At 64.5% G+C, this 57,671-nt stretch carries 50 protein-coding genes (2 of these 50 running past the window's edge); 12 read left to right on the forward strand and 38 right to left on the reverse strand.

Annotation, left to right across the window (positions count from 1 at the left end; translation table 11 throughout):
- The 5 genes in view from VSR82_RS13050 to VSR82_RS13070 are tightly spaced (at most 41 nt apart) and all read right to left on the reverse strand, a layout consistent with a single transcriptional unit that may run on beyond the window.
- Positions 1-600, reverse strand: the 5' portion of a protein-coding gene (locus VSR82_RS13050) for an IclR family transcriptional regulator (RefSeq protein WP_410848138.1). It extends 150 nt beyond the left edge of the window; only the first 600 of its 750 coding nucleotides appear in the window; it begins with the start codon at positions 598-600; its stop codon lies beyond the left edge, outside the window.
- 41 nt (positions 601-641) lie between these two features.
- Positions 642-1,394, reverse strand: a complete 753-nt coding sequence (locus VSR82_RS13055; RefSeq protein ID WP_309235086.1) for an amino acid ABC transporter ATP-binding protein — start codon at positions 1,392-1,394, stop codon at positions 642-644.
- A complete protein-coding gene (locus tag VSR82_RS13060; RefSeq protein ID WP_429460904.1) occupies positions 1,391-2,035 on the reverse strand; it encodes an amino acid ABC transporter permease in 645 nt (214 codons plus the stop codon). The genes VSR82_RS13055 and VSR82_RS13060 overlap by 4 nt, the downstream gene beginning before the upstream one ends.
- A gap of 21 nt (positions 2,036-2,056) precedes the next feature.
- Positions 2,057-2,773, reverse strand: a complete 717-nt coding sequence (locus VSR82_RS13065) for an amino acid ABC transporter permease (RefSeq protein ID WP_368584501.1) — start codon at positions 2,771-2,773, stop codon at positions 2,057-2,059.
- A gap of 37 nt (positions 2,774-2,810) precedes the next feature.
- Positions 2,811-3,647, reverse strand: a complete 837-nt coding sequence (locus VSR82_RS13070; RefSeq protein ID WP_368584500.1) for an ABC transporter substrate-binding protein — start codon at positions 3,645-3,647, stop codon at positions 2,811-2,813.
- Positions 3,648-3,987: 340 nt separating this feature from the next.
- On the opposite strand from VSR82_RS13070, the gene gloA reads away from it, so the two are divergent.
- Both gloA and VSR82_RS13080 read left to right on the forward strand, forming a co-directional pair.
- A complete protein-coding gene (gene gloA, locus VSR82_RS13075) occupies positions 3,988-4,383 on the forward strand; it encodes a lactoylglutathione lyase (RefSeq protein ID WP_176122451.1) in 396 nt (131 codons plus the stop codon).
- Positions 4,384-4,570: 187 nt separating this feature from the next.
- Positions 4,571-5,518, forward strand: a complete 948-nt coding sequence (locus VSR82_RS13080; RefSeq protein ID WP_498857734.1) for a DMT family transporter — start codon at positions 4,571-4,573, stop codon at positions 5,516-5,518.
- 41 nt (positions 5,519-5,559) lie between these two features.
- On the opposite strand, the gene rsmA is transcribed toward VSR82_RS13080, so the two are convergent.
- The 4 genes from rsmA to VSR82_RS13100 all read right to left on the reverse strand — a co-directional run bounded on the left by rsmA (position 5,560) and on the right by VSR82_RS13100 (position 11,339).
- On the reverse strand, positions 5,560-6,402 hold the full coding sequence (gene rsmA / locus VSR82_RS13085; RefSeq protein WP_429460908.1) for a 16S rRNA (adenine(1518)-N(6)/adenine(1519)-N(6))-dimethyltransferase RsmA: 843 nt from the start codon (positions 6,400-6,402) through the stop codon (positions 5,560-5,562).
- 109 nt (positions 6,403-6,511) lie between these two features.
- Positions 6,512-7,522 carry a 4-hydroxythreonine-4-phosphate dehydrogenase PdxA gene (pdxA, locus tag VSR82_RS13090; protein WP_368584496.1) on the reverse strand — a complete coding sequence of 337 codons (1,011 nt, stop codon included), beginning with the start codon at positions 7,520-7,522 and terminating at the stop codon, positions 6,512-6,514.
- 14 nt (positions 7,523-7,536) lie between these two features.
- Entirely contained in the window at positions 7,537-8,901 is a 1,365-nt protein-coding gene (locus tag VSR82_RS13095) for a peptidylprolyl isomerase (RefSeq protein WP_368584495.1), read from the reverse strand.
- 65 nt (positions 8,902-8,966) lie between these two features.
- A complete protein-coding gene (locus VSR82_RS13100; RefSeq protein WP_429460913.1) occupies positions 8,967-11,339 on the reverse strand; it encodes an LPS-assembly protein LptD in 2,373 nt (790 codons plus the stop codon).
- 223 nt (positions 11,340-11,562) lie between these two features.
- Here VSR82_RS13100 and VSR82_RS13105 point away from each other — a divergent pair, with 223 nt between their 5' ends.
- Together VSR82_RS13105 and murU are read left to right on the forward strand one after the other, a co-directional pair.
- Positions 11,563-12,630, forward strand: coding sequence for an aminoglycoside phosphotransferase family protein (locus VSR82_RS13105; RefSeq protein ID WP_429460915.1), 1,068 nt, complete (start codon positions 11,563-11,565; stop codon positions 12,628-12,630).
- Between the two features lie 3 nt (positions 12,631-12,633).
- A complete protein-coding gene (gene murU, locus VSR82_RS13110; protein WP_429460917.1) occupies positions 12,634-13,347 on the forward strand; it encodes an N-acetylmuramate alpha-1-phosphate uridylyltransferase MurU in 714 nt (237 codons plus the stop codon).
- Positions 13,348-13,350: 3 nt separating this feature from the next.
- On the opposite strand, the gene VSR82_RS13115 is transcribed toward murU, so the two are convergent.
- Complete coding sequence (locus tag VSR82_RS13115) at positions 13,351-15,249, reverse strand: ABCB family ABC transporter ATP-binding protein/permease (RefSeq protein WP_429460919.1); 1,899 nt, start codon at positions 15,247-15,249, stop codon at positions 13,351-13,353.
- A 205-nt stretch (positions 15,250-15,454) separates the two neighbouring features.
- On the opposite strand from VSR82_RS13115, the gene VSR82_RS13120 reads away from it, so the two are divergent.
- Both VSR82_RS13120 and VSR82_RS13125 read left to right on the forward strand, forming a co-directional pair.
- Positions 15,455-15,850, forward strand: coding sequence for an acyl-CoA thioesterase (locus VSR82_RS13120; RefSeq protein ID WP_013088392.1), 396 nt, complete (start codon positions 15,455-15,457; stop codon positions 15,848-15,850).
- A 122-nt stretch (positions 15,851-15,972) separates the two neighbouring features.
- Entirely contained in the window at positions 15,973-16,584 is a 612-nt protein-coding gene (locus VSR82_RS13125; protein ID WP_368584490.1) for a glutathione S-transferase family protein, read from the forward strand.
- 63 nt (positions 16,585-16,647) lie between these two features.
- Here the strand turns inward: VSR82_RS13125 and VSR82_RS13130 are convergent, their stop codons facing one another.
- Both VSR82_RS13130 and VSR82_RS13135 read right to left on the reverse strand, forming a co-directional pair.
- Positions 16,648-19,815 (reverse strand): sensor domain-containing protein, encoded by a 3,168-nt coding sequence (locus VSR82_RS13130; protein WP_429460922.1) that lies wholly within the window; start codon positions 19,813-19,815, stop codon positions 16,648-16,650.
- Positions 19,816-20,037: 222 nt separating this feature from the next.
- Positions 20,038-20,514: a nitrate reductase associated protein gene (locus tag VSR82_RS13135; RefSeq protein ID WP_013088389.1), complete on the reverse strand. Its 477-nt coding sequence runs from the start codon at positions 20,512-20,514 to the stop codon at positions 20,038-20,040.
- Positions 20,515-20,672: 158 nt separating this feature from the next.
- Between VSR82_RS13135 and fdhD the strand changes: the two genes are divergently transcribed.
- A complete protein-coding gene (gene fdhD / locus VSR82_RS13140; protein ID WP_429460924.1) occupies positions 20,673-21,557 on the forward strand; it encodes a formate dehydrogenase accessory sulfurtransferase FdhD in 885 nt (294 codons plus the stop codon).
- Positions 21,558-21,625: 68 nt separating this feature from the next.
- Here the strand turns inward: fdhD and VSR82_RS13145 are convergent, their stop codons facing one another.
- From VSR82_RS13145 to VSR82_RS13230, 18 genes are all read right to left on the reverse strand, one after another.
- Positions 21,626-22,396, reverse strand: a complete 771-nt coding sequence (locus VSR82_RS13145) for an enoyl-CoA hydratase (RefSeq protein WP_429460926.1) — start codon at positions 22,394-22,396, stop codon at positions 21,626-21,628.
- A 117-nt stretch (positions 22,397-22,513) separates the two neighbouring features.
- Positions 22,514-23,713, reverse strand: a complete 1,200-nt coding sequence (locus tag VSR82_RS13150) for an acetyl-CoA C-acyltransferase (protein ID WP_368584486.1) — start codon at positions 23,711-23,713, stop codon at positions 22,514-22,516.
- 31 nt (positions 23,714-23,744) lie between these two features.
- Complete coding sequence (locus VSR82_RS13155; protein WP_429460928.1) at positions 23,745-26,180, reverse strand: 3-hydroxyacyl-CoA dehydrogenase/enoyl-CoA hydratase family protein; 2,436 nt, start codon at positions 26,178-26,180, stop codon at positions 23,745-23,747.
- Positions 26,181-26,303: 123 nt separating this feature from the next.
- Positions 26,304-28,091 (reverse strand): acyl-CoA dehydrogenase C-terminal domain-containing protein, encoded by a 1,788-nt coding sequence (locus tag VSR82_RS13160; protein ID WP_152854723.1) that lies wholly within the window; start codon positions 28,089-28,091, stop codon positions 26,304-26,306.
- A gap of 98 nt (positions 28,092-28,189) precedes the next feature.
- Positions 28,190-28,789: a TetR/AcrR family transcriptional regulator gene (locus VSR82_RS13165; protein WP_410848154.1), complete on the reverse strand. Its 600-nt coding sequence runs from the start codon at positions 28,787-28,789 to the stop codon at positions 28,190-28,192.
- A 213-nt stretch (positions 28,790-29,002) separates the two neighbouring features.
- On the reverse strand, positions 29,003-30,262 hold the full coding sequence (gene clsB / locus VSR82_RS13170; RefSeq protein WP_410842332.1) for a cardiolipin synthase ClsB: 1,260 nt from the start codon (positions 30,260-30,262) through the stop codon (positions 29,003-29,005).
- A complete protein-coding gene (gene nudB / locus VSR82_RS13175; RefSeq protein WP_368584482.1) occupies positions 30,259-30,774 on the reverse strand; it encodes a dihydroneopterin triphosphate diphosphatase in 516 nt (171 codons plus the stop codon). Before nudB ends, clsB begins: the two co-directional genes overlap by 4 nt.
- A 179-nt stretch (positions 30,775-30,953) precedes the next feature.
- A complete protein-coding gene (aspS, locus tag VSR82_RS13180; RefSeq protein WP_429460932.1) occupies positions 30,954-32,753 on the reverse strand; it encodes an aspartate--tRNA ligase in 1,800 nt (599 codons plus the stop codon).
- A gap of 75 nt (positions 32,754-32,828) precedes the next feature.
- Positions 32,829-33,485 (reverse strand): DUF502 domain-containing protein, encoded by a 657-nt coding sequence (locus VSR82_RS13185; RefSeq protein ID WP_026228003.1) that lies wholly within the window; start codon positions 33,483-33,485, stop codon positions 32,829-32,831.
- A 75-nt stretch (positions 33,486-33,560) separates the two neighbouring features.
- Complete coding sequence (locus VSR82_RS13190) at positions 33,561-33,893, reverse strand: FmdB family zinc ribbon protein (protein ID WP_429460934.1); 333 nt, start codon at positions 33,891-33,893, stop codon at positions 33,561-33,563.
- 171 nt (positions 33,894-34,064) lie between these two features.
- Positions 34,065-34,688, reverse strand: coding sequence for a methyltransferase domain-containing protein (locus VSR82_RS13195; RefSeq protein WP_429460936.1), 624 nt, complete (start codon positions 34,686-34,688; stop codon positions 34,065-34,067).
- A gap of 96 nt (positions 34,689-34,784) precedes the next feature.
- Positions 34,785-36,362, reverse strand: a complete 1,578-nt coding sequence (gene ubiB, locus VSR82_RS13200) for a ubiquinone biosynthesis regulatory protein kinase UbiB (protein ID WP_176109573.1) — start codon at positions 36,360-36,362, stop codon at positions 34,785-34,787.
- 15 nt (positions 36,363-36,377) lie between these two features.
- Complete coding sequence (locus tag VSR82_RS13205; protein ID WP_176122427.1) at positions 36,378-37,022, reverse strand: ubiquinone biosynthesis accessory factor UbiJ; 645 nt, start codon at positions 37,020-37,022, stop codon at positions 36,378-36,380.
- A 174-nt stretch (positions 37,023-37,196) separates the two neighbouring features.
- On the reverse strand, positions 37,197-38,201 hold the full coding sequence (locus VSR82_RS13210; protein ID WP_429460938.1) for a Tim44 domain-containing protein: 1,005 nt from the start codon (positions 38,199-38,201) through the stop codon (positions 37,197-37,199).
- Positions 38,202-38,239: 38 nt separating this feature from the next.
- Positions 38,240-38,971 (reverse strand): bifunctional demethylmenaquinone methyltransferase/2-methoxy-6-polyprenyl-1,4-benzoquinol methylase UbiE, encoded by a 732-nt coding sequence (gene ubiE / locus VSR82_RS13215; protein ID WP_176122425.1) that lies wholly within the window; start codon positions 38,969-38,971, stop codon positions 38,240-38,242.
- A gap of 66 nt (positions 38,972-39,037) precedes the next feature.
- Positions 39,038-39,451: a gamma-butyrobetaine hydroxylase family protein gene (locus tag VSR82_RS13220; protein WP_013088372.1), complete on the reverse strand. Its 414-nt coding sequence runs from the start codon at positions 39,449-39,451 to the stop codon at positions 39,038-39,040.
- 97 nt (positions 39,452-39,548) lie between these two features.
- Entirely contained in the window at positions 39,549-39,977 is a 429-nt protein-coding gene (locus VSR82_RS13225) for an HIT family protein (protein ID WP_013088371.1), read from the reverse strand.
- Positions 39,978-40,010: 33 nt separating this feature from the next.
- Positions 40,011-44,117, reverse strand: a complete 4,107-nt coding sequence (locus VSR82_RS13230) for a DUF3683 domain-containing protein (protein ID WP_429460940.1) — start codon at positions 44,115-44,117, stop codon at positions 40,011-40,013.
- Between the two features lie 503 nt (positions 44,118-44,620).
- Here VSR82_RS13230 and ilvA point away from each other — a divergent pair.
- From ilvA to queF, 3 genes are read left to right on the forward strand one after another with little or no spacing between them, the layout of a single operon-like run.
- Positions 44,621-46,186, forward strand: coding sequence for a threonine ammonia-lyase, biosynthetic (gene ilvA, locus VSR82_RS13235; protein WP_429461941.1), 1,566 nt, complete (start codon positions 44,621-44,623; stop codon positions 46,184-46,186).
- A 23-nt stretch (positions 46,187-46,209) separates the two neighbouring features.
- Positions 46,210-47,115, forward strand: a complete 906-nt coding sequence (locus VSR82_RS13240) for a 5'-nucleotidase (protein ID WP_368584473.1) — start codon at positions 46,210-46,212, stop codon at positions 47,113-47,115.
- On the forward strand, positions 47,112-47,936 hold the full coding sequence (gene queF / locus VSR82_RS13245) for an NADPH-dependent 7-cyano-7-deazaguanine reductase QueF (protein WP_498857735.1): 825 nt from the start codon (positions 47,112-47,114) through the stop codon (positions 47,934-47,936). The genes VSR82_RS13240 and queF overlap by 4 nt, the downstream gene beginning before the upstream one ends.
- An 86-nt stretch (positions 47,937-48,022) precedes the next feature.
- Here queF and VSR82_RS13250 read toward each other — a convergent pair whose 3' ends face one another.
- The 3 genes from VSR82_RS13250 to VSR82_RS13260 all read right to left on the reverse strand — a co-directional run bounded on the left by VSR82_RS13250 (position 48,023) and on the right by VSR82_RS13260 (position 50,857).
- Positions 48,023-48,409, reverse strand: a complete 387-nt coding sequence (locus VSR82_RS13250) for a RidA family protein (protein WP_008923846.1) — start codon at positions 48,407-48,409, stop codon at positions 48,023-48,025.
- Positions 48,410-48,481: 72 nt separating this feature from the next.
- Positions 48,482-49,963: an N-acyl-D-amino-acid deacylase family protein gene (locus VSR82_RS13255; RefSeq protein ID WP_368584471.1), complete on the reverse strand. Its 1,482-nt coding sequence runs from the start codon at positions 49,961-49,963 to the stop codon at positions 48,482-48,484.
- Between the two features lie 3 nt (positions 49,964-49,966).
- Positions 49,967-50,857 carry a MurR/RpiR family transcriptional regulator gene (locus VSR82_RS13260; RefSeq protein ID WP_429460945.1) on the reverse strand — a complete coding sequence of 297 codons (891 nt, stop codon included), beginning with the start codon at positions 50,855-50,857 and terminating at the stop codon, positions 49,967-49,969.
- 155 nt (positions 50,858-51,012) lie between these two features.
- Here VSR82_RS13260 and VSR82_RS13265 point away from each other — a divergent pair, with 155 nt between their 5' ends.
- Entirely contained in the window at positions 51,013-52,290 is a 1,278-nt protein-coding gene (locus VSR82_RS13265; RefSeq protein ID WP_429460947.1) for an amino acid deaminase, read from the forward strand.
- Between the two features lie 112 nt (positions 52,291-52,402).
- On the opposite strand, the gene VSR82_RS13270 is transcribed toward VSR82_RS13265, so the two are convergent.
- Entirely contained in the window at positions 52,403-52,906 is a 504-nt protein-coding gene (locus tag VSR82_RS13270; protein ID WP_176125033.1) for a MarR family winged helix-turn-helix transcriptional regulator, read from the reverse strand.
- Between the two features lie 31 nt (positions 52,907-52,937).
- On the reverse strand, positions 52,938-54,533 hold the full coding sequence (locus VSR82_RS13275) for an MFS transporter (protein WP_498857736.1): 1,596 nt from the start codon (positions 54,531-54,533) through the stop codon (positions 52,938-52,940).
- A 137-nt stretch (positions 54,534-54,670) separates the two neighbouring features.
- Between VSR82_RS13275 and VSR82_RS13280 the strand changes: the two genes are divergently transcribed.
- Positions 54,671-55,510: an EcsC family protein gene (locus VSR82_RS13280; protein WP_368584467.1), complete on the forward strand. Its 840-nt coding sequence runs from the start codon at positions 54,671-54,673 to the stop codon at positions 55,508-55,510.
- Here the strand turns inward: VSR82_RS13280 and VSR82_RS13285 are convergent.
- The 3 genes from VSR82_RS13285 to VSR82_RS13295 all read right to left on the reverse strand — a co-directional run.
- Complete coding sequence (locus tag VSR82_RS13285) at positions 55,477-56,445, reverse strand: alpha/beta hydrolase (protein WP_429460951.1); 969 nt, start codon at positions 56,443-56,445, stop codon at positions 55,477-55,479. The two genes, VSR82_RS13280 and VSR82_RS13285, sit on opposite strands and share 34 nt — an antisense overlap.
- 131 nt (positions 56,446-56,576) lie before the next feature.
- A complete protein-coding gene (locus tag VSR82_RS13290) occupies positions 56,577-57,011 on the reverse strand; it encodes a CHRD domain-containing protein (RefSeq protein ID WP_368584463.1) in 435 nt (144 codons plus the stop codon).
- A 360-nt stretch (positions 57,012-57,371) separates the two neighbouring features.
- Positions 57,372-57,671 carry the 3' end of an ATP-binding protein gene (locus tag VSR82_RS13295; protein WP_498857737.1) on the reverse strand. 4,164 nt of this gene lie beyond the right edge of the window, so 300 of the gene's 4,464 nt are visible here — the last part of the coding sequence; the start codon falls outside the window, past its right edge — the gene reads right to left on this strand; the stop codon is at positions 57,372-57,374.

The raw sequence follows: 57,671 nt of genomic DNA on the forward strand, positions 1-57,671 counted from the left end.
GAACGCGTTCGAAAGTCCTTCGGTGCAGCAGTAGCCTCGTTCTTTCGCGGCCTGCACGTCCTTCAGGAATTCGTCGAATTCGATGCTCGCCCCGTTGTCGAGGACGAAGTCTTCCGGCGGAATCAGCGCGCGGATCTCGTCGGCGCTCAGGTGACCTAGCAGCAGACGTCCCGTCGCGGTCCAGGGTATCGGCACTCTCACGCCGATGTCCGAACTGATGTTGAATGGCCGTGCACTGTGCTCGGACAACACGACCGTGTACTTGTTGCCTTCCAGCATGCACAGCTGCGTGGTCTCGTCGTACTTTCTCACCAGTCCCAGAATGGATTGATGCGCGCGGCTGATCAAATCGTTGTGCGTTGCGTAGTCGGACCCGTAGTAGTGCATCTCGCGCCCAAAGAACACGCTGCCATCCGTGGCGGTCTCGAGCCAGCCCACTTCCGTGAGAATCGCGACCAGCTCGTAAATACTCGATCGCGGCGCACCGGTTGCCTCGATCAGTTCGCGCATCGTCAGCGGGCGTTGGGCGATATGCAATTGCCGGAACATCGCGATTACGCGGTCCACGCCTCTCGCCCGAGACGATTCAGTAACAGCCATGCGTTCACTCCGTAATGCGTTGATCCGCGTTGATCCGACCGTCAATGGTCGAGAACTCGATGCAGAAACTGCCGGGTGCGTTCGTTCGACGGATTGACGAAGATCTGCTCCGGATCCCCCTGCTCGGCGATGACGCCCTTGTCCATGAAGACGACGCGGTCAGCGGTCTTGCGGGCAAAGCCCATTTCATGCGTGACGACGACCATCGTCATGCCGTCGCGCGCAAGCCCGCGCATCACCTCGGTAACCTCGCCGACCAGTTCCGGGTCGAGCGCGGACGTCGCCTCGTCGAAGAACATGATGCCGGGCTCGACCGCGAGCGCTCGCGCAATCGCCACGCGTTGCTGCTGGCCGCCCGAGAGCTGGCTGGGATAGTGTTCCGCGCGGTCCGCGAGCCCGACGCGATCGAGTGTCTCCATCGCGCGCTTGCGCGCATCGGCCGGACTCATGCGGCGCGCCTTGATCAGCGCAAGCGTGACATTGCCGAGCGCGGTCTTGTGAGGAAACAGATTGAACTGCTGAAAGACCATGCCGACGTGGCCACGAATCTCCCGTGCCCGACGCGGATCATGCAAGGGCACCTCGTTGACCCAGACCTCGCCGGAATCGGTGGTCTCCAATCCCGCCATGATTCGCAGGACTGTGCTCTTGCCCGAGCCGGACGCGCCGATCAGCACCAGCACTTCACCCGAGCGGACCTCGAGATTGATTTCGTTCAACACCCTGGTCGAACCGAATGCTTTGCTGACACCTGTCAGTGAAATGATCGGCCTGGTTTGGCTTTGGTTACTCACGACAATCTCCTGCGGTCATGGTGGCGCACCCATTGCGAAAGCGGGAAGCACACGGCGAAGTAAATGAGTGCGACGAGTCCATAGATTTCCACCGGCTTGCCGATCCGGTCGACGATCGCCTGGCCACCGTGCATCAGCTCGGACATTCCGATCATGCTGACGATCGAGGTGTCCTTGATGAGCGACAGATACTGACCGATGAGAGGCGGCAACACGATCTTTCCAGTCTGGGGCAGCACGACGAACGAGAACGCCTGAGCCCGCGTGAGGCCGAGGATCTGCGATACCTCCCATTGACCTTTGGGTACCGCCTCGATCCCCGAGCGGAAAATTTCGGCGATATAGGCACCCTGATAGACGCTCAAGCCAATCGCGCCGGCAGCGAACACATCGATCGCATAACCGAAGTACGACACGCCGAAATAGATCAACATCAGCGTGATCAGCACCGGCGTGCCGCGAAACAGCTCCGTATAGAGTCTGGCGATGCGGTCCGTGCCCCACGGTCCGAACGATCGCAACACCGCGGCGAACAGGCCAATGAGCGTGCTGCCCACGATGGACGCGATGGAGAGCAACAGCGTCGTCACCAGACCCTGAAACAGGATCGATAGACTGGTTTTCAGCAATTCGACTGACATGATCCAACTCCAATCCGGGAATCAGGCCCGCTTCGTCCGGCGCAGAAAGCCTGTCCCGAAGCCGGTGCGCGCCGGCAGGGCGAGGGGAGGATGAAAGATCCGCGCGCCGAGCTGGCCCGCAAGCCAGGACAGCACGTTACTGAGCACGAGATACGCGACGAGCGTCACGCTGAACGTCTGCAGGTAGAGAAGCGTTCGCGAGTTGATCACGGTCGCGGTGCCAGTCAACTCCGGCAATGCAATGGCGGACAGCAGCGACGTGCCGAGCAGCAACTGGATCAGGTAGTTGACGATGGCCGGATAGACCGCGCGCGTCGCCTGCGGCAGCACGACCTCGACGAAGATCTGCGCGCGTTCGAGGCCGAGAATGCCGGCAGCCTCGAGCTGGCCTCGCGGCACCGACTGTATGCCGGCGCGGAACACTTCCGACAGGTAAGCACCGACATTGAGGCCGAGCGCAATGACGCCCGCCCAGTATGCGTCGAGCGAAATACCCGCGGACGGCAGACCGAAGAACACGATGAAAATCTGCAGGAGGACAGGCGTATTGCGGATGATTTCAACGTAGCCACGGGCGATCCACCGAAGCAGTGCGAGCGGAGAAGCGCCGGCGAGCGCGGTCAACAACCCGAGGACTAGCGCCAGTACGAAGGCCAGCACGGTCACCTGCAACGTCAGCCAGCTCGCGCTCAAAAACTCGGGCACGTAGCCCCACAAAGTCAGCCACTCGTAACTCATCTCATGCTCCCCATCGTGCGGGTTTCACTGCCGCGCTTCAAAACTGCGGATTGAGCGGATAGCGCGGATCGGTGCCGAACCACTTGTTGTAGAGCTGCGCGTTGAGCTTCGACGCATTGACGTTGAAGAGGAACAGATTCAGATAGTTGAGCCATTCCTGATCACCGGCCTTGACGCCGAACGCGTTGTATTCGAGCGGGACCAGCGCTTCGTTCGTGACGGCAAGCTCAGGATCGAGCTTGGCCTGATACGCGAGGAAGTTGTTGTCCTCGATCATCGCGTCGGCCTGCCCCTGCTTGACGGCAAGTATCGCGGCCTGCGAGCTGTCGTATTCCTGGATCTTGACGGGGATATTCAGCGAGCGAACTTCATCGCCATTGGTCGAGCCCTTGACCGTCGCGATCGTGCGACCGCCCATGTCCTTGATCGACTGAATGCCGCTGCTTTTCTTGACCAGCAGTGCTTCGCTGGCAACCACGTAGGGCGTCGTGAATTCGATCACTTTCGCGCGCTCCAGATTACGCGTGAAATTGCAGAACACGACGTCCACCTTGCTGGTCTGCAGATTCGGAATCCGGTTGGCGCTCGTCGTATTCACGACCTCGAGCTTCACGCCCATCTGCTTCGCGAGTTCCTTCGCGAGGTCCACGTCATAGCCGTCCGGCTGGCCGTCCTTGTTATAGAACCCGAACGGCGCGAACGTGAGGCAGTCCCCGACGCGCAGCGTGCCTCGCTGCAACACGCCCTGAAGCGTCGACGGAGATGCCGCCGCGCTCTGCTCCGGCGTGGCGACCTTGGTGCAGCCAGTGATTGCGAGCAATCCAGCAACAGCGAACAGAAGGGCGGTTTTGGCGCCTCGATTGGCAAGCTTCATGGGCGGGGGTCCTAAGCGGAGAAGAGAGTTCCGGGGCGGACATATCGGCTTCAGCGCCTTTCGGCATGCCTGAAAAAATTCGCCGGGTCACGCACCGTTTGTCCGATATATCAGACTGATATCTGACGAACCGGATTGATACTGAGTGTTGGACACTAATATCGAACCCGCAACCGGACACAAACCCTTATTGCCCACACCTTTTTGTTGAAATAAGTCCGAGCGGATTCCATGAGGCGCATCCTGTCCGGGCTGGCCCGCGCCGTCTCGACCTATCAGGCAATCATTTACAATTCACGCAGGTCAATGCATTTATCGACAAACTGTCAAAGGAGTACTCATGCGTATCCTGCATACCATGCTTCGAGTCGGTGATCTGGACGCCTCGATCCGTTTTTACACCGAAGTTCTCGGCATGCGCCTGCTTCGAAAGAACGACTACCCGGACGGGAAGTTCACTCTTGCATTCGTCGGTTACGAGGACGAATCCGAGGGCGCGGCAATCGAACTGACCTACAACTGGGACACGAGCAAGTACGACCTCGGAACCGGGTACGGTCACATCGCCCTCGAAGTCGACGACGCCTATGCGGCGTGCGAACAGGTGAAGAAACGTGGCGGCGTCGTGACGCGCGAAGCGGGACCCATGAAACACGGCACGACGGTCATCGCCTTCGTCGCCGATCCGGACGGGTACAAGATCGAACTGATCCAGAAGAAGGGACGAGTCGACTGACTCGAGTTCAACCGTTCACGCTGGACACTTTCGGAAACGCATGCGCCCGCTATCCAGATTCGAGCGCGGCGCCAGAACGACCATAAAGACCGGCTTCACGTTGTACCCGGGGATTTGCTGCCGGGCGTATTCGCCCGGCAATCCTGTCTCGCGCCGGCACTATCAAAAAAAGCCGACTATTCACGACATGAGCACGACCACCGCCCTACCCGCGCGCCGCGCGCCGGATAGCTTCGCGATCCTGTTGATGATCGGCCTATGCGCAATCTGGGGACTGCAACAGGTCGCGATCAAGACCACCAATGCCGCGGTGCCGCCGGTCTTTCAGGCGGGGCTGCGCTCGACGATCGCGGCGCTGCTCGTGTGGGCATGGGCACGCTCGCGCGGCGCGCCGCTCTTTCGCGACGACGGCACGCTCGGTGCGGGCCTGCTCGCGGGCGTGCTGTTCGCGGCCGAGTTCGTCTGTATCTTTTTCGGCCTGACGCTGACTAGCGCGTCGCGCATGGCGGTGTTTCTCTACACGGCGCCGTGTTTCACGGCACTCGGCCTGCACTGGTTCGTCGATGGCGAACGCATGCGGCGCATCCAATGGCTCGGCATCGTCGTCGCGTTCGCGGGGATAGCACTCGCGTTCGCCGATGGCTTCCTGCACCCGGACGCCGGCGCGGCAGCAAGCGTAGCCCACGGCTCGACGCTAGCGGGCGCGGCCGGCGATGCGCTCGGCGTGCTCGCGGGCATCGCATGGGCCGCGACCACGGTGGTCGTGCGCGGCTCGCGGCTGGCGCAGACGAGCGCGAGCAAGACGCTGTTCTATCAGTTGACGGTGTCGGCGGTGGTGCTGCTCGCACTGGCGCTCACGCTCGGCGAAGTGCGCGTGGAAAGCGTGACGCCGCTCGCGTTCGCGAGCCTCGCGTATCAGGCTGTGATCGTCGCATTCGTCAGCTATCTGTTGTGGTTCTGGCTGTTGACGCGTTACATCGCATCGCGGCTGTCGGTGTTTTCGTTCCTGACGCCGATGTTCGGCGTGACCTTCGGCGTGCTGCTGCTCGGCGAGTCGTTCAGCGCGCGCTTTCTGATCGCCGCGCTGCTGGTGCTGACCGGTATCGCGCTCGTCAACGCGCCGGCAAAACGATAAGCGGCTCGACGGCGGCGCGCCGCCGTCGTCAAACGTTGAGGCTATTCCGGCGCCGCGGCCGAGCGCGCCGCCACCGCCTGCGCCACGCTCACGTATTCGGCAACCGGCACGTCCTCCGCGCGGCGTTGCAGATCGAAGCCGAGTGCATCGAAATCGACGGTATCGCGCAGCGCGGCAAGCGTGTTGCGCAGCATCTTGCGACGCTGCGAGAACGCCGCCGTCACTACGTCGCCGAGCACGTTTTCATCGACTACCGGCATTTCGTGCCGCTCGTACGGGATCATCCGCACGATCGCCGAATCGACCTTCGGCGGCGGCTGGAATGACTCGGGCGGCACGTCGAGCTGCTTGTCGATCACGTAGCGGTATTGCAGCATCACCGACAGGCGACTGAACGCCTTCGTGCCCGGTTCCGCGACCATCCGCTCGACCACCTCGTTCTGCAGCATGAAGTGCTGATCGATCACGCGATCCGCGAAGGTCGCCAGATGAAACAGCAGCGGGCTCGAAATGTTGTACGGCAGATTACCGACGATGCGCAGCGACGCCTTCTCGCCCGGTGCCGCGAGCGATCCAAAGTCGAACTCGAGCGCGTCGCCCGAGTGCAGTTCGAGCAGGTCGCCGAACTTCGTCTTCAGACGGCCGATCAGATCGCGGTCGAGCTCGACGGCGTGCAGCGGCGACTCGGGCGTCGCGAGCCGCTCGATCAGCGGCTCGGTCAGCGCGCCGAGGCCCGGACCGATCTCGACCATGCGCTCGCCGCGCTGCGGCCGGATCACGTCGACAATCGAATCGATCACGCCCATGTCGACCAGAAAGTTCTGACCGAAACGCTTGCGCGCGAGATGGCCCTGGTGCCGGCCTTGCTGTCTGCTGGTGGACATCGAAGAAACGCTAGAAAGAAAACTGCTTGAGAATGAACGAGGTCACGTATGGAAATACGACGCCACGCGGCGCGTCAAGCGCATCGCAAGCGCTCACGTCGCCCGCGCGTCAGCCCGCGCGACGGTGCTGCGCCATCGAAACAGCCGTCTCGATCGCGGCCATCAGGCTGCCCGCGTCGGCGCGGCCGGTGCCGGCCAGATCGAGCGCAGTGCCGTGGTCGACCGAGGTGCGGATGATCGGCAGGCCGAGCGTCACGTTGATCCCTTCGCCGAACGTCGCGAATTTCAGCACCGGCAGGCCCTGGTCGTGGAACATCGCGAGCACGCAGTCGGCTTCGTCGAGATAACGCGGCTGGAACAGCGTGTCGGCCGGATACGGACCGCGCGCATCGATGCCCTCGCCGTTCACCTGCTGCAACGCCGGCGTGATCACGTCGATTTCCTCGCGGCCCAGGTAGCCGTTTTCGCCCGCGTGCGGATTGAGCCCCGTCACGAGAATACGCGGCGCGGGCAAACCGAAGTGATGACGCAGGTCGTGATCGATGATGCGCAGCGTCGCGACGAGGCTTTCGATCGTCAAGGCCGCCGACACGTCCTTCAATGGCAGATGCGTGGTCGCGAGCGCGACGCGCAGCGGCCGCTTGCCGGTGCCCGCGAGCATCATCACGACGCGCGGCGTATGGGTGCGCTCGGCCAGATATTCGGTGTGGCCGGTGAACGGCACGCCGGCGTCGTTGATCGTGCTTTTTTGCAGCGGCGCGGTGACGATCGCGTCGAACCTGCCGGCCACTGCGCCGTCGATCGCCGCATCGAGCAGATCGAGCACATAGCGGCCGTTCGCGGCGTCGAGCTTGCCTGCCTGTGCAGGCGCGCCGAGCGGGTGAGGTTCGAGCCGCACGCGCGGACCCTGCGCGAGCAGCGCGGCCCAATCGACGCCGACCGCGCGCGCCCGCTCAACGAGCAATTGCGCATCGCCGAGCACGGTGAACTGTGCGTGAGGCCAGTGCGCCGCCGCCCCCGCCAGCGCCTGCGCGGTCAGCTCGGGACCGACGCCGGCGGGCTCGCCGGTTGTGATCGCGATCTGCAGCGGGCGGTGGGTGGGCTCAGCAGCGCTCGTCATGGCATGGGCTCCGGTTACTGCACGTTCGCCGTGGTCGGCTTCACTTCGACGTACGCGGTATCGCGCAACTCGCGCAGCCAGTCGGCGTACGCCTGTTCCGCCTTGCGCTGACCGATGGCCTGACGCGCGAGATCCATCTGCTGCGCAATCGAGCCCTCCGCATCGCGGCGGCCGAGCACCTGAATCAGGTGGTAGCCGTATTCGCTGCGCACCGGCTCGCTGATCTGGCCGTCCTGCAGCGCGTTCATCGCGCGCTCGAACTCGGGCACCGTCTCGCCCGGGCTGATCCAGCCGAGGTCGCCGCCTTGCGACGACGAGCCGTCCTGCGAGTAGGTGTGCGCGAACTTCGCGAAGTCGCCGCCCGCGGCGATCTGATTGCGGATGTCGATCAGCTTCTGGCGTGCCTGCGGTTCGGACTGGCCGTCGCCGACGCGCAGCAGAATGTGGCGCACATGCGTCTGCACGAGCTTCGGCGCATCCGCGCTGCTGCCCTGGCCGGCACGGCGCTCGACCAGACGCACGATTTCGAAGCCGTCGTTGGTGCGGATCAGATCCGGACTGATCTCACCCGGACGCAGTGTGGAGGCCGCCTTCACGAACTCGGGCGGCAGCTTCGACGGTGCGAGGAAGCCGAGATCGCCGCTGTTCTTCGACGCGTCCGGCGCCTGCGAATTGGCCTTCGCGAGCTTGGCGAAATCCGCGCCGCCCTTCGCTTCGGCGAGCAGCCCCTGGGCTTTCTTCTGCGCCGCCTCGATGTCGGTTTCCGGCGCGTTCAGCGGCGCACTCACGAAAATGTGCTGCATGTGCAGGTCGCTCGTCTGGCCGGCGCCCGGGCCGCGCTGGCTGGCGATGTAGTTCGCGACCTCGGCGTCCGTCACCGTGATCTTGCTGTCCACTTCCTTCTCGCGCAGACGCGACAGCGTCAGCTCCGTGCGCGCGTCGTTCGAGAACGTGGCCCAGGGCACGCCTTGCGCCTCGATGCGCGCGCGGTACATTGCGAGCGGCATGTTGTTCGCCTGCGCGAGACGCTCGAGCGTGCGCTGCACCGCTGCGTCGTCGATGTTGATGCCGTCTTCCTTGGCCTTTTGCAGCTGGATGCGCTCGAGCACCATCTGCGTGAGCACCTGCTGGCGCAACTGGTCCGTCGGCGGCACCGGAGCGTTCTGCTGGTTCAGCCGGTGCGCGATCAGACCGACCCGCTCGTCGAGCTCGCGCTGCGTGATGACACCGTTGTTGACCACCGCGGCGATGGTGTCGACCGTCTGGCCGCTATTGCCGCCCAATGCCTGCGCCTGTACCGACGCGACTGGAACGAAGGACGCCGCGGCGACGAGACCCGCCGCGAGTATTGCCAAGCGAAGCTGTTTCATGATTGCCACAGATACTCCAATGATGTCGGGCGCTTCGCCCGTCTTTTCGCAAGCCGTGAATGACCGGGCGACCGTCATTCGTAGTTGGTGAACCGCGACTCCGGCGGTGGCGGTGGCGGCAACGGCGTGTAGCCGGCCACACTGCTGCGGAACGCGGTCATCAGCCCGTTGTCGACGCTCGACAAGCCCTTGAACGTCAACTGCGCCAGAAACCGCGTGCTCGACTGATTCTGTCCCGACGAGTTCAGGCCGTTCGCGTAGCGCTGGATGCCGGCGCCGAGCGTCCAGCAATCCGCGTCGTATTGCAGGCCGACCAGGCCGTCGACGATACGGTGGCCACCGAGGTCATAGTTGAACCGGCCGACACCGTACATCCGGTGCGACAGCGGCCATTGACCCGAAATCAGCACCTGATTGATCGGCTGGTTGTCGAGCGTGGTGTTGGCGCGGGTGTAGCGGTACGCCACGTTGAGGACCTTGCCGGTCTCCGGACTGAAGCCGAAGCCGACGCTCGTCTTCGTGAGCTGGTTATTGTCCGCATTATATTGGAACGCCGTTTCCGAAGCGAAACCGGCACCCAGCTTGATCGCCGCACCCGCGATCAGGTCCGAGTGCGTGGCCTGCGCGCTCGTCTGCGAAGGCTGCAACGTGACACGCTGATCGCGGAAATAGTACTGCTGCGCGATCACGAAGCGCGCGCGTTCGTCGCCGGTGGCCGGGTTGATGAAGCGCGTGGTGAGACCAGCGGTCAGGCGGTTCGCGTCGGCGATCCGGTCGTTACCGACGAACGTGTTCGGCGTGAAGATTTCCGCGAGGCCGAAGTCGGACTCGGCGGTATCGAACAGCGGCGCGTTGTTCTGGTTGCGGTACGGCGTATAGACGTAGTACAGCCTCGGCTCCAGCGTCTGGATGAAATCCTGGCCGAACAGGCGCACCGAGCGCTCGAAGGTCAGCCCCGTGTCGAACGTAAAGGTCGGGATCGACTCGGTGAAATTCTTCTGCGGGTTCGGCACCCCGTTCAGATCGGTGCCGATGTTGTTCAGGTTGTACGACGCGAAGTGCCACTGCACCTTCGGCGTGACGAAGTAGCCCGGCCCCACCACCGAATACGACACGTACGGGTTGAACAGCACCCGCTGGCCTTCGGTCAGGTCCGCGGTGGTGATGCGGAAGTTCGTGTAGTCGGCTTCGGCGCCGAAGTCGAAGCCGCCGACGTTGTACTTCGCGTACTTCACGTTCAACTGCGGCTCGCGGCCGTACGGCGCGACCGACTCCTGCAGCGTCTGCCAGTGCTGCTCGCGCGCGAGCACGGACCACGGCCCGTTGTTGTAGGTCACCCCGGCTTCCTGCTGATACAGGAGCTGGAGGCCGTTCATGAACTGGTTGACCGACGACGACAGGTCTTGCGGATAGGTGTTATCCGAGACCTTGTTGTAGTAGATGTAGCCGCCGAAGCCGTTACCGAAATTCTGGTTGTGCTGGATGTACAGCGCGTAGCGGTTGGTCTTCGTCAGGCGATCGTCAGGCAGAAATTCACCGGTGATCGAACCGGAATACGTTGGCGACAGATAGCGGAACGTGCTCTGCAACTGCACACCGCGCTTCGAGATCAGACGCGGCGTGACCGTCAGATCTCGATTCGGCGCGATGTTGAAGTAATACGGCACCGACAGCTCGAAGCCGTTCGACGAGCTGAGCGAGAACGTGGGCGGCAACAGGCCGCTGCGCCGCTCGCCCGACAGCGGGAACGACAACCACGGCGACGCGAACACCGGCACGCCCTGGAAGAACAGCACGCTGTTGTAGGCGACGCCTTCGTCGGCGCCGGTGTCGAAATCGAACTCGCTGCCCTTGATGTACCAGGCCGGATCGTCCGTGCACGCGCACGCGGTGTAGGTGGCCTTCGTGAACACCGAGCGCTCGGCGTCGAGCAGGTCGACGCGCTGCGCGCTGCCCGAGCCGCCCGTCAACGTGAAGCGATACTTCGGCGCGGTCATGAAGCCTTCGGTCGAATCGACGCGCAGATGCGCTTCGGGCCCGATGAAGGTATTGCCGGTATTGATCACGTGGACATTGCCGTACGCATCGGCCATGTCCGTGTCCTGGTCGTAGTGCAGGCCATCGGCCTTGATCACGGACGTGTTGTGGCGCACTTCGGCCGAGCCCTTGGCGGCCAGATCCTGGTCGACCGTGCCGCTCGCATGGTCGCCGAGCACGAAGGTGGCCGGCCGCTGGCCCGTTTGCAACGGATGATCCTCGAGCTGTGGCGCGAGCTGCATGCCCCACGGCGGGTAGACCGCTTGCGGTTGCGCAGCTTCCCCCACCAGCTGGGCGTGCGCAAGCGCGGGCATCAGGCCCGGAACGGCGACAAGCGCCGCGACGAGCCGCCTTTTGCGCGGCACTACTGCACAGGAAGGAGTGGTATCGGAAAGCTGTCTGGGCGGCATGTATCGTTTGGCGAGTCGACCCGTGTGCAAGCTTCCGTCGTCACGATCCACCGCCTGCACACCGCGACCGTGAGAGTCGGCTGCACGTCTGGATCCCAATTTGCCGAGTGATGAGGCGGGCGGTAAAACGGAGCACGCGAAAGCTGGCGTGTGAGTCGCGTCAAAAAAGTCGTGGGGTATTATATGGCAAGACGTTGTCCCCAAGAATTTGCCGCCGCTTTTCATGACGCTGCCTTCCACCCAAGACTTCACCGACACCCGCCTCTCCCTGCTCAAGGCCTGGCTGCAAGGCCACGCCGCACGCCATGCGCTGGAGCTCGACACGATCGTTCCGGCCTCGTCCGACGCCAGTTTCCGCCGCTATTTCCGGCTCGCCGGTAAGGCGCCGCAAGGCAACGGCGTGGCCACGCTGATCGCCGTCGACGCGCCGCCGCCCGAAAAATGCCGCGAATTCGCGCAGATCGCGCAATTGCTCGACGCGGCCGGCGTGCACGTGCCGCGCGTGCTCGAGGTCGACTTCGACGCGGGCTTCATGCTCGTCACCGATCTCGGCACCGCGCCGTACCTCGGCGCGCTGATCGACGCGCAGGCCGCGGGTGATACCCGCGCGGCCCGCACGCTGATACGCGACGCGCTCGACGCTCTGATCCGCTGGCAGCTCAGCTCGCGCGCAGACGTGCTGCCGCCGTTCGACGAAGCGTTCCTGCATCGCGAAATGGAGCTGATGCCCGAGTGGTTCATCGGCCGGCACCTTGGCCGCGAGGTCGATGCCGCAACGCGCGCGCAGCTCGATCGCACGTTCGCGCTGCTGATCGCGAGCGCGCGCGCGCAGCCGCAAAGCTTCATGCTGCGCGATTTCATGCCGCGCAATCTGATGATCACCGAGCCGAACCCCGGCGTGATCGACTTCCAGGACGCGGTGTACGGGCCGATCACGTACGACGTCGTGTCGCTGCTGCGCGATGCGTTCCTCAGCTGGGACGAGGAGTTCGAGCTCGACTGCTTCGTGTACTACTGGGAGCGCGCGAAAAAAGCCGGCCTGCCGGTCGATGCCGATTTTGGCGAGTTCTATCGCCAGCTCGAATGGATGGGGCTGCAGCGGCACATCAAGGTGCTCGGCCTGTTCTGCCGCATCAACTACCGCGACGGCAAGGCGCATTACATGAAAGACCTGCCGCGCTTCATCGGCTATGCGCGCAAGGTGGCCGAGCGTTACGCGCCGCTGCGCGGGTTCGCGAAACTGCTCGACGACCTCGAAGGCCGCGCCCAGGAAATCGGCTACACCTTCTGACCGATGACGACGTCCGTGAATAAAGCGATGATTTTCGCCGCGGGCCGCGGCGAGCGCATGCGTCCGTTGACCGACGCGTGCCCGAAGCCCTTGCTCGAAGTGGGCGGCAAGCCGCTGATCGTGTGGCAGATCGAACGGCTCGCGCGGGCCGGCATCCGTAGCATCGTGATCAATCATGCGTGGCTCGGCGCGCAGCTCGAAGCCGCGCTCGGCGACGGTTCGCGCTGGCAGGTCGAATTGCGCTACTCGCCCGAGCACGAGGCGCTGGAGACCGCGGGCGGCATCGCGCAGGCGCTCCCGCTACTGACCGACGACGGCGCGGATCACGTGTTCGTCGCGGTGGCCGGCGACGTCTACACCGATTACGACTACGCCGCACTGCACGCGCACGCCGGCGCGCTGCAGGCGCTGCCCGAGCCCGGCATGCATCTGGTAATGGTGCCGAATCCGCCGTTTCACCCGAACGGCGACTTCGGCCTCGTCGACGGCGTGCTGTCGCTCGACACGCAGCCGCGCCTCACGTTCGGCAGTTTCGGGCTGTACGACACGCGCATGTTCCGCGATCTGCCGCGGGGCACACGGCGCGCGCTGAGCCCGTATTATCGCGAGACGATCGCGCGTGGGCTCGCGAGCGGCGAGCTGTACGAAGGCGTGTGGGAGAACGTCGGCACGCAGGCGCAGCTGGAAGCGCTCGATCGGCTGTTGCGCTCGCGCTGAGCTTTACTTCGCCGCGCTCTCGCCCGCGCCGACCGCTTCCGCCCTTTCCACCGCGTCCGTGGTCTGCGCGGCGCGCTGCTGCAACGCCCACATCTGCGCGAACAGGCCGTTCGCGCGCAATAGCTCGGCGTGCGTGCCGCGCTCGACGATGCGCCCCTTGTCCATCACGATGATCTGCTGCGCGTGCACGACCGTCGATAACCGGTGCGCGATGATCAGCGTCGTGCGTTCGCGCGCGATCAGGTCGAGTTCGTGCTGGATCGCGCGCTCCGAGCGTGAATCCAGTGCGGACGTCGCTTCGTCGAACAGCAGGATCGGCGGATTCTTCAGGATGGTCCGCGCGATCGCGACGCGCTGCTTTTCGCCGCCGGACAGCTTGAGCCCGCGCTCGCCGACCGGCGTGTCGTAGCCCTTCGGCAGACTCTCGATGAACTCGTGGATGTGCGCGGCGCGCGCCGCCGCGATCACTTCGTCGCGCGTCGCCGACGGCCGCCCGTACGCGATGTTGTAGTAGATCGAGTCGTTAAATAGCACCGTGTCCTGCGGCACGATGCCGATCGACGCGCGCAACGAATCCTGCGTGACGTCGCGAATATCCTGCCCGTCGATCCGGATCGCGCCGCCCGTCGCGCGGTCGAGATCGTAGAAGCGGAACAGGAGCCGCGCGAGCGTCGACTTGCCCGAGCCGCTGTGGCCGACCACCGCGGTCGTCGTGCCGGCCGCGATGGTAAAGCTCACGTCGTGCAGAATCGGTCGCGAAGACTCGTACGCGAAGCTCACGTTGTCGAAACGCACCTGCGCGCCGCTGACCTGCAAGGCCACCGCATTGGGCGCATCGGGCACTTCCTGCGGCGCGCCGAGCAGCGTGAACATGCGGTCCATGTCGGTCAGGCTTTGCTTCAGCTCACGATAGACCACGCCGAGAAAATTCAGCGGGATATACAGCTGCAGCATGAACGTGTTGATCAGCACCAGGTCGCCGAGCGTCAGGCGCCCGGCCATCACGCCCTGGGTCGCGCGCCACAGGATGAACACGAGCCCCGTGCCGATGATCGCCTGCTGTCCGAAGTTCAGCGCCGACAGCGAACGCTGCGACTTGATCGCCGCCGCGCGATAGCGCTTCAGGTTTTCGTCGTAGCGGCTCGCCTCCCACTCCTCGTTGCCGAAGTACTTGACGGTCTCGTAGTTGAGCAGCGAGTCGATCGCGCGCGAATTCGCCTTCGAATCGAGCTCGTTCATCGTGCGGCGAAAGTGAGTGCGCCACTCGGTGACCTTCACCGTGAACGCGATGTAGGCCGCGAGCGCGATGAACGTGACGATCGCGTAATAGGCCTCGTACTTGACGACGAAAAAGCCGAGAACGAGCCCCACTTCGACGAGCGTCGGCAGGATGCTGTACAGCGAATAGGAAATCAGCTGCGTGATGCCGCGCGTGCCGCGTTCGATATCGCGCGACATGCCGCCCGTCTGCCGCTCCAGATGGAAACGCAGCGACAGCCCGTGCAGATGACGAAACACTTTCAGCGCGAGCTGGCGCACCGCGCTTTCCGTCACTTTCGAAAACAGCATTTCGCGCAGCTCGGTGAAGAACGACGTGGACAGCCGCACCACCGCATACGCGACCACCAGCAAACCGACACCGCCGAGCAGCACGATGCCGGGCGCGTCCTGCGCGCGGCCGAGCGCGGTCAGATGCCGGATCGACGCGAGACTGTCGACGATGTGCTTCATCACGATCGGCACGCCGAGGTTCGCGACCTTCGCGCCGATCAGGCAGCCGAGCGCGATGCCGACTCGCCATTTGTAGGTTGCAAGATATGGCAGCAGCGACAGGATCGTTTGCCAGTCGTTGCGGGGTCCGGTGGAAATCGGCGAAGGTTCTGACGAAGGGGCGCGGCGCATAAATCGTGGAGAGAGTGTGGAACTGCCGGAGTTCGCAGCGGCGCGGCTCGCGCGCCTGGCTGGGCGCTTTCCCGTACAATTCGTGATCCCCCGTATTGTCGCAGAAGCCAGCTGGCGGCGCTTTCCGCAGCCTATGGTCGGGCTGGCCCAGCCGTTGCGTCCGTGCGCGTCAATACACTCGAACACGTTTCCCAAGGATGTCCCGATGACCGATCTTCTTCAACTTCCTTCCAAGCCTTGCGCGCTGCGCGTGATGCCGCAGCCGTCGGACGCGAACATTCACGGCGACGTTTTCGGCGGCTGGATCATGGCGCAGGTCGACATCGCCGGCTCGATTCCGGCAAGCCGTCGCGCGAATGGACGGGTCGCGACGATCGCGGTCAATTCGTTCCTGTTCAAGCAGCCGGTGTTCGTCGGCGACCTGCTGAGCTTTTACGCGGATATCGTGAAGACCGGCAATACGTCGGTGACGGTGTCGGTCGAGGTCTACGCGCAGCGGATGAGCCTGTCGCAGGAAGTCGTCAAGGTCACGGAAGCGATCCTCACCTACGTCGCCACCGATAGCGACCGCCGTCCGCGCGCACTGCCCGTGCTGGACTGAGCCAGCAAGGATGCTTAAGCTAGCGGTTCCCCGCGTCACGCGCCGCGCCACCCGCTAGCCGTTGCAGCCGATCAGCGCACGAGGCCCGGGCGCCCCATAGTCGCTCTTCTAATGGATACGTGATGAAACTGATCGGAATGCTCGACTCGCCGTACGTGCGGCGCGTCGCCATCTGCATGAAGCTGCTCGCGCTCGACTTCGAACACGAGTCGATTTCGGTATTCCGCACCTACGACCAGTTCGCAAAGATCAACCCGGTCGTCAAAGCGCCGACGCTCGTCGCCGACAACGGCGCGGTCGTGATGGATTCGACGGTGATCCTGCAGTATCTGGCGACGCTCGCCGGTCCCACTCCGCTGTTCCCGACTCAAGCCGACGCGGCGTTGCGCGCCGCGCGCCTGACGGGTCTCGCGCTCGCCGCGTGCGAAAAGAGCGTGCAGATCGTCTACGAGCGCAATCTGCGGCCGCAGGAGAAGCAGCATGAACCGTGGGTGGAGCGCGTAAGAGCGCAACTGCTCGCCGCCTATGCCGAACTCGAACGCGAGTTGGGCGAAGGGCCGCTGCCCGACACGCAGCAGCAGTTCAGCGCGGCGGACGTGGCCGTCGCCGTCGCATGGCAGTTCACGCACATGCTGCTGCCGGAGGCGGTCAGCAAGGCCGATCATCCGCGGCTCGAGAAATTTTCCGCGTTCGCGGAAAGCCTGCCGGTATTCAAGGACACGCCAGCGGAGTGACCGGCGTTTGACACGGCCCGCGGCGACACGCGGCGACCCTGGGCGCCGCGGGTCACGCCCCCTTCACGCCGGCTCCAGCTCCGGCACCAACCCGCCATGCAGCAGCTCGGAAATCCCCTCGGTCGATAGCGGCTTCGCGAAATAGAAGCCCTGCATCTCGTCGCACGCGCGTTCTTTCAGGAAGTTGAGTTGTGCGGACGTTTCGACGCCCTCGGCGATCACCTGCAGCTTCAGCGAATGCGCGAGCGCGATGATCGCCGACGTGATCGTCTCGTCGTCGCCCGACACGCCGATATCCGATACGAACGAGCGGTCGATCTTGAGGCGGTCCACCGGGAAACGTTTCAGATAGCTGAGGCTCGAATAGCCGGTGCCGAAGTCGTCTATCGCGAGACCGATGCCGAGCGCGTGCAGCTCGTTGAGCATCAACACCGCTTCTTCCGCGTTGCGCATGATCGTGCTCTCGGTCAGCTCGAGTTCGAGATACTTCGGTTCGAGCCCGGTCTCGGCGAGCACCTGCATCACGAGCTTCGCGATGTCGCGCTGCTGGAACACCCGCGCCGACAGATTCACCGACACGCGCGCGGGCGGCAAGCCCTGATCCTGCCACGCCTTGTTCTGCCGACATGCCTCGCGCAGCACCCACTCCGACAGCGGCCCGATCAGCCCGCTTTCCTCGGCGAGCGGAATGAACGACGACGGCGGCACGAGCCCGGCCTCCGGATCGCGCCAGCGCACCAGCGCCTCGATGCCGACGATCTGGCCGCTGACGATATCGACCTGCGGCTGATAGTGCAGCAGGAACTCGTTGTCGCGCAGCGCGCGGCGCAGGCGCCGTTCGAGATTCAGGCGCGCGCCCGCGCTCGCGTTCATCTCCGGCTGGTAGAACTGGAACGTGTTGCGGCCCATGTCCTTCGCGCGGTACATCGCGACGTCGGCCTTCTTCATCAGCGTTTCGGCGTCCTCGCCGTCTTGCGGGAACAGGCTCGCACCCATGCTGCAGCCGACGTACAGCTCCGTGCCGTCGAGCCACACGGGCTCGGCGATCGACGCGCGCACGCGCTCCATCCACGTGATCAGCGATTGCTCGTCGACGGTGTCGGTCATCACGATCACGAACTCGTCGCCGCCGTGGCGCGCGACCGTGTCGCTAGTGCGCGAGCAGCGCGCGAGCCGCTCGGCGACCACGCCGAGCAGCCGGTCGCCGACGCTATGACCGAGGCTGTCGTTGACGTTCTTGAAGCCGTCGAGATCGAGGAACACGACTGCCACGCCCGTGTGATGCCGCTGCGCGACGACGAGCGCATGTTCGAGCCGGTCGCGCAGCAGGTTGCGGTTCGGCAGCCGCGTGAGGCCGTCGTAGTTGGCCTGGTATTCGAGTTGTTCCTGATAGCGGATCAGCTCGGTGACGTCGTTGATCACGCCGATATGATGGGTGATCACGCCTTCCGCGTTCGGCACAGGCGCGATGAACAGCTGATTCCAGAACAGCGCGCCGTCCTTACGATAGTTGCGCACCACCGCGCTGACCTCGCGATTCGCCGCGAGCGCCTCGCGGATCAACGCGACGCCTTCCTGATCACGGTCGTCGCGCTGCAGCACGCGGCAGTCGTGACCGATCACCTCATCGAGATCGTAGCCGGTGATGCGCATGAACGCCGGATTCACGTATTCGATCAGATTGCCCGACGGCGACGGCGCGGTAATCAGGATCGCGTTGACACTCGCGTCGAGCGCACGGCTTTGCAGACGCAGCGCGAGATCGGCGCGCTTTTGCTCGGTGATGTCGGTGTACGAGCCGAGCACGCCGATCACCTGGCCGTCGCCGTCGGTGAACGGCAGCTTGCTCGTGACCCTCGTGCGATGCACGCCGTCGATCACGAAGTCGACCTCGAAGTTCATCTTCGGCACCCCGGTGCTCGCGACTTCTCGATCGTGCTCGTTCAGCAGGTCGGCGAACGCGCGCCACGGCAAATCGGTGTCGCTCTTGCCGATCACCTGCTCGGGATACGCGAGCCCCGCGTCGCGCGCGAACGCCATGTTGCAGCCCAGATAGCGCGAGTTCAGATCCTTCCAGAAGATCCGCTGCGGAATGTTGTCGATCACCGCTTCGAGCATCTGATTCGAGCGCAGCGCTTCGGCTTCGGCGTTGATCTGATCGGTCACGTCGTCCGCCAGCACGAACGACGCGTCGCGGCTCATGAAGCTGAGCGCGTGATACGACATGTTGACGCTGACGATCGTACCGTCCTTGCGCCGATGCCGCCAGATGCCTGCCATCGTGTGGCTCTGGCGCAAGTCCGCGCTGCGCGCCAGGTGCCTCTCGAGGCGCGCAACTTCGGAATTCGGGTGAATCGCGCGGATCGTCATACGCAGAAACTCGCTTTCCGTGTAGCCGTATTGCTCGATCGCGGCAGTGTTGACGGCGAGAAAGCGCAGCGTGTCGCGATCGAAGATGTACATCGGCACCCGGTGATCGTCGAACAGGCTGCGAAAACGCTCGTCGTTGCGCGCCAGCGCGCGGGCGCTGCGCAGCTTTTCACGCGCGCTGTTCTCGCGCACGCCGAACGTAAGCATCAGCAGCACGCTGCCGGAGAGCATCGTCACGAGCAGTACGAACATCGCGCGCTGGCTGTCGCTCGCCGATGCCGCGAGCGCGGCTTGCAACGAGCGGTTTTCCTCGCTGCGCAACGTGGCGAGCGCGGCTTCGACACGCTCTAGCGAGGCGGCAAGCTGCGGGTTGGACGGCGCGGAGTCGACGGATGCGTCGGGGGAGGCCGAGATCGGTGCTTCGGTCGATGCGGCGCCCGACGTCACGCTGGCCGCGCCGGGTAAGTCGCTCGCGTGGTTGCGCAGCGTCTCATCTAGATCGTGCTGCAGCGCGTGCCGCGCCGCGCTCAGGCTGGCGAGCGCCGCCGACATGGGCGGCTCGGTCGCGAGCTCGTCGCGCAATGCATCCTCGCGGCTCGCGAGTGTGCTCGTCATCGAAGCGGCCGCGTCCGGCGGGACCGGATCGCCCGATTCCTTCAGGCGGTGCACCGCGGCGAGCGCTTTACCGAGCGCGGCGTGATACGCATCGAGGTTCTGGCGCACGCTGGTCGAGCGCGCGAGGCGCGCATCGGCGTCTCGCTGCCCGCGAATCTGCGTGTACGCGACGAACGCGTTTGCACCGACCGCGACGACCACGACCGCAATATTGATCAGCAGTCGCTTCGACAAAAAAGGATTCATGGGTTCCGAACGTCAATCGTTCCGAGGGCGGGAGAGCGCGCTCGCTACCGGTGCGTCGGGCCGCATCGATGCAAATCTTTTACGCGCCAACCTTTGGATATCGGCAGCGATCGGAAGCGGGTTGAGGGTCGGCGTGAAAAAAATCTGAGGATTGGGGGGAGGTTGCGGAGCGCCCCGCTCCTGGCCGGCCGCGCCTAGCCGGCCGCACCTAGCCGGCCGCGCCTAGCCGGCCGCTCCAAACTCCTTCATCGCCGGGACGAAATCGTGGTTCGCCTCGGGCTTGCGCGACAGCTTCGCGAGCACGTAGCGCTTGAATGGATCGAGCTCCGCCCAGCGCGCGACGCTCGGCGCGGCGAGCCCCGCCAGCCCCGCCTGATGCGCGACGCCGTCGGGCACACTGTCGGTTTGCCGCCAGGCCGGCGACTCCTCCGGCGTGAACCACTCCGGTTCGATGTTCGCGTGCGTGCGCAGCATCTCGAACAGCGCGTGATCGAAGTTCGGTTCGATCTGCGTGTCCTCTTCGACCGGGAAACGCGCGAGCAGCTTGCGGTCTTCGAGCGGCAGTTGCTGCCACTGCGCGAGCGTGATGCGCAGCCCGAAACGGTCGAGATTGAAGCGCACCGACATCGGGATATAAGTGAAATTCTCCGAAGACGCGACTTCGAAGTCGAACAGAAGCGGTGCTTCGTTGAGTCCCATGTCAGTGCTCCTTGTCGGTGGCGGACAGCGTGCGGGCGTCGCTTGAGGTATTTTAGAACCTTATTCGCGCGACGGCGGCCCGCGCGGCGGCGGCCTTGAAGCATACGGCGAGCCGGGCGGGCACTTGAATGCGCGGCATGCTACAGGAGTGAAGCAGCTTGAACGGACAGGAAAACGGACGCGCAACCGAGGCGGCAAACGGGCAGCCCCACGACCTCGACAGCGACGAACAACCCGGCGCGGTGCAACTCGAGGTGCGCCGCCATCGCGGCACGTCGATCGAAACCGCCACCGATCACGTCGGCCAGGAGTGGCCGGTCGCGCTGGTGTTCAACGGCATCTCGCACGCGGTGATGATGTGCACGCCGCGCGATCTCGAAGCGTTCGCGGTCGGCTTCGCGATTTCCGAGGGGATCGTCGAGCGCGGCAGCGATATTCAGGACATCGAGGTCGAACTGCACGGGCATGGCGAACTGCCGCATGCCGAGGTGCGGTTGCAGGTCGTGCAACAGGCGTTCGCCGGTTTGAAGGAAAAGCGCCGCGCGCTCGCCGGGCGCACCGGCTGCGGCGTGTGCGGCATCGAAAGCATCGATCTGCTCGATCTGAAACCGCAGCGTGTAGCGGACACCGGTTTTCTGCAACGGCTCGCGGCCGATGCGATCGCGCGCGCCGCGCGCGCGCTGCCCGAGCACCAGGCGCTCACGCGTTTGACGGGCGGCCTGCACGCGGCCGCGTGGTGTGATGCGCAAGGCGCGATCCGCTATGCGTTCGAGGACGTCGGCCGCCACAACGCGCTCGACAAGCTGATCGGCCAGCTCGTGCTCGATCGCGCCGATACGCGCGACGGTTTCGTGTTTTTGTCGAGCCGCGCGAGCTACGAACTGGTGCGCAAGGCCGCGCGCGTCGACGTGCCGATGGTCGCGACGATCTCGGCGCCGTCGTCGCTCGCAATTGCGATTGCGCGCGAGGCGGGTGTGCGGCTCGTGAGCTTCTGCCGCGAAGGCAGCTACGTCGATTACGACACGTGGCAGCCGCGGGGTTGAGCGATCGAAGCGGCGCAGCGGCGACTCGCGGCTAACCCGCCACGAAGCAGGACTGCGCCGTACGTCCCTCAGTCGAACTGCCGGAAATCCGGCTTGCGCTTCTCGAAGAACGCCTTGAACGCCTCGCGCGCCTCAGGCGCGAGCAGCATCTTGCCGAAGTGCACGAATTCCTCGCTCATCTGCGTCTGCACTTCCTGTTGGCTCGCGCGTTTCATCAGGCTCTTCGTCACGCGCAATGACGACGCCGGCAGCGCTGCCAGCTTCGCAGCCTGCGACGCCGCGAACGCATCGACTTCGCCCGCCGGCAGCACGCGATTCACCAAGCCCATGCGGAGCGCTTCCGCCGCGTCGAACGCCTCGCCGAGCAGCAGTTTTTCCGCCGCCGCCTGATAGCCGGCTACGCGTTGCAGCAGCAAGCTCGACGCCGCCTCCGGGCACAGCCCGAGCTGCGTGAACGGCAGCGAAAAGCTCGCGGTGTCGGCCGCGTAGACCAGATCGCAATGCAGCAGCAGCGTCGTGCCGACGCCAACCGCCGGCCCCGCGACCGCCGCCACGAGCGGCTTCTCCGCCGCGCTGATCGCGCGCAGGAACTGGATCACCGGCGGGTTGCCGCTGACCTGCGGCGTCTTCATGAAGTCTTCGAGATCGTTGCCGGCGCTGAAAATGCCCGCGCTGCCGCGAATCAGGATCGCGCGCACCGACGTGTCGCCCTGCGCTTCTACGAGCGTGTCGGCCATCGTCTGATACATCGCGGCCGTGATCGCGTTTTTCCTGCCGGGCCGGTTGAAGCTGATGGTCAGCACCGCATCGGCGCGCTCGACCAGAATATCCGTCGTCATCCCGCTCATCTCCTTGTGCTCCTGCTGAATGTAAAAACGGTTCGCAAGCCGGGCGGCCTGCGAACCGTTGCACGGTCCTTAGTGGATCACCGAAGGATCCCCCGTTCGATCAGCGGCTCACAGACGCTCGATGATGCCCGCCGCGCCCATGCCGGTACCGACGCACATCGTCACCATGCCGTACTTGTAGTTGCGGCGGCGCAGGCCGTGCACCACGGTCGCCGCACGAATCGCGCCCGTCGCGCCGAGCGGATGGCCCAGTGCGATCGCGCCGCCGAGCGGGTTGATCTTCGACGCATCGAGGCCGAGGTCCTGAATCACCGCGAGCGACTGCGCGGCAAACGCCTCATTAAGCTCGATCCAGTCGAGGTCGTCCTGCTTCAGGCCGGCGGCCTTCAGCGCGGCCGGAATCGCTTCCTTCGGGCCGATGCCCATGATTTCCGGCGGCACGCCGCGCACCGCGAAGCTGACGAAGCGCGCGAGCGGCGTCAGGTTGAACTGCTTGAGGATCTTTTCCGACACGACGATCAGCGCACCCGCGCCGTCCGACGTCTGCGAGCTGTTGCCGGCCGTGACCGAGCCCTTGTTCGCGAACACCGCGCGCAGCTTCGCCAGGCCTTCCATCGACGTGTCCGCGCGCGGACCTTCGTCGAGCTTCACCTCGCGCGTTTTCACGCTGATCTCGCCGGTCGCGAGATCGGGCACGCGGTCGGTGATCGTGTACGCGGCGATTTCGTCGTTGAATTCGCCGGACCGTTGCGCCTCGATCGCGCGGCGGTGTGATTCGACCGAGAACGCGTCCTGCGCTTCGCGGCTGATCTTCCAGCGCTCGGCGACTTTCTCCGCGGTCAGGCCCATGCCGTATGCGATGCCGACGTCTTCGTTGCGATCGAAGATATGCGGCGACAGCGACGGCTTGTTGCCCATCATCGGCACCATGCTCATCGATTCGCAGCCGCCCGCGATCATCGCGTCCGCTTCGCCGACGCGGATGCGGTCCGCGGCCATCGCGAGCGCGGTCAGACCCGACGCGCAGAAGCGGTTCACCGTGACGCCGCCGACCGTGTTCGGCAGACCGGCGAGCAGCGCGCCGATCCGCGCGACGTTCAGGCCCTGCTCCGCTTCCGGAATCGCGCAGCCGACGATCGCGTCTTCGATCACGCCGGTGTCGAGTCCGGGCACCTGAGCGACGGCCGACTTGATCGCGTGAACCAGCAGTTCATCCGGGCGCGTGTTCCTGAACATGCCGCGCGGCGCCTTGCCGATCGGCGTGCGGCTCGCGGCGACGATATATGCGTCTTGCAATTGCTTTGCCATTTCGAGTTCCTCTGTCGGCGCAAGTCGCCGCTTAGTTGCGCACCGGCTTGCCGGTCTGCAGCATGCCCATGATCCGTTCCTGCGTCTTCTGCGTGCCGAGCAGCTCGACGAACGCACGACGCTCGAGTTGCAGCAGCCATTCTTCGTCGACGAGGCTGCCCGCTTCGACGTCGCCGCCGCACACCGCTTCCGCGATGCGGCTCGCGATCAGGAAGTCGTGATCGCTGATGAAGCGGCCGTCACGCATGTTGACGAGCGACGCCTTGATCGTCGAGATCGCCGAGCGGCCCGCGACCGGCACCTGCGTCGCGCGCAGCGGCGCACGATAGCCCGCAGCGGCAAGCGCGCGCGCTTCCTTCTTCGCGACGTCGAGCAGTTCGAACACGTTGAAGACGATCGTGTCGGACGGCTTCAGATAGCCCATCGCGCGAGCATCGAGCGCCGAGGACGAGACCTTCGCCATTGCCGCGTTCTCGAACGACTTCTGCAGGAACTTCAGCAGATCGTTGGTCGCGCCAACCTGGCTTGCCGCTTCCGCCGCGCGCAGTGCCGCTTCTTTCAGGCCGCCGCCCGCCGGCACCAGACCCACGCCGACTTCGACGAGACCCAGATAGCTCTCGATGTGCGCGACGCGCTTCGCGCTGTGCAGCGCGAGCTCGCAGCCGCCGCCGAGCGCGATACCCGAGATCGCCGCAACCACCGGCACGTTCGCGTACTTCACGCGCAGCATGCCCTGCTGGAAACTCTTCACGAACGGCTCGATGCCCTTCGCACCGCCCATCATGAACGCGGGCATCGCTTCCTCGAGGTTCGCGCCCGCCGAGAACGGACCGCCCGGCGTGCCGAGCTTCAGCGACGTGGGCTGCCACACGACGAGGCCCTTGTAGTCCTTCTCGGCCAGTTCGATCGCCCGCGTCAGACCTTCGATCACCGCCGGTCCGATCGTGTTCATCTTGCTCTTGAACGACACGATCAGCACGTCGTCCTCGCCCGCGCGATCGTCGACCCATGCGCGCACCGCATCGGTCTCGAACAGCGTCTTGCCGAAGGTCTTCGGATCGGCGCCGGTTTCGCCGACGAGCGGCGCACGGAACACCTGCTTCTTGTACACGTCGAGCGACGAGCGCGGCACGAAGCTCTGCGTGGCCGGCGACCACGAACCTTCAGCCGTGTGCACGCCGCCCTTGTCGGCGACCGCGCCTTCGAGCACCCACGAAGGCAGCGGCACGTTGGCGAGCGCCTTGCCTGCCGCGATGTCTTCCTGCACCCACTGGGCGACCTGCTTCCAGCCGGCCGTCTGCCAGCCTTCGAACGGACCTTCGTTCCAGCCGAAGCCCCAGCGGATCGCGAGGTCGACGTCGCGCGCGTTGTCGGCGATCGACTCCAGATGCACGGCGATGTAGTGATAGACGTCGCGGAAGATCGACCACAGGAACTGCGCCTGCGGATGCTGCGTTTCGCGCAACAGCTTCAGGCGCTCGGCAGCCGGACGCTTCAGGATGCGGCCGACGATTTCGTCCGCCTTGCCGCCGCCGTCGACGTAGTTGCCGGTCTTCGGATCGAGCACCTTGATCGCCTTGCCTTCCTTGCGGTAGAAGCCGGCGCCGCTCTTCTGGCCGAGCGCGCCTTTCTTCACCAGTTCAGCGAGCACGGCAGGCGTTTCGTAGACCGGCAAGAAGGGATCGTCCGGCAGCGTGTCCTGCATCGTCTTAATGACGTGCGCCATCGTGTCGAGACCGACCACGTCGGCGGTGCGGAACGTCGCCGACTTCGCGCGGCCGAGGCGCGCGCCGGTCAGGTCATCCACTTCGTCGAAACGCAGACCGAACTTCCCGGCTTCGGCGATAACCGCGAGGATCGAGAAAACGCCGACGCGATTGGCGATGAAGTTCGGCGTGTCCTTCGCGCGCACGACGCCTTTGCCGACCACGCTGGTCAGGAAGGTTTCGAGCTGATCGAGAATTTCCGGACGCGTCGTCGCGGTCGGGATCAGTTCGACCAGATGCATGTAGCGCGGCGGATTGAAGAAGTGCACGCCGCAGAAGCGCGCCTTCAGTTCGTCCGAGAAACCTTCGGACAACGCGGTGATCGACAGCCCCGACGTATTGGTCGCGAAGATCGCGTTCGGACCGATGTGCGGCGCGACCTTCTTGTACAGGTCGTGCTTCCAGTCCATGCGCTCCGCGATCGCTTCGATCACGACGTCGCACTCGGCGAGCTTTTCGATGTCGTCGTCGTAGTTCGCGGGCTGGATGTATTGCGCGTCGTCCTTCACGCCGAATGGCGCCGGCGACAGCTTCTTCAGATTCTCGATCGCCTTCAGCGCGATGCCGTTTTTCGGGCCTTCCTTGGCGGGCAGATCGAACAGCAGCACGGGCACCTTGGCGTTGATCAGGTGCGCGGCGATCTGCGCGCCCATCACGCCGGCGCCGAGTACGGCTACCTTGCGAATGATCAGATTGCTCACGTCGTTTCTCCGGAGAGTTGTGCGGTGGCGCGAAGCGTCAGCCATGCTTCGCGCGAGGTGTGTGGTCTGGAGCGAGGCAGCGCGGGTTCGCTGCGCGCCGGCGCCTCGCTCTCTCTGTGAGCGTTAGAACAACGCTTCTTCGACGTCCATCATCGGCTTCGAACCGGCCCGCGCCTGGCGGATCGTCATTGCCGTTTCGGGCAGCAGCTTCGCGAAGTAGAACCGAGCGGTCGCGAGCTTCGCCTTGTAGAACGGATCGCCGGATGCCTCTTTGTCCAGCGCGATACGCGCCATGCGCGCCCAGAAGTACGAGAACACCAGGTGGCCGACCGTGCGCAGATACGGCACGGCCGCGGCGCCGACTTCGTCCGGGTTCTGCATCGCCTTCATGCCGATTTCCATCGTCAGCTTCTGCACCTTCTCGCCGATGTCGGCGAGCGGGTTCACGAACTCCTGCATTTCCGGCTTGATGCCTTCGGCTTCGACGAACTCGGCGACGAGCTTGCCGAACTTTTTCAGCTTCGCGCCCATGTCGCCGAGCACCTTGCGGCCGAGCAGATCGAGCGACTGGATGCCGTTGGTACCTTCGTAGATCATGTTGATGCGCGCGTCGCGCACGTACTGCTCCATGCCCCATTCGGCGATGAAGCCGTGGCCGCCGTAGATCTGCATCGCGTGATTGGTGCCTTCGAACGCGTTGTCCGACAGGAACGCCTTCAGGATCGGCGTGAGCAGCGCGACGAGGTCGGCGGCTTCCTTGCGCTCGGCTTCGTCGGCGTGCGACAGCTCCTTGTCGATCTGCAGCGCCGACCAGTACGAGAACGCGCGGCCGGCTTCGGCGTAGGCCTTCTGCGTGAGCAGCATGCGACGCACGTCCGGATGCACGATGATCGGATCGGCGGCCTTCTCCGGTGCCTTCGGGCCCGTCAGCGAACGCATCTGCAGACGCTCTTTCGCGTACGTGAGCGAGTTCTGATACGCGACTTCGGTGAGGCCGAGGCTCTGCATGCCGACGCCGAGACGCGCGGCATTCATCATCACGAACATTGCATTCAGGCCTTTGTTCGGCTCGCCGACCATCCAGCCCTTCGCGTTGTCGAGATTGATCACGCAGGTCGCGTTGCCGTGAATGCCCATCTTGTGCTCGATCGAGCCGCACTTCACGCCATTGCGCTCGCCGGGCTCGCCCGCTTCGTTCGGCACGAACTTCGGCACGATGAACAGCGAAATGCCCTTGGTGCCCTTCGGCGCATCCGGCAGACGCGCGAGCACGAGGTGAACGATGTTCTCCGCCAGATCGTGTTCACCGCTCGAGATGAAAATCTTGGTGCCGCTGATCGAGTACGAGCCGTCGCCGTTCGGCTCGGCCTTGGTGCGCAGAATGCCGAGGTCGGTGCCGCAATGCGGCTCGGTCAGACACATCGTGCCGGTCCAGACGCCCGCGACGAGCTTCGGCAGATAGCGCTGCTGCAGTTCCGGCGTGCCATGCGCGTGCAGGCATTCGTACGCGCCGTGCGACAGGCCCGGATACATCGTCCACGCCTGATTCGCCGAGTTCAGCATTTCATAGAGCGCGTTGTTGACGAACGCGGGCAGCCCCTGACCGCCGTATTCCGGGTCGCAGCCAAGCGCCGGCCAGCCGGCTTCGACGTATTGTTGATAGGCTTCCTTGAAGCCCTTTGGCGTGGTCACGACGCCGTCGCCGGCATACGTGCAGCCTTCCTGATCGCCGCTGTGGTTGAGCGGGAACAGCACCTCGGAGCAGAACTTGCCGGCTTCCTCGAGCACCGCGTTGATCGTGTCGGCGTCGAGATCGGCGTGCTTCGGCATGTGCCGAAGTTCGGCTTCGACGTTGAGCAGTTCGTGCAACACGAATTGCATGTCGCGCAGCGGCGCGGCGTACTGTCCCATGACTTCCTCTCCCTAGATTGACAAAAAGCCAGGCCGTTGGCCGGGTCCGTGTACGGACCTTGTGCGCCGCGCGTTTCCGGTAAGTTCCGGCGACGCCGCTAACGGCTTTCGCTCTGATACGAATTAATCAGTTTTTCGAGCGCGGCCCACGTGAGACGCACCGCATCCGGCAAATGCAGGAAGCGCGCGTCATGATGCAGGCCGAGCGTGACGCTATACAGTTCGAACAGCATCAGCTCCGGATCGGTATCGGCACGCAGATGCCCTTCTTCCATCGCTTGCGAAATCGCGCGCGTGAGCGCCGCGCGCCACGTCGTCACGCTCGACACCAGTTGCTCGCGCACCTGGCTGTCCGCGCGATCGTCGTATTCGACGGCGCCGCTGATGTAAATGCATCCGGTCGTGACTTCCTGAATGCGCTTCTCGAACCAGCGGGAAATCATCGCGCGCAAGCGCGGCAGACCACGCGGCTCGCGCAGGCTCGGGAAAAACACCTCGTCTTCGAAACGGCGGTGATATTCGCGCACGACCTCGACCTGCAGATCCTCGCGCGACCCGAAATGCGCGAACACGCCGCTTTTGCTCATCTGCATGCGCTCGGCCAGCAGGCCAATCGTCAGACCTTCCAGTCCGTCTCGGCTTGCCAGATCGAGTGCTGCGTCGAGAATCGCGGCTCGGGTTTGTTCGCCTTTTCGCATAGCTGTTCTACCGTTCCAATGTGACCGAATTGAAAATCGAACGGCCGTACTATTATTGAGTGCTTGCCGTCCGCGAAACAAGGACTTTATTAGAAACCGGTTTCTAACCGGCCTCTAATTTTGCGGCTTTCGACCATCAGATCAATCAGATTTTTAGAGGCGTTTGCCTTGAATCGATGGTTGCCGACGGGCGCGTGCGTGGTTTTATTGGTGTCAATCGTAGCCGCCGACCGTCAGCAGTTTCATCGCGACGCGGTAGCTCGTGTACGCGATCCAGCTCAGCGCGCGCACACGCGCCGGTCGCGATTCGTAGTGCGCTTCATCGATCCGGCGCGCGTCCGTGAATGCATCGAGAATCGCATCGCGAAGTTTCGCGATCGACGGATCGTTCACGAGCACGACGTTCGCTTCGTTATTGAGCATCAGGCTGAGCGCATCGAGATTCGACGAACCGACTGTGCCCCAGTTCGAATCGACCACCGCGACCTTGCCGTGCAGCAGCGTCTTCTCGTATTCGGCGATCTGCACGCCCGCGCGCAGCAGCGCGTGGTACAGGAACGGCACCGCGTAATCGAGCGCCTTGAATTCCTTGCGCCCGATGATCAGCTTCACGACCACGCCGCGCCGCGCCGCGAACACCAGCGCGCGACGCAGCTTGCGCCCCGGCATGAAGTACGGATTCGCCAGCAGAATTTCATGGCGAGCCTGGCCGATCGCGGCCAGATAGGCCTTTTCGATCGCGCGGCGGTTGATCAGGTTATCGCGCGCGACGAACGCGACGCACGGCTCGCCGCCGGCCCACAGTTCCTCGTTGCGGCGCCGCCGGCGCCGGCGCAGACTGCCGAGCGAGTTGGCGTCCTGCGACGACACGTCTGGCCTGATCGAATCGAGCGGCCGATGGCCGAGGCGAATCCGCCGCCACTGCACCTCGATCGCGTCGCGCACGTCGGCGACCACCGGCCCGCGCAGCTCGACCGCGAAGTCCCAGCGGCGGTACGGCAGCTTCTCGCCGTTGTTCTCGTAATCGTCGACGATATTGATGCCGCCGCAATACGCGATCCGATCGTCGATCACCGCGAGCTTGCGGTGCGTGCGCGAAAAGCCGAAGCGGCCGAACAGATGCGGGTTGTAGATGCGATGCTCGATGCCGCCCGCCGGCCATTGATCGAACATTTTCAGGCGCGCGGTGCCGATGCCGTCGGTGATCACGCGCACCCTGACGCCGCGCGCGGCCGCGCGCAGCAACGCCTCGCTGACCGCGTGGCCGGCTTCGTCGTCGCAAAAGATGTAGGTTTCGAGCGCGACGCTGTGCTCGGCGGCGTCGATGCGCTCGATCAGCGCGTCGAAGAAGTCGTCACCGGAGCGCAGAAGCTCGACCTGGTTGTTGCTGGTGAAGCGGTAGCGCTGCCAGTAACGACGGCCGAGCAACGTGTGCCGCAGACGCGCGAAACGGCCCGAACCGCCTGCGCTCACTGGCCACGCTCCCCGGCCAGCGGGCCGGATTGGGGGTCGATCGGGCGTGCGGCGAGGCGGCGCGGCAACTGCAGGATCGCATCGGCATTCGACGACGAAAAGCAGCGCGATGCGGCCTCTTCATACGGCAGCCACATATACGCGGTGTGTTCGCGCGGCGCGAGCGACACCTCGATACGCTCGGGCACCTGCAAGCTGAACCAGTGTTCGGTGTTATAGAGCACGCCTGGTTCGTAGCGGTAGCGATATTCCGGGTAGATCTCGTAGTCGATCGAGTACTGCCAGTCGAACAACGCGCTGCGCGGCACCAGCGCGCCGCCGATCATGATGCCGGTTTCCTCGGCGACTTCACGCACCGCCGTGTCGGCGAGCGGTTCGTCGAGCCGGTCTTTCGAACCGGTGACCGACTGCCAGAACTCGGCATGGTCAGCGCGTTCGAGCAGCAGCACGTCGAGCGCGGGCGTATGAATGATGACGAGGACGGACTGCGGAATTTTCGGCGGTTTCGGCATGGCTCAAAACTGGGCGCGACGCGACGCGCGGTACATGTCGGATGACGGTCGAAAGGGTCGGGAAAGCAGTGGCTTCACTGTAACGCAAAAAATGAAAAAGGCGCTGAGGTGAAGTACACCTCAGCGCCTTTTCGTTTCGCTCGTGTGGCTATTTTGCGGCCGCGCCAAGCGGCCACGGTTTACGCCTTCGGTTCCGGCGAACGCAGACGGATGTGCAGCTCGCGCAGCTGACGCTCGTCGACTTCGCTCGGCGCCTGCGTGAGCAGGTCCTGCGCGCGTTGCGTCTTCGGGAATGCGATCACGTCGCGGATCGAGTCGGCGCCGGCCATCATCGTGACGATGCGGTCCAGACCGAACGCGATACCGCCGTGCGGCGGCGCGCCGTATTGCAGCGCGTCGAGCAGGAAGCCGAACTTGGCCTGCGCTTCTTCCGCGTTGATCTTCAGCGCGCGGAACACCTTGCTCTGCACTTCCTCACGATAGATACGCACCGAGCCGCCGCCGATTTCCCAGCCGTTCAGCACCATGTCGTAGGCCTTCGCGAGGCAGCGCGCCGGGTCCGTTTCGAGGTACTCGAGGTGCTCGTCCTTCGGGCTCGTGAACGGGTGATGCGCGGCGACGTAGCGGTTGTCTTCCTCGTCGTATTCGAACATCGGGAAGTCGACCACCCACAGCGGCTTCCAGCCGGACTCGACGAGACCGTTGGCCTTGCCGAATTCCGAATGACCGATCTTCAGGCGCAGGGCGCCGAGGCTGTCGTTGACGACCTTCGCGCGATCCGCCGCGAAGAAGATGATGTCGCCGTCTTGCGCGCCGGTGCGCTCGATGATCGCCTTCAGCGCTTCATCGTGCAGGTTCTTGACGATCGGGCTTTGCAGACCGTCACGGCCCTTCGCCGCTTCGTTGACCTTGATCCACGCGAGACCCTTCGCGCCGTAGATGCGCACGAATTCCGTATAGCTGTCGATGTCGCCACGCGACAGCTCGCCGCCCTTCGGCACGCGCAGCGCCGCGACGCGGCCGTCCTTCGTGTTGGCCGGCGTGCTGAACACCTTGAAGTCGACGTCGCGCATCGCATCGGTCAGCTCGGTGAATTCGAGCTTCACGCGCAGGTCCGGCTTGTCCGAACCGAAGCGGCGCATCGCTTCCGCATACTCCATGACCGGGAACTTCTCGTCGAGCGCAACGCCGATCGTCGTCCTGAACACGTGACGGATCATCGCCTCGAACAGATCGCGGATTTCCTGTTCCGACAGGAACGAGGTTTCACAGTCGATCTGCGTGAATTCCGGCTGACGGTCGGCGCGCAGGTCTTCGTCGCGGAAGCACTTGGTGATCTGGTAGTAACGGTCGAAGTTCGCGACCATCAGCAGCTGTTTGAACAGCTGCGGCGACTGCGGCAGTGCGAAGAACTGGCCCGGGTTCGTACGCGACGGCACGAGGTAGTCGCGCGCGCCTTCCGGCGTGCTCTTCGTCAGCATCGGCGTTTCGATGTCGATGAAGCCCTGCTCGTCGAGGTACTTGCGCACTTCGATCGCGACGCGATAGCGCAGACGCAGGTTGTGCTGCATCTGCGGACGGCGCAGGTCGAGCACGCGATGCGTGAGACGCGTGGTTTCCGACAGATTATCGTCGTCGAGCTGGAACGGCGGCGTGACCGACGCGTTCAGCACGATCAGCTCGTGGCACAGCACTTCGATCTTGCCGCTCTTCAGCGACGCGTTGGTCGTGCCTTCCGGACGACCGCGCACGACGCCCTTGACCTGCACGCAGAACTCGTTGCGCACGCCTTCGGCGATCTTGAACATGTCCGCGCGATCCGGATCGCAGACGACCTGAACGAGCCCTTCGCGATCGCGCAGGTCGATGAAGATGACGCCGCCATGGTCGCGGCGGCGGCTTACCCAGCCGCACAGCGAGACGGATTGGCCCAGCAGTTCTTCGGTCACCAGACCGCAGTATTCAGATCTCATCGACATGATGTTTGTCTTTCGTTTTGCATTGGTTGAACGGCGCGCCGCAGACGATCCTGCATGAAGCGTTGCGCGCCGGCATTACAGCGGAGGCTCGACGGTGGTGCGGCGCACCGGCGCCGGCGGTGGCGCGGACGGCGCCACGACGCCCATCGAGACGATGTACTTGAGCGCAGCGTCGACGGTCATGTCGAGCTCGATCACTTCGCTTTTCGGCACCATCAGGAAGAAGCCGGACGTCGGATTCGGCGTGGTCGGCACGTACACGCTGACGTAATCTTCCTTCAGGTGGTTGGCCACGTCGCCGCCCGGGATGCCGGTCAGAAACGCAATCGTATAGGAACCGCGGCGCGGGTACTCGATCAGCAGCGCCTTGCGGAATGCATTGCCGCTGCTCGACAGCAGCGTGTCGGACACCTGCTTGACGCTGGTGTAGAGCGGGCCGACCACCGGAATGTGCGCGACCAGCAGTTCCCACCACTTCACGAGCTTCTGCCCAATGAAGTTTTGCGTCAACAGCCCGACGACGAAGATGAACGCGAGCGTGAGCACCGCGCCGAGGCCCGGCAAGCGATAGCCGATCGCGCGTTCCGGCTGCCACGAGGTAGGCAGCAGCAACAGCGTCTGGTCCATCGTGCCGATGATCAGACCGAGCACCCACAGTGTGATAGCCAGAGGCACCAGCACCAGCAGGCCGGTCAGAAACACCGATTTGAGCGTGAATTTCTTCGTCGTCATGTGTACCGCCAGAAAGCTGCGCGGGCCGAAGCCCATGCGCGGTAGATACGCCGCCCGCGCGGGGCGGCGGTCCCACTAGGCGCTGCCGGAACCGCTCGGGCTTGCGGCCGCGCCCGCGGCGGCGGGGGCCTCGGGCGCGGCCGGGGCAGCCTGTTCAGCCGGGGCTGCGGCTGCGGACGGCTCGGACTTCGCTTCCGACGTGGCCGGCGCGCTCGCGCCGCCGCTGCCGCCGCGGAAATCTGTCACGTACCAGCCGGAGCCCTTCAACTGGAAGCCGGCGGCGGTGAGTTGCTTGCTAAATGTGTCTTTCCCGCACTCGGGGCACTGCGTCAACTGGGGGTCGCTCATCTTCTGGAGCACGTCCTTCCCAAAGCCGCATGACCCGCAACGATAAGCGTAGATCGGCATGATCCTTTCCTACTCCAAATCCCTACTGAAATCTTGTAAACGCTTGCAAAGCCTTGAATTATAGCCGCAAACGATGTCCGTTCCCCGGATTTCGGGTGGCGGACGCGTGATGCGCCCGCCACCGCGCAAGATGGGGGCGTCCCGCGGAGCTCTCAAGAGCGGCGCGCGGGGCTAGCTGCGACGCCGCCAGGTGAGCCAGCGCTCGTGTTCGGCGAATACGGCGATCGAGTCGTCGACCGCTTCGTCTTCGATCAGCTCGAAATGTGGCGTGAACAGCGCGTCGAGCTCATCGCGTGCGATGCCGAACGGCGGCCCCTTCGGCGTCGCGCCGATAAAAAAGTACCCCGCGAGCAACCCGCCGGTCGGCAGCAGTTCGGCCATACGTTGCGCGTAGTCGGCGCGGCGCGTCGGCGGCAGCGCGCAGAAGAACGCGCGCTCATAGATCCATCCGGGCTTGAACGGCGGCGCATAGGTGAAAAAGTCCGCCTGCTCGACCAGCGATGCGTGCTGCGCGCCGAGTTGCTCGCGGGCCGCCGCGACGGCGGCGGCCGAGAAATCGATCGCGCGCACCGGGTTGCCCTGACGGGCGAGCCATACCGCTTCGTGGGCACTGCCGCAGCCTGGAATCAGCACGGCGGCGTTGCGGTGCCGTTCGGCAAACGCGCGAAACGCGGACGGCACGCCCGCCTGGTCCCACGGCGTGTAATGGCGCTCGAAACGTTCGTCCCAGAACTCCGGCGAGTTGGGATCGCGATTCGCGAAATCGGGTACGGGGGGTTGGGTCGGATCGCTCATCGGATGCCTCGTTCAGGTTTGCGCCCGGTCGTCACCGCCAGCCGCGGCCGACACCGCCGCTGAAGCACAGTGCGGCCAATGGGCCGCCAGCCGCGCTCAACCGCCGTAAGCGAGCGCCAGGAACGCCCGTGCCAGCATCGCGCCGACGCCGACCGCCACGCCGAACAGCAGCAGGCCTTGCAGCAGACGGTTGGTGCGCTTCTGCTCAAGCAGTATCTGGCGAATCACGTCGTCGTTCGCGCCGCCCACCGGATGATGGCGTTCGGCCAGCATGTTGTGAACGAGGCGCGGCAACTGCGGCAGCGTCTTGCTCCACTGCGGCGCCTCGATCTTCAGGCGTTCATACCAGCCGCGCAAGCCGATCTGCTCGTTCATCCAGCGCTCGAGGTAAGGCTTCGCGGTCTTCCAGAGATCCAGTTCGGGATCGAGCGAACGGCCGAGGCCTTCCACGTTCAGCATCGTCTTTTGCAGCAACACGAGCTGCGGCTGGATCTCGACGTTAAAGCGCCGCGACGTCGAGAACAGGCGCATCAGCACCTGGCCGAGCGAAATGTCCTTCAGCGCGCGGTCGAAGTACGGTTCGCAGACCGCGCGGATCGCGCTTTCGAGTTCCTCGACACGCGTGGTCGGCGGCACCCAGCCCGACTCCAGATGCAGCGTCGCAACGCGATGGTAGTCGCGCTTGAAGAACGCGAGGAAGTTTTGCGCGAGGTAGTTTTTATCGAAGTCCGACAGCGCGCCGATGATGCCGAAGTCGAGCGCGATATAGCGGCCGAAGTGCGCGGGATCGAGGCTCACCTGGATGTTGCCGGGGTGCATGTCGGCGTGGAAAAAGCCGTCGCGGAACACCTGCGTGAAGAAAATCTCGACGCCCTCGCGCGCGAGCTTGGGGATATCGACGCCCGCCGCGCGCAACGTATCGACCTGGCTGATCGGCACGCCGACCATGCGCTCCATCACGAGCACCGTGGGCGTGCAGAATTCCCAGTACATCTCGGGCACGAGCAGCAGGTCGAGCCCCTGGAAGTTGCGCCGCAGCTGGCTACCGTTGGCGGCCTCGCGCATCAGGTCGAGTTCGTCGTGCAGGTACTTGTCGAATTCGGCGACCACTTCGCGCGGCTTCAGGCGTTTGCCATCGGCCCACAGACGCTCGGCCCACACGGCGATGTCGCGCAACAGCGCAAGGTCGGAATCGATCACCGGCAGCATGTTGGGGCGCAGCACTTTCACCGCGACCGCCTTGCCTGCGTGCTGGCCGGCCTTCACCGTCGCGAAGTGGACCTGCGCGATCGACGCGCTCGCGACCGGGACCCGCTCGAAATCGTCGAACAACACGTCGACCGGCGCGCCGAGCGACTTCTCGACGAGTGCGATCGCGACCGCCGAATCGAACGGCGGCACCTGATCCTGCAGCTTCGCGAGTTCGTTGGCGATATCGACCGGCAGCAGATCGCGGCGGGTCGACAGCACCTGCCCGAACTTGACGAAGATCGGCCCGAGGCTTTCGAGCGCGAGCCGCAGACGCACGCCCGGCGGCGCATCGAACTTACGACCGAGCGTCGTGATACGCAACAGCAGACGCACGCGCCGATCGTTGATGCGGCTCAACATCATTTCGTCGAGGCCGAAGCGGATGACCGTGAAAAAAATCTTGAGAAAACGCAGAAAACGCATGGCTGGGCCCGTTGACTAGCGCGTGCCGCGCGACGTGGCGGCGCCGCCCGACGCTTGCGCGCCGCGGGCTTCGACCTTCTGTTCGAGACGCTCGATGCGCTTTTCGACGCGAGCGAGCGAATCACGCGCGCGCGCCAGCTCGACATTGAAGTCCGCGAGCGCGGTGCGGCGCACCAGCTGCGGATTCTCGTCGAGCAGATATTCGGCTGCCGTGTCGAGCAGGTTGCGGCCGGTGCGTTGCACATGCTCGCCGACCGAACGCACGAGCGACGTAATGCGCCACGCGGGCCCATCGCCGATCAGCTTCGCGAGATCTTCCTCCGGCTCCCAGCGCAGATGCTCGGCGAGCTTCGCGATCACGGTCGCGAACTCGGCGTCGCCCTCGATCTTCACGTGCTTCATCACCGCGGCCTGGCCACCTTGCAGGAAGGCCGGCAGTGCGTCCGATGGCACCGAGATCGTCACGTCGAACTGGTGCGCATCGGCTTCGTCGAGCGTGCCGAGATAGCCGTCGGGCTGCACGAGCAGTGCAAGCACCACCGGTGGACATGACAGGCGTGCGGTCTTGCCCGCGTACGGGGCGAGGCGCTCGCGGGCCCACGATTCGCGGGCGAGCAGATGATTGACAGCGGCAGCGAAGGGCTTGGCGGCGAGGGTCATCGAAGGTGGCAAGAAAAAACCCGCGCGAGCGAGGTGCTTGCGCGGGCTCCCATTGTAACGTCCGTTCGCTTCGCGGCCTGCTATACCGAACGGCCTAAGCGATGCGCGAGGCGAGGAATCGCTGTGCCGTGGTCGGCTTTTTGCGAGGCAAACGCGACTCGACGCTTCGGCATGTCAGTGTTGCTCGACCTGCTGGATGCCGGCAAGCAGCCAGCCTTCGCCGGCGCGGTTCGCCTTCGTCAGATTCCAGACTTCGACGAACGGCTCGGCCGCCGCGCCCGGCGCCTCGCGGATCAAACCGGAGAAGCGCACGCTCGCGAAGTATTCGGTCGCGCGCTCCTCGACGCCGAGCAGCTCGGCGTTCAACTGCACGACGTCGGTCTGGTTCGGCTGCGTGCCGCGCGCGGTGAGATCGACGCGCACTTCGGCGAACATTTCCGGTGTCGTGAATTCGCGGATGTCATCGATGTTGCCGACGTCCCACGCGGCCTGCAGGCGCACGAAGTACACCTTCGCGTTACGCAGAAACGCTTCGGAATCGAAGCCGGCCGGCACTGACGGCGTCGCGCCGAGCGATGGCGTGGTCAACGGGTTGCCTTGCGGTTCGAGGTACGAGCCGGTCGGCGGCGCGGTGTAACGCGGCTCCTGAATATAGTCGGTGCCTTTGGTGTTCAGCGACGGCGCCGTGCCCGCGTAAGCCGGTTGCGCCGCATCGCGCTTGCGACCGGTGAAGCGGCGGATCAGCCAGATCACGACCATCGCGATCAACGCAATCACGATCACGTTGGCGAACATGCCGGCGAACGCCTCGCCGAGCCCGAAATGCGACAACAACGCGGCGATGCCGAGACCGGCCGCGAGACCGGCGATCGGGCCGAGCCAGCGATTGCGGTTCGGCGCGGCGGGCGGCGTGGGCTTGGTTGCGGGAGCCGCCGGTTGGGCGCTCTGCTGCGTGGCCTGATTGTTCTGCGCCGGCTGGGACGGCGGCGGCGTCTGGCGCTGCTGCTGCAGACTGTTCGACTGACGGCCGAAGCTGCGGCCTCCGCCAATACGGCGTGCTTCGGCGTCGAGAGAGGCAAGCGTGCCGACCGTCAGCAGACCGACCATCGCGATCAGTCCGATTCTTCTCGCCAGCGACCCCTTAACCTTACGAGCAGATAACAAATTCGAATCGGACATTTCGCACTTTCCTTTAAAAATCGATGGGTTAGAGGACCCTAGTATTTGGTCCCCACATGCAACGCTACCACGCCAGCTGACAAATTGTAATATTTGACGCCGTCGAGACCAGCTTGTTCCATCATAGTTTTCAAAGTTTCCTGGTCAGGATGCATGCGGATCGATTCCGCCAGGTACTGGTAGCTTTCCGCGTCCTTGGCGAAGCGCTCGCCGAGCCACGGCAACACCTTGAACGAATACAGATCGTAGACCTTCTTCAGCGGGTCCCATACCTTCGAGAACTCGAGCACGAGCAGTCGCCCGGCCGGTTTCAGCACACGCCGCATCTCGGCGAGCGCGATGTCTTTATGCGTCATGTTGCGCAAACCGAACGCGACCGTCACGACGTCGAAATAGTTATCCGGAAACGGGATTTTTTCGGCATCGCAAAGCAGCGTCGGCGTAATGATGCCTTTGTCGAGCAGCCGGTCGCGGCCGACGCGCAGCATCGATTCATTGATGTCGGTATGCCAGACCTCGCCCGTCTCACCCGCCTGTTTGGCGAACGCTTTCGACAGATCGCCCGTGCCGCCCGCGATGTCGAGCACCTTGTAGCCCGGCCGCACGTTCGCCTGGGCGATCGTGAACACCTTCCACGCCCGGTGCAATCCGCCCGACATCAGGTCGTTCATCAGGTCGTAGTTGGCGGCCACCGAGTGGAACACCCCCGCCACTTTCTGCGCCTTGTCCTGTTCGTCGACCGATTGAAAGCCGAAGTGGGTTTTGCTCATCGCGCTCGTCCTTTCGCGTGTTCTTGAATGTTGCGCCGCTCGAGCGGCGTTCGGGAGCGAATCGTATCAGTGACAGTGCCCGTGCGCAGCAGCGGCGGGCACCATCGGCGTGTCGCGGTCGATGCCGGCCGCTGCCAGTTTGGCGAGATACGCGCGCCAGAGTTCATCCTGACGCACGGCCATGTCGTACAGCAGGTCCCACGAGTAGATACCAGTGGAGTGTCCATCGGAGAAAGTCGGCTGCAGCGCGTAATTGCCGACGCCTTCGATCATCGTGATCGTCACGTCGCGCTTGCCCGTCTGCAGCGTTTCCTGGCCGGGCCCGTGGCCCTGCACTTCCGCCGACGGCGAATACACGCGCAGCAGTTCGAACGGCAGCCGGTACGCTTCGCCGTTCGCGTACTGCAGTTCGAGCACGCGCGACTTAGAATGCACGACCACGCCGGTCGGCACCGGCGTCTCGGGAGTCAATCCGCTCATGTTGGCCTCATCAGATAACGGCGGGTGATAACGACGCATCGGCCGCCCTGCGCACCGACCGACGCCCGGCGGTGCGCGGCGGCGGATTCAGCGATGCTCAGCCCAGCGCCTGTTCGATTTCCTGCCGCACGGCTTCGCGCAGCAGCGTGGCGTGCGCCCGACGCGACGACAGCATCGCTTCGGACACCGTGCGCTGGCGCGGCGCCCAGATCGGCAGGGGGAAATGCGCGTCGTTCGAGAAACGCGGAATCACGTGCCAGTGCACGTGCGGCACCTGGTTGCCGAGGCTCGCGAGATTGACCTTCGCCGGCTGCATCACGCGCCGCTGCGCACGCTCGACCGCGTAGACGGCCTTCATCACGTGATCGCGCTCGTCGGCGGAAAGATCCGAAAACTCGGCTACGTGAGCATTCCAGATGACCCGGCAAAAGCCCGGGTAGTCGTGTTCGTCGGCGAGGACGACTCGCAACGCGTCGTCCTGCCATAGCACATCGCCGCCGTCTTCACGGCAAAAAACGCAGTCCATCGTCGTCCTCGGCAAATATCGTCGGTCGTGCCATTAAACCAGCACGCGCTCGATTCCGCCATTGTTCGCCCGTTGTACGTAGTCCGCCATCCAGTTTTCGCCGAGCACGTGACGTGCCATCTCGACCACGATGTAATCGGCCTCGGTACCCGCGTCTTCGTTGTAGCGCGACAGCCCTTGCAGGCACGACGGGCAGCTCGTGAGGATCTTGACGTCGGTCGAAGCCGCATTGCCGTTACCCGGCTGCGGACCGTCGCCGGCCTTCAGCACCGAACCGTTCGGCGCACCGGCGGATCCGGCCGATGCATTGGCCGGATTGATCGCGTTCGCGCCCGCTTCGGCAACGAGCGGGATGCCGCGCAGTTTCGCCGCGCCCTTGCGGATTTCCTCTTCCTTGCGGAAGCGCACCTGGGTCGAGATGTCGGGACGCGTGACCGCGAGCGTGCCCGACTCGCCGCAGCAGCGGTCGTTCTTCTCGATCTTGTAGCCGTCCTGCTCCGAACCCATCAGCTGGTTGACGAGCTTGACCGGGTCCATCGTCTTGATCGGCGAGTGGCACGGGTCGTGGTACATGTAGCGCACGCCGTTCACGCCATCGAGCTTGATGCCTTTTTCCAGCAGGTATTCGTGGATGTCGATGATCCGGCAGCCCGGGAAGATCTTTTCGAATTCGTAACCGGCGAGCTGGTCGTAGCACGTGCCGCACGACACCACCACCGTCTTGATGTCGAGGTAGTTCAGCGTATTGGCGACGCGGTGGAACAGCACGCGGTTGTCGGTGACGATCTGCTCGGCCTTGTCGTACTGGCCCGAGCCGCGCTGCGGATAGCCGCAGCACAGGTAGCCCGGCGGCAGCACGGTCTGCACGCCCGCCTCCCACAGCATGGCCTGGGTCGCGAGACCGACCTGCGAGAACAGCCGCTCGGAGCCGCAGCCCGGGAAGTAGAACACCGCTTCGGTATCGACGGTGGTCGTCTTCGGATTGCGGATGATCGGGACGATCTTGTTGTCCTCGATATCGAGCAACGCGCGCGCGGTCTTCTTCGGCAGGTTGCCCGGCATCTTCTTGTTCATGAAGTGGATCACCTGCTGCGTGATCGCCGGCTTGCCGACCGTGGCGGGCGGATGCGCGGTCTGCTTCTTCGTGAACTTCTTCAGCACCTCGTTGCCGAGGCGTTGCGCCTTGTAGCCGACGCCCATCATCGCGGTGCGCGCGAGGTTGATGGTCTGCGGATTCGTCGCGTTCAGGAAGAACATGCCCGCCGCGTTGCCCGGGTTGAACTTCTTCTTGCCCATCTTGCGCAACAGGTTGCGCATGTTCATCGACACGTCGCCGAAGTCGATCTTCACCGGGCACGGCGTCACGCACTTGTGGCAGACAGTGCAGTGATCGGCGACGTCGTTGAACTCGTCCCAGTGCTTGATCGACACGCCGCGGCGCGTCTGCTCTTCGTACAGGAATGCCTCGACCAGCAAAGAGGTGGCGAGAATCTTGTTGCGCGGGCTGTACAGCAGGTTCGCGCGCGGCACGTGCGTCGCGCAGACCGGCTTGCACTTGCCGCAACGCAGGCAGTCCTTGATCGACTCGGAAATCGCGCCGATATCGGACTGCTGCATGATCAGCGACTCGTAGCCCATCAGGCCGAAGCTCGGCGTGTACGCGTTGCGCAGGTCCGCGCCTTCGAGCAGCTTGCCCGCGTTGAAGCGGCCGTGCGGATCGACACGCTGCTTGTACTTGCGGAATTCGCCGATCTCGTCGTCGGTCAGGAATTCGAGCTTGGTAATCCCGATGCCGTGCTCGCCGGAGATCACGCCGTCAAGCGAACGCGCGAGCTTCATGATGCGCGCGACCGCGGTGTGCGCGTCCTGCAGCATCTCGTAGTTGTCGGAGTTGACCGGGATGTTCGTGTGCACGTTGCCGTCGCCCGCGTGCATGTGCAGCGCAACGAACACGCGGCCGCGCAGCACCTGCTTGTGGATCGCCTGGGCTTCGTCGAGGATCGGCTTGAACTCGCCGCCGTTGAAAATCTGCCGCAATTCGGCGCGGATTTCCTGCTTCCACGACACGCGGATCGTGCGGTCCTGCGCGAGGTGGAAGACGGCTGCGTCCGGTTGCGCGTCGACGCGATCGGCGAACTTCTCGGCGAGCGATTCGTAGCCGAGGCCGACCAGATAGTGCTGCGCCTCGCGCAGCGACAAGTCGAGCTTGTCGCGCACGAATTCCCAGCGCGTGCGCACACGCGCGAGCAGATCGAGCGCCTGCTGCACGCGGTCTTCGAGCAGCTCGGCGCTCGGGATTTCGTTCGCGTCGTCGCTCTTGCCGAGCGGCAGCTTGCCGCCCTTGAAGAACGCTTCGAGCGCGTCGACCAGTTGCAGCTTGTTCTTCAGCGACAGCTCGATGTTGATGCGCTCGATGCCGTCCGTGTACTCGCCCATGCGGTCGAGCGGAATCACGACGTCTTCGTTGATCTTGAACGCGTTGGTGTGCTTCGCGATCGCGGCGGTGCGGCTGCGGTCGAGCCAGAAGCGCTTGCGGGCTTCGGCGCTCACCGCGACGAAACCTTCGCCGCTCTTGCCGTTGGCCATGCGCACGACTTCGGACGTAGCCTGCGCGACCGCATCCGCATCGTCACCGACGATATCGCCGATCAGCACCATCTTCGGAAACGCGTTGCGCTTGCTCTTGGTCGCATAGCCGACCGCGCGCAGATAGCGCTCGTCCAGATGCTCGAGGCCCGCGAGAATCGCGCCGCCCTGGCGCGACGTTTCGAACAGGTAGTCCTTGATTTCGACGATGCTCGGAATCGCCTCGCGCGCCTGGCCGAAGAACTCGAGACAGACGGTGCGTGTATGCGCGGGCATCTTGTGCAGCACCCAGCGCGCCGACGTGATGAGACCGTCGCAACCTTCCTTCTGCACGCCCGGCAGCCCGGCGAGGAATTTGTCGGTGACGTCCTTGCCGAGGCCTTCCTTGCGAAATACGCGGCCCTTGATGTCGAGCGATTCGGTGCGCAGCAGCTTCTCGCCCGGCGCGTAGTTGCCGTCGAACCACTTGAGCTCGAAACGCGCGACTTCGATGTCGTGGATCTTGCCCATGTTGTGCTCGAGACGCGTGACTTCGAGCCAGTTCCCTTCCGGGTCGACCATGCGCCACCACGCGAGGTTATCGAGCGCCGTGCCCCACAGCACCGCCTTCTTGCCGCCCGCGTTCATCGCGACGTTGCCGCCGACGCAGGACGCGTCGAGCGAGGTCGGGTCGACCGCGAACACGAAGCCGGCTTGCTCGGCCGCTTCGGTCACGCGCCGCGTGACGACGCCCGCGCCCGAGAAAATCGTCGCGACCTTGCGATCGACGCCCGGCAGCTGGGTCATTTCGACCGGGCCGAGCTGTTCGAGCTTTTCGGTGTTGATGACGGCCGAGAACGGCGTGAGCGGCACCGCGCCGCCCGTGTAGCCGGTGCCGCCGCCGCGCGGAATCACGGTCAGGCCGAGTTCGAAGCAGGCCTTGATCATGCCGGCGATTTCGGCCTCGGAGTCCGGCGTCAGCACGACGAACGGATATTCGACGCGCCAGTCGGTCGCGTCGGTCACGTGCGAGACGCGCGACAGGCCGTCGAACTTGATGTTGTCTCTCTGCGTGACCTTGCCGAGCACGCGCGTGGTGCGGCGGCGCAGGTCGTAGGTCTGCTGGAATTCGCTGGCGAATTGGTCGATCGCGCGGCGCGCGGCCTGCACCAGCTTTTCGACGCGCGCGGCGCGCTCGACGCCGGCTTCGTCGCCGTGCTCGCGCAGATCGGCGCGGCGGCGCTTCTCGATTTCGGCGAGGCGGTGATTGAGCGCCTCGATCAGCAGCGCGCGGCGCTTCGGATTGTCGAGCAGGTCATCCTGCAGATACGGATTGCGGCGCACGACCCAGATATCGCCGAGCACTTCATACAGCATGCGCGCCGAGCGGCCGGTGCGGCGTTCGGCGCGCAGTTCGGCGAGCGCGTCCCAGGCATCGTTGCCGAGCAGGCGGATGACGATTTCGCGGTCGGAGAACGACGTGTAGTTGTAGGGAATTTCGCGCAGACGCGCTTCGGGATCGGCGGCCACCGCAGCGGCGGCGCCGTGCGGATCGAAAACTTGAGGTGCGTTCATGTTTGGACGACTCGGTAGGTCGGCCTGGCGCGCTCGTCACGAGGCGTCGGCCGACAATGCGCGTGGGGCGCAATGCTTGAAATCTTCTAGGGCTTCCAGGGGAAGCGAACACGACCGGCGGCCAACTCACGGCGGTCGCTTCGCGGCACTCAGAGACAGCTACACGATCGCGCGTGGCGGACATGCCGCTCCGCCGCGGGGCACGATTCGCGCGGAACGGGCATTAAATGGGCGATCCGAGGCTGCCAGTGCATCTTCCGATCCTTATTCCAAAATGGAATTCTACCGCATCATCCCGCCACGCGTTGACGGCGGGAACCTGGGCGGTGACGGTGCTTCGGGGGATTTGGCGGCGAATCCCGCGGCGTTTCGCATGCGACCCCATTGACCGGCCGGACGGTTTGGCAAACTTCGCTTTGCAGTGCCGAAACGGCCCCACCAAGGGCGTGCCACCCCTCCCCGCCGCGCGCGGAACGGCCAGAGCGGGCACCGTTGGCGCTATCATTGACGTTTTCCCGTCTCACATAGCGCACCGCGCGACCCGCATGGTTTCCCACGACTACCTGAAAAAGACCCTGACCGCGCGCGTCTACGACGTGGCGCGCGAGACCGAACTCGAACGCGCGCCGAACCTGTCGGCGCGGCTGCGCAATCCGGTCTATCTGAAGCGCGAGGACAACCAGCCGGTGTTCTCGTTCAAACTGCGCGGCGCGTACAACAAGATGGCGCACATTCCGGCCGAAGCGCTCAGTCGCGGCGTGATCACCGCGTCGGCGGGCAATCATGCGCAGGGCGTCGCGTTGTCGGCCGCACGCATGGGCGTGAAGGCGATCATCGTCGTGCCGGTGACGACGCCGCAGGTCAAGGTCGACGCCATCCGCACGCATGGCGGGCCGACCGTCGAGGTCGTGCAGTTCGGCGAATCGTATAGCGATGCCTATGGTCACGCGGTCAAGCTGCAGGAAGATCGCGGCCTGACCTTCGTGCATCCGTTCGATGATCCATACGTGATCGCCGGCCAGGGCACCGTCGCGATGGAAATTTTGAGCCAGCACCAGGGGCCGATTCACGCGATCTTCGTGCCGATCGGCGGCGGCGGTCTCGCGGCCGGTGTCGCGGCATACGTGAAATCGGTGCGTCCGGAGATCAAGGTGATCGGCGTGCAGACCGATGATTCGTGCGCGATGGCCGCGTCGCTGAAGGCGGGCGAGCGCGTGACGCTGAACGAAGTGGGCCTGTTCTCCGACGGCACCGCGGTGAAGCTCGTCGGCGAGGAAACCTTCCGTCTGTGCAGCGAATATCTCGACGAAGTGCTGCTCGTGAACACCGATGCGCTGTGCGCGGCGATCAAGGACGTGTTCCAGGACACGCGCAGCGTGCTCGAACCGGCGGGTTCATTGGCGGTGGCGGGCGCGAAGCAGTACGCCGAACGGGAAGGCATCGAGAACCAGACGCTGATCGCGATCACGTCGGGCGCGAACATGAACTTCGACCGCATGCGCTTCGTCGCCGAACGCGCGGAAGTGGGCGAAGCACGTGAAGCCGTTTTCGCGGTGACGATCCCCGAAGAGCGCGGCAGCTTCAAGCGCTTCTGCGAGCTGGTCGGCACGCGCAGCGTCACCGAATTCAACTACCGGATCGCCGACGCGAACTCGGCGCATATCTTCGTCGGCGTGCAGATCCGCAATCGCAGCGAACCGGCGCAGATCGCCGGCGCATTCGAAGCGCACGGCTTCGCGACGGTCGATCTGACCTTCGACGAACTGTCTAAGCAGCACATCCGCTATATGGTTGGCGGCCGTTCGCCGCTCGCGCGCGACGAACGTCTGTTCCGCTTCGAGTTTCCCGAGCGTCCGGGTGCGCTGATGAAATTCCTGTCGTCGATGGCGCCGAACTGGAACATCAGCCTGTTCCACTATCGCAACCAGGGTGCGGACTACAGCTCGATTCTGGTCGGCATTCAGGTACCCGAGAGCGACCATGCAGCGTTCGAGCGCTTCATCGAAACGCTCGGCTATCCGTGCTGGGAAGAAACGAAAAACCCGGTCTATCGCCTCTTCCTCGCCTGATCTCTTCGGACCGGAACTCACCGATGGCGCTTTCGCTTGTCGACAAACTGGTGGTCGCAATCTCGTCGCGCGCGCTGTTCGACTTCGAGGAAGAGAACCGCGTCTACGAGGCCGGCGACCTGAAGGCCTACGAAGCGTTGCAGCGCGAGCGCCTGAACGTGCCCGCGAAACCGGGCGTCGCCTTTCCTTTGATCCGCAAGCTGCTCGCGCTGAACGCCGCCGGCGGTCATCGCGTCGAAGTGGTGATCCTGTCGCGCAGCGATCCGATCAGCGGCCTGCGCGCGTTTCATTCGTGCCGCGAACACGGGCTCGCGATCGAGCGCGGCGTGTTCACGCGCGGCCGCGCACCGTTCGGTTATCTGAAGCCGCTGAGCGCGTCGCTGTTTCTGTCGGCGAATCAGCAGGACGTGCGCGATGCACTCGCCGCTGGCTTCCCTGCCGCACGCGTGTTGCCGGAATCGGCGAAAATGGCGAGCAAGTACCCGGACGAAATCCGCATTGCGTTCGACGGCGACGCGGTCTTGTTTTCCGACGAAGCGGAGCGCATCTTCCAGAAGGACGGCCTGCGCGCGTTCGTCGGTCACGAGATCGACAACAAGCATCTGCCGCTCGCGGACGGACCGCTCAAGCCGCTGCTCGAAGCACTGCACCGGTTGCAAAAACTCGCGGACGCGGCCGCGCCGATGCGCATTCGCACAGCACTGGTAACAGCACGCTCGGCCCCCGCGCATGAGCGCGCGATCCGTACCCTGATGGCGTGGAACATCGAAATCGACGAAGCGATGTTCCTCGGCGGCCTCGACAAAAGCGCATTTTTGCGCGAGTTCGAGCCCGACTTTTTCTTCGACGACCAGATCGGCCACTGCGAATCGGCCCGCGTCGTAACGGCGACCGGGCACGTGCTGAGTGGCATCGTGAACGCATCATGACACCCGAACAATCTCCGCTCGGCAAGTCCTCGACTTACACCGAACAATACGATCCGACGCTGCTGTTTCCGATTGCGCGCAGCCATGCGCGCGAGGCGATCGGCATTACCGCGCGACTGCCGTTTTTCGGCACCGACATCTGGAACGCCTACGAGCTGTCGTGGCTCAACGCGCGCGGCAAACCGCAAATCGCGGTCGCCACGTTCTTCGTACCGGCCGACTCGCCGAACATCGTCGAATCGAAATCGTTCAAGCTGTACCTGGGCTCGTTCGCGCAGACCGCCTTCGAATCGACCGAGGCCGTGCGCGACACGATCAGGCGCGACGTGTCCGCGTCGTGCGGCGCGACCGTGTCGGTGCATCTGTACACGCCGCACGAATTCGGCAAGCTGAAAATGGAAGAATTCGGCGGCCTGTCGCTCGACCGGCTCGAACTCGAGGCGAGCGTCTATCAGCCGGATGCGTCGCTCCTGAGCGCGGCGCACGGCGAGGCGCCGGTCGAGGAAACGCTGTTCTCGAACCTGCTGAAGTCGAACTGCCCGGTGACCGGCCAGCCGGACTGGGGCAGCGTGCAGATCCACTATGCCGGGCCGCAGATCGATCACGCGGGTCTGTTGCGCTACATCATCTCGTACCGTAATCACACCGGCTTTCACGAGCAATGCGTCGAGCGGATCTTCGTCGACATCATGAAGATGTGCAAACCGCTGAAGCTCGCGGTCTATGCGCGCTACACGCGCCGCGGCGGGCTCGACATCAACCCGTTCCGCACCAACTACAACCTGCCGATGCCGGACAACATGCGGCTTGCGCGGCAGTAACGGTAAGCACCGCGGCAATCGCAACGAGGGCGCCGCAGGCCATCACAGCCTGCGGCGCCCTCATCACATCGAAGCCGTCAAAGCGCTCAGGCCGCCGGCTTCTTGTAAGCGACGCAATCCACCTCGACCTTGCAGTCGATCACCATCGACGACACCACGCACGCGCGCGCCGGCGGATTCTCGCCAAAATACTCGCGAAACACCTTGTTGAACGACGCGAAGTCGCGCGGATCGTCGAGCCACACGCCGCAACGCACGACGTGCTCGGCGCCGTAGCCCGCTTCCTTCAGGATCGCGAACACGTTCTGGATCGCTTTGTGCGATTGCTCGACGATGCCGCCGTTGATCACTTCGCCGTTTTCCATCGGCGTCTGGCCCGACACGAACAGCCAGCCGTCCGCTTCGACCGCGCGCGCGAACGGCATTACCTGACCGCCCGTTCCCTTTCCGCCTTCCACGCCATATCGCTTCATCGTCACACTCCTCAAAAAGTCGGGCACGTACGCGGCGCCCTCGCCGCGCGTGCCACCATCAATCGATAAAAATCAGAACGCGCCCTGAGCATCGCCCTTCGACGGCGCACCGCGCGTGACGAACCGGCCGGCCCGCTCGCCCGTCACCGCGCCGTCGCGATACGACAGCACGCCGTTGACCCACACCGCGTCGATTCCGGCAGCGGGCTGCTGCGGCTTGTCGAAGGTCGCCACGTCGTGCACTTTCGCCGGATCGAACAGCACGAGGTCGGCGTGATAGCCGATATGCACTTCGCCGCGCTGCGCGAGACCGAAGCGGCGCGCGGACAGGCTCGTCATCTTGCGCACCGCTTCCTCGAGCGGCAGCAGCGCGGCATCGCGCGCATAGTGGCCGAGCACGCGCGGAAACGCGCCCCACAGCCGCGGATGCGGCAGCGGATCGTTCGGCAAGCCGTCCGAGCCGACCATCGTCGCCGGATGCGACAGGATGCGCCGCACGTCGTCTTCGGACATGTTGTGATAGACCGCGCCCGCCGGCTGCAGGCGCTTGCCCGCTTCCTGCTGCGACACGCCCCATTCGGCGGCGACGTCCTTGATCAGCTTGCCCGCCATCTCGGGATGCGGCTCGGACCACGTGATCGTGATGTCGATGTCGCCCGTCACCTGCTTCAGATCGAGCGTCGACGAACTGCGGTTGTACGGATAGCAGTCGCAACCGACCGGCTGCCCGCCGCGCGCGCCTTCGAGCGATTTCAGCACCTCGACGCTGCGCCCCCAGTTCGACGGCCCCGCGCACTTCAGATGCGAGATCACGACCGGCACGCGCGCATGACGGCCGACGCGGTAGGCCTCGTCCATCGCGTCGAGAATCGCGTCGAACTCGGTGCGCATGTGGGTCGTGTACAGCGCGCCCGCGGCCGCGAGCGGCTCGGCGAGCGCCATCACTTCCTCGGTCGGCGCGGCGAACGCCGAGCCGTATGCGAGCCCCGAGCTGAGACCCAGCGCGCCGTGCGCGAGCGCTTCCTCGAGCTGCGCGCACATGCGCTCGATTTCCTCGGCGGTCGCCGCGCGATCGAGCCGGTCCATCTGGTTATTGCGCAACGCCGTGTGGCCGATCAGCGCGCCGACGTTCACCGCCGGCCGCGCGGCGTTCACCGCGCTCACGTAGTCGGCGAAGGTCGGATACTGGAACGCATCGCGCTCGCCGAGCAGGTTCATCGGATCGGGCGGATCGCCCTTCAGCGACACCGGCGACGCGCTGATGCCGCAATTGCCGACGATCACCGTCGTCACCCCTTGGGTGATCTTCGGCAGCATTTGCGGCGAGCGGATCACGTGTGTGTCGTCGTGCGTGTGCACGTCGATGAAGCCCGGCGCGAGCGCGCGCCCCTCGGCCTCGATCACCTCTTCGGCAAGCCAGTTCGACAGATTGCCGATCGCGGCGATGCGCCCGTCGCGGATCGCCACATCGCGCTCGACGGGCGGTGCGCCCGTGCCGTCATACAGTTGCGCGCCGACGATCAGCGTGTCGGCGGCTTCGGGATGCGAATGCATGGATCAATCTCCTAACGGTTGTCGATCGCCGCCGCCGCGGTGCGCGTCGAGCGCGTGCTTCATGCGGCGCAGCAATTCGCGGCTCTCGTCGCCCTGGCTGACGGCAAGTTCGGTGACGAGCACATCGAGCGCCATCATCATCGCGTAACGGGATGACGACGGCTTGTAAATGAAGTCGGTTTCGAACGCGACGATCGGGATCAGCCAGTCGGCGAGCTTCGCCAGCGGCGACGCGGGCGCGGTCACCGCGACCACCGTCGCGCCATAGCTGCGCGCGATCTTGCAGTTCTCGACCATCTCCGGCACGCGCCCCGTGGTGGACAGCGCGATCACCACGCAGTCGCGCGACACCGTGCTCGCGACCATGCGCTGCAACAGCGCGTCCTGATAGGTCGCGACCGGGCGGCCGAGGCGCACGAGCCTGAAACGCATTTCGTCGGCGAGCGCGGTCGAACCGCCGCCCATGCCGAACACGTAGGTCATGCGCGCATTGCGCAGCGCGGCCGCCGCTTCGGCGAGCGGCGCTAGGCGCAGCAGTTGGTGATTGTGCGCGAGCGCGGTTTGCAGTTCGTCGAACACGCGCGTGGCGATCGGCTCGGGTGCGTCACTTGCTGCGTCGCGCTCGAGAAAACGCTGACCGACCGCGGCCGCCTGCGCGAGCCGCAGCTTCAGCTCGCGCACGTCGCGGCAGCCGACCGCCTTCGCGAAACGCGTGACGGTCGCGATGCTGACCTCGGCCTGCTGCGCGAGGGCGCCGATGCTCGCGCGCGACGCGCCGGTCAGATCGTCGAGAATCAGCGCGGCGACCTTGCGTTCGGCCGAGCGCAACTCCGGCGCGCATTCGGCGATGCGCGCGACGATGTCGAAAGCGAGCGGTTCGGCGCTACTGTTCATGGCGGGCGATGGGGTTCGCGGCACGGCTTTCGCGCCCCTTTCCGGCGGCCTTCGAAACCCGTGGTACTAAATAACATTTCTCCGGACATCGTACTTTCGTTAACATGGTAAAGTCAAATTTGATTCAATTTAACCGGACGATGGAGCACGGAGACATGAAAGTTACAAACTATCAGGGCGCGACGATTGATCCTTATAGCAAGGGCTTGGGCATGGTTCCGGGCACGAGCGTCCAGCTGAAGGACGCTGCGCGCCTCGAGTGGAACCTGCTTGCCGAGGACGTCAGCCTGCCGGCCGCGGTGCTGTACGAGGACCGCGTCGAGCACAACCTGAAGTGGATGCAGGCGTTCGTCGCCGAATACGGCGTCAAGCTCGCGCCGCACGGTAAGACCACGATGGCGCCGCAACTGTTTCGCCGTCAGCTCGAAACCGGCGCGTGGGGCATCACGCTCGCCACCGCTCATCAGGTGCGCGCGGCGTATCACGGCGGTGTGTCGCGCGTCCTGATGGCGAATCAGCTGGTCGGCCGCCACAACATGATGATGATCGCCGAGTTGCTCAGCGATCCGGATTTCGAATTCTTCTGCCTCGTCGATTCGGCCGAAGGTGTCGAGCAACTCGGCGAATTCTTCACCTCGGTGAAGAAGCCGCTGCAGGTGCTACTCGAACTCGGCGTGCCGGGCGGGCGCACCGGCGTGCGCGATGAAGCGCAGCGCAACGCGGTGCTGGACGCGATCGCGCGCTATCCGGACGTGCTGAAGCTCGCGGGCGTCGAACTGTACGAGGGCGTGCTGAAGGAAGAACCCGAGGTGCGCGCGTTCCTGCAAGGCGCGGTTGCGGTCACGCGCGAGCTCGTCGAGCAGGGGCGTTTCGCGCGCTCGCCGGCGGTGCTATCGGGCGCGGGATCGGCGTGGTACGACGTGGTCGCCGAAGAGTTCGCGCAGGCGACGCAAACCGGCAAGGTCGAGGTCGTGCTGCGGCCCGGCTGCTACCTGACGCATGACGTCGGCGTCTATCGAAAGGCGCAGACCGACATCTTCAAGCGCAATCCGGTCGCGAAGAAAATGGGCGAAGGCTTGCTGCCGGCGCTGCAATTGTGGGCGTACGTGCAGTCGATTCCCGAGCCGGATCGCGCGATCATCGGCCTCGGCAAACGCGACTCCGCGTTCGACGCGGGCATGCCGGAGCCGGCGCGCCACTATCGTCCGGGCCAGCAAGCGCCGCGCGACATCGCCGCGAGCGAGGGCTGGGAAATCTTCGGTCTGATGGATCAGCACGCGTATCTGCGCATTCCCCCGGGCGCCGATCTGAAAGTGGGCGACATGATCGCGTTCGACATCTCGCATCCGTGCCTGACGTTCGACAAGTGGAAGCAGGTGCTGCTGGTCGATCCACAGTATCGCGTGAAGGAAGTGATCGAGACGTTTTTCTGATTGGATTGGAGTGGATTGCGCCGCGCTGAAGCGCGGGCTTTTCGACGATAGAAAAAAGGCTGTGAGCCCAAGGGCGCACAGCCTTTTTTTGTCGTCGCACGCGGAGAAAAAATCACACGCGTTGGGCCGCCTCGTCGCCGGCGGTTTCCTGGGCTGCTCCAGCGGCGCCGGCCGCTGCGCTCGCATTGGCCGCCACTTCGCCGATGCGCGTCTCCAGCATTTTCAGCGCGCTCGACAACGCCGCGAGCGCCTCATCCGGCAACCCGGCCATCGTGTCGTGCAAGAACGCCTGGCGACGCGGCAGGCTCGCTTCGGTCGCGTCGCGACCCGCCTCGGTCAGGCGCACGTTGGTCACGCGGTTATCGCGCGCATCCATGCTGCGCGCGATCCAGCCCAGGCTTTCGAGCGCCTTCAACTGCCGCGTCAGCGCGCCCGGATCGACGCGCAGCCGCTCGACGAGCCGCTTCTGCGACGACTCGCCGGCCTGCTCGTGCAGCGCGAGCAGAATGCGCCAGCGTGGCAGCGGATGACCCACCTGGGTCTCGAATGCCGACATGAAGGCCCGATACGTGCGACCAAATTGCTGCATGACGGCGACGCGGTCCTGTTCTTCCATAATCTGCCTGTCCAACACCAAGTCCAAAAAATCAGTCTGCGTGAATCACCGGCTCGAGCTTGCGCTGGAGCTTGACCGGCGGCACGCGGCGGCTTTGCCACACCGACACGACGGCGATCAGCGCGGCCATCGCGAGACCCAGATGAATCGCGCCGACCAGCGACTCGCGCGCGCTTTCGAGCAGCATCGCGCCGTTGTGGCCCGCGTGCGTCAGCTGATCGACGAGCGTGGTCTGCGCATCGCGGTTGATCAGGATCTGCGGATCGCCCAGATTGCCGAACCAGTGCGAAGCGCCCGCGCCTTCGAGCGCACTGCGCACGCCGCTCTTGTACATGTGGGTCACGAGCGTGCCGGTCAGCGCGGTGCCGATCATGCCGCCGATCATCCGCAGCGACTGCAGCAGCGCGGTCGCGATGCCGAGGTGTTCGCGGCCCGCGGTCTGCTGCGCGAAAATCGTCAGATTCGGCATCACGAAACCGAGCCCGAGGCCGCCGACGACCATGAACGACATCAGCACCCATTGCTGCATCGATCGGGTCGCGACGACGATGCCGAGGCATGACAGCGCGAGCATCGCAAAGCCGATGTACAGCATCAGGTTCGGATTCTTGATCCGCGACACGACGCGCCCGTTCGTGATACTGCCGATCGTGATGAACACGACGAGCGGCGTGATCACGAGGCCCGCTTCTTTCGGCGACATGCCGAAGCCGCCCTGGAACAGCAGCGGTGCGTAGAACAACAGCGAGAACATCGTGAAGCCGCCGAGCACGGCCAGCGTGAACAGCGCGGCGAGGCTACGGTTGCGGAACATGTCGACTGGCAGGATCGCGGTCGGGCAGCGCTTTTCCCATTTCCACAGCGCGATGGCCGACGCGACGCTCAGCCCGAGCAGCGCGAACGCGCTCAGCGTGATGCCGTGCTTCGGCAGCAACTCGACGAACAGTTGCAGCGAGCCGAGCGCGATCGCGATCAACAGCGCGCCGGGCCAATCGAGCCGCATCTTGCCTTCATGCTCGACGTGCCGTAGATGCGGCAGGAAACGCCAGACGAAAAACAGCGACAGCAGCCCAACCGGCAGATTCACATAGAACACCGAACGCCAGCCGCAGTACTGCGTCAGAAAACCGCCAAGCGAAGGCCCGACCGCATTCGCGATGCCGAACGCCGAGCTCATCAGCACCTGCCAGCGCAACCGCACGACGGAATCGGGGAACAGATCGGGAATGCACGCGAACGCGGTGCCGACCAGCATGCCGCCGCCAATGCCCTGCAAGCCGCGGGCGAGCACGAGAAACAGCATGTCGTTGGCGGCGCCGCACAACACCGAGGCGCTGGTAAACACGACGATCGATGCAATCACGAACGGCTTGCGCCCGTAGTAATCGCCGAGCCGGCCGAAGATCGGCACGGTGATTACCGAACTCAGCAGATACGAGGTCGCGACCCATGCGTAAAGCTCGAAGCCCCGCAGTTCGGACACGATGGTGGGCAACGCGGTACCGACCACGGTCTGGTCGAGCGCGACCAGCATCGTGACGAACGAGATGCCGAGCATGGCCAGCAGGGATTCGCGGAACGGTAAGACTTGCCCACTCGAATGGTGGGCGGCGGTATGGACAGCCATTTTTGATGGAGCAAAAGTTGACGTGTCAAAAGATTGAAAATCATACCACGCTGCACCGCTTCGCGCGGGACGGAACACGCCTTGCAACGCGGTAGACTCACTTGCAGTACCCACGCCATGACATGCCAGGGAGGCTCATGCAGCCGAGTTCGCTCGCAGCACCATCCTTATCGGAGCAGGACCTCGCCGCGCTGCGGCGCGCCAAACACCAGCTCGAAAGCCCTGCGCTCGCGATGAAGCTCGCCAGCGTCGTCGGCGCGCCGATCGAAAAGCTGCTGTCGCGCATTCCGGTGTTCGCCAACGAAAAAGTGTCCGATGCGACGCAGGCCGCGTTGCGCAAATGTCTGTCGATCGCGCTGCGCACGCTCGGCCGGCGCGACGACGCCAGGCTGCTCGCGCCGGACAAGCCGAACAACCTGCTGCACAAGTTCGCGGTCGCGACGACCGGCGCGGCTGGCGGCGCGTTTGGATTGCTCGCGCTGCCGGTCGAACTGCCCGTCACGACCACGCTGATGTTTCGATCCATCTGCGACATCGCGCGCAGCGAGGGCGAGGACCTGACCTCGGTCGACACACAACTGCAATGCCTGACCGTGCTCGGCATGGGCGGCACCTCGAGCGAGGACGACGACGCCGACCTCGGCTACTTCTTCATGCGCGGCGCGCTCGCGCAGGCGGTGTCGAAGGCGTCGTCCGAGGTGGCCAGCAAGGGCTTCACGGCCCACGGCTCGGCGGCGCTGCTGCGGCTCATCAACGCGATCGCCGCGCGCTTTTCGGTGCAGGTCAGCGAGCAGATCGCGGCCAAATCGATTCCGGCGATCGGCGCGGTGCTCGGCGCGATGGTCAATACCGTGTTTATCGATCACTTCCAGCAGGTCGCGCACGGGCACTTCACCGTGCGGCGGCTCGAGCGGCAATACGGCCAGCAAACGATCGAAGCCGTCTATCGGACGCTCGACATCACACTCGACGCGTGAGCCCTGTTCGCGGCGCGGCTCGTCGCGCGTCGCACGAAGGCGGCCGCGCGATCGAGCGCGCGGTTCGCCTCCGGCATGAACGGCGCGAACAGCGGCCACACGTGCGGCAGCTTGTTCCACACCTCGCATTCGCAATCGACGCCTGCCGCGTGCGCGTTGTCGGCGACGCGGCGCGTGTCGTCGAGCAGCACTTCGGTGCTGCCCGCCTGCAGGAACAGCGGCGGCAGACCGTGCAGGTCCGCGTAGACCGGCGACGCGTACGGATGGGTGGGCGGCGCATCGCCCAGATAGACCTTGGCCGCGCGCTCGATCGAGGCGCCGCAGAACATCGGATCGACGCTGTCGTTGGTGCGCAGGCTCGCGCCGGTCGTCGCCAGATCGGTCCACGGCGAGAACAGCAGACCGCCCGCGGGCATCGGCGCACCCGCGTCGCGCAGCGCGACCAGCGTGGCGAGCGCGAGACCGCCGCCGGCCGAGTCGCCGGCGATCACGATCGAGCTGGGTGCGATGCCCATCGCGAGCAACTGTCGATAGGCGGCGGTGGCGTCGTCGAGCGCCGCTGGGAAGCGATGCTCGGGGGCGAGGCGATAGTCGAGGGAGAAAAGCCGCGCGTCGGCGCGGGTCGCGAGAGCGAACGTCAGCGACCGATGCGTGCGCGGCGAGCAGAAGTAGTAACCGCCGCCATGGCAATACAGCACCGTAGGCTCCGCGCCGCCGGCCGTGCCGCCGTCCACGCGCTCCAGCCATTCGCCGACGAGCGGCGCGTTGCCTGCGCCGTACGTTTCGCGCAGATGCCAGCCGCGCGGCACGCGTGGCGACCACACGCGCTTCGACGTCAGCGCGCGCGCCCGTTCGACGTTGATAAACGGTTTGAGGGTTTCGGGCCGGAACTGCCTGCGCAAATACCAGCACGCGAGCGCGCTTTGCCAGCTCATCGGGACATGCTCCTTCGTTGAAGTCCCGTCATGGTACGTGGGTTGGCAGGGGCCGTTGGTTTGGCGGGTTCCAATCGCGTGACGGTGATGGTCGCCGCGGCACGCGCGCCGGGCCAACGCGAGGTCCATGCCTAGTTCGCCGGCAACACCTGTCCGCGGATTTCGCCCGTCGGATTCTGCGCGGTATGAACATTGAAGTACCACTGCCCCGCCATTAGATCCATGACCTGCTGCTCGGTAAGCTTCACCGTGCCTTTGATCGGACTCGCGAGCCCATTCTTCTCGATCGGCACCTGGACCTTCGCATTCTGGCCGACCGGCGCGGGACCGTGGAAATGCGCGGCGGTGACCGGACCGCTCAAGCCCTCGTAAGTAACAGTCCACTGCAGCGATTGAGTGGACGTGTCGAAGCTCGCATTCAGCATGCCATGCCCGTGACTCACACGCGGCGGCACTTCGCTCGACGGCTGGAGATTCGCCTTCAGCGCAACCGTATCCGCAAATGCAGCGCTCGATGCAAGCGCGCACAGCAGTACTGCCAGATTCAATTTTCGCTGCGAAATCATGGTCTTCTCCGGACATTGACGCGCCGCGGCGGCATTGTGTCGGCCGTGCGGAGCATCCACATACTAGTGCAAATCATTTGAAGCCGGTGAGGCTGGGATGGTGGTGTGCCCGGGGCAGCATTGAGAAAAAAACGTAGCGCGAAATCGTTTAATCGATTTGATCAAAAAGTTAATTGCGCGATTTGTAATGAATAAATCACGTTATTCCTGGTATGCTTCGACTCGCGAGAAGTGACTCCTTCATCGAAGGACGTCTCCAAATCTTTAACGCGGCTTCGGCCGCGTTTTTTTTCGTCCTGATTTTGGTTGCGGCCGATTGAACCGCCCGTGTATTTGCGCGAGTCTACGGCGCGCCGCTCGCTACGCGAGCAATGCGGCCTGCTGTTCGATGCCATCGAGTATTGCCTCGCATTGTCGAATTAGCGCATGCCCCTCGTTACGCAACTGCTCCGGCGACTTCGCGACAATGACGCGGCGATAGGCTTCGAGCGCCTTTAGGAGCGGCGGATACTGCAGCACGCTCGCCGCCCCCATCACCCGGTGCAGCCACTCGTGCACCCGCCCCATGTCCGCGCGTTCGAGTAACGTCGCCAGCGCGTCGATGTCGTCGCGCATCGACGAGACGAATGAATCTAGCAACGCCTTGACCGTCGACTCGCT

It is taken from the genome of Burkholderia sp. JPY481, assembly GCF_038900515.1.
In the GTDB taxonomy this organism is placed as follows: domain Bacteria; phylum Pseudomonadota; class Gammaproteobacteria; order Burkholderiales; family Burkholderiaceae; genus Paraburkholderia; species Paraburkholderia youngii.

Coding starts and splice junctions, on each gene's coding strand:
- VSR82_RS13060 (WP_429460904.1), bottom strand. CDS start 2,035: ATGTCAGTCGAATTGCTGAAAACCAGTCTATCGATCCTGTTTCAGGGT.
- VSR82_RS13065 (WP_368584501.1), bottom strand. CDS start 2,773: ATGAGTTACGAGTGGCTGACTTTGTGGGGCTACGTGCCCGAGTTTTTG.
- VSR82_RS13070 (WP_368584500.1), bottom strand. CDS start 3,647: ATGAAGCTTGCCAATCGAGGCGCCAAAACCGCCCTTCTGTTCGCTGTT.
- gloA (WP_176122451.1), top strand. CDS start 3,988: ATGCGTATCCTGCATACCATGCTTCGAGTCGGTGATCTGGACGCCTCG.
- VSR82_RS13080 (WP_498857734.1), top strand. CDS start 4,571: ATGAGCACGACCACCGCCCTACCCGCGCGCCGCGCGCCGGATAGCTTC.
- rsmA (WP_429460908.1), bottom strand. CDS start 6,402: ATGTCCACCAGCAGACAGCAAGGCCGGCACCAGGGCCATCTCGCGCGC.
- pdxA (WP_368584496.1), bottom strand. CDS start 7,522: ATGACGAGCGCTGCTGAGCCCACCCACCGCCCGCTGCAGATCGCGATC.
- VSR82_RS13100 (WP_429460913.1), bottom strand. CDS start 11,339: ATGCCGCCCAGACAGCTTTCCGATACCACTCCTTCCTGTGCAGTAGTG.
- VSR82_RS13105 (WP_429460915.1), top strand. CDS start 11,563: ATGACGCTGCCTTCCACCCAAGACTTCACCGACACCCGCCTCTCCCTG.
- murU (WP_429460917.1), top strand. CDS start 12,634: ATGACGACGTCCGTGAATAAAGCGATGATTTTCGCCGCGGGCCGCGGC.
- VSR82_RS13115 (WP_429460919.1), bottom strand. CDS start 15,249: ATGCGCCGCGCCCCTTCGTCAGAACCTTCGCCGATTTCCACCGGACCC.
- VSR82_RS13120 (WP_013088392.1), top strand. CDS start 15,455: ATGACCGATCTTCTTCAACTTCCTTCCAAGCCTTGCGCGCTGCGCGTG.
- VSR82_RS13125 (WP_368584490.1), top strand. CDS start 15,973: ATGAAACTGATCGGAATGCTCGACTCGCCGTACGTGCGGCGCGTCGCC.
- VSR82_RS13130 (WP_429460922.1), bottom strand. CDS start 19,815: ATGAATCCTTTTTTGTCGAAGCGACTGCTGATCAATATTGCGGTCGTG.
- VSR82_RS13135 (WP_013088389.1), bottom strand. CDS start 20,514: ATGGGACTCAACGAAGCACCGCTTCTGTTCGACTTCGAAGTCGCGTCT.
- VSR82_RS13145 (WP_429460926.1), bottom strand. CDS start 22,396: ATGACGACGGATATTCTGGTCGAGCGCGCCGATGCGGTGCTGACCATC.
- VSR82_RS13150 (WP_368584486.1), bottom strand. CDS start 23,713: ATGGCAAAGCAATTGCAAGACGCATATATCGTCGCCGCGAGCCGCACG.
- VSR82_RS13160 (WP_152854723.1), bottom strand. CDS start 28,091: ATGGGACAGTACGCCGCGCCGCTGCGCGACATGCAATTCGTGTTGCAC.
- VSR82_RS13165 (WP_410848154.1), bottom strand. CDS start 28,789: ATGCGAAAAGGCGAACAAACCCGAGCCGCGATTCTCGACGCAGCACTC.
- nudB (WP_368584482.1), bottom strand. CDS start 30,774: ATGCCGAAACCGCCGAAAATTCCGCAGTCCGTCCTCGTCATCATTCAT.
- aspS (WP_429460932.1), bottom strand. CDS start 32,753: ATGTCGATGAGATCTGAATACTGCGGTCTGGTGACCGAAGAACTGCTG.
- VSR82_RS13185 (WP_026228003.1), bottom strand. CDS start 33,485: ATGACGACGAAGAAATTCACGCTCAAATCGGTGTTTCTGACCGGCCTG.
- VSR82_RS13190 (WP_429460934.1), bottom strand. CDS start 33,893: ATGCCGATCTACGCTTATCGTTGCGGGTCATGCGGCTTTGGGAAGGAC.
- VSR82_RS13195 (WP_429460936.1), bottom strand. CDS start 34,688: ATGAGCGATCCGACCCAACCCCCCGTACCCGATTTCGCGAATCGCGAT.
- ubiB (WP_176109573.1), bottom strand. CDS start 36,362: ATGCGTTTTCTGCGTTTTCTCAAGATTTTTTTCACGGTCATCCGCTTC.
- VSR82_RS13205 (WP_176122427.1), bottom strand. CDS start 37,022: ATGACCCTCGCCGCCAAGCCCTTCGCTGCCGCTGTCAATCATCTGCTC.
- VSR82_RS13210 (WP_429460938.1), bottom strand. CDS start 38,201: ATGTCCGATTCGAATTTGTTATCTGCTCGTAAGGTTAAGGGGTCGCTG.
- ubiE (WP_176122425.1), bottom strand. CDS start 38,971: ATGAGCAAAACCCACTTCGGCTTTCAATCGGTCGACGAACAGGACAAG.
- VSR82_RS13220 (WP_013088372.1), bottom strand. CDS start 39,451: ATGAGCGGATTGACTCCCGAGACGCCGGTGCCGACCGGCGTGGTCGTG.
- VSR82_RS13225 (WP_013088371.1), bottom strand. CDS start 39,977: ATGGACTGCGTTTTTTGCCGTGAAGACGGCGGCGATGTGCTATGGCAG.
- VSR82_RS13230 (WP_429460940.1), bottom strand. CDS start 44,117: ATGAACGCACCTCAAGTTTTCGATCCGCACGGCGCCGCCGCTGCGGTG.
- VSR82_RS13240 (WP_368584473.1), top strand. CDS start 46,210: ATGGCGCTTTCGCTTGTCGACAAACTGGTGGTCGCAATCTCGTCGCGC.
- queF (WP_498857735.1), top strand. CDS start 47,112: ATGACACCCGAACAATCTCCGCTCGGCAAGTCCTCGACTTACACCGAA.
- VSR82_RS13250 (WP_008923846.1), bottom strand. CDS start 48,409: ATGAAGCGATATGGCGTGGAAGGCGGAAAGGGAACGGGCGGTCAGGTA.
- VSR82_RS13255 (WP_368584471.1), bottom strand. CDS start 49,963: ATGCATTCGCATCCCGAAGCCGCCGACACGCTGATCGTCGGCGCGCAA.
- VSR82_RS13260 (WP_429460945.1), bottom strand. CDS start 50,857: ATGAACAGTAGCGCCGAACCGCTCGCTTTCGACATCGTCGCGCGCATC.
- VSR82_RS13265 (WP_429460947.1), top strand. CDS start 51,013: ATGAAAGTTACAAACTATCAGGGCGCGACGATTGATCCTTATAGCAAG.
- VSR82_RS13270 (WP_176125033.1), bottom strand. CDS start 52,906: ATGGAAGAACAGGACCGCGTCGCCGTCATGCAGCAATTTGGTCGCACG.
- VSR82_RS13275 (WP_498857736.1), bottom strand. CDS start 54,533: ATGGCTGTCCATACCGCCGCCCACCATTCGAGTGGGCAAGTCTTACCG.
- VSR82_RS13280 (WP_368584467.1), top strand. CDS start 54,671: ATGCAGCCGAGTTCGCTCGCAGCACCATCCTTATCGGAGCAGGACCTC.
- VSR82_RS13285 (WP_429460951.1), bottom strand. CDS start 56,445: ATGAGCTGGCAAAGCGCGCTCGCGTGCTGGTATTTGCGCAGGCAGTTC.
- VSR82_RS13290 (WP_368584463.1), bottom strand. CDS start 57,011: ATGATTTCGCAGCGAAAATTGAATCTGGCAGTACTGCTGTGCGCGCTT.